Here is a 57671-nt window from a genome sequence, read left to right on the forward strand (position 1 = left end):
CGGCGATGGCCTGGCCCACCACCTGTTCCGCACCGCCCTCGGCATACATCTCGGCGGTGTCGATCAGGCGCATGCCCAGGTCGATGCCTTGTTGCAAGGCAGCGACTTCGGCCGCCCGACGGCTCGGGTCTTCGCCCATGTACCATGTGCCCTGGCCGATGATCGGCACGTTGGCGCCTGCCAATTTCACGTCACGCATGTCACCTCCGGTGGATGGGTATTATTCAGTAGAACATCCAGCAGCGCCTGGGCTGCCGTTGACAACGTATGCTCGCGCAGGGCCATTACGCCAATGCGCCGCTCGACCGCAGGTTCGACCAGGGGGATGCAGCGGGCCCCCAGCTCCTGCATTTGTGTGATACACAGCGCCGGCACCGCGCTGACGCCCAGACCACTGGCGACCATGCGGCCTACGGTTGCAAGCTGATGGCTTTCGAAAGCCACCGCCAGCTTGCCGTGCTGCACCGCCACGTTCTGCTCGAGCAACAGGCGCACGGCAGAAGGACGCTGCAGTGCCACGAAATCCTCGGCCAGAAGCTGCGCCCAACTGATTTGCGCGAGCCGGGCCAAGGGCGAGTCAACCGGCACGACCGCAACGAACCGGTCAAGGTACAGCGGGTGAAAGTGCAAGCCCTCGACATTGTCTGGCTCAAAGCCGATGCCCAGTTCGACGCGCCTGTGCCTGACCAGTTCCTGTACCTGTTCATTGATGACGTCGTGCACGGTCACGTTGACCTTGGGGTAGCACCGGCGAAAAAGCTTGAGAGCCCCTGGCAACAGGTTGCCAGCAAAAGAGGGCATTGCCGCAATGGCCACCCGGCCCAGTTGCAGGGTGAAGCGCTGGCGCAGCATTTCTTCGGTGTCGTCCCAGTCAGCCAACAGGCGACGTGCCAAGGGCAGCAGTACCTCACCTTCGGCAGTCAGGCTGACGCTACGCGTGGTACGGCTGAGCAGCGCGCCGCCCAAGTTCTCCTCCAGCGCCTTGATGGTCAGGCTCAGGGCGGGCTGCGAGATGTGCAGGTGCTCACCGGCCTGGGCAAAGCTCTGGAACTTGGCCACGGCGACGAAGGCGCGCAGTTGCTTCACATTCATGGGACTCGCCTATGCTTTGATTTGGAGTGCTTATCAATCGATCATAAAAACAAAATTAACAAATCAGTGAGCAAGCGAGAAGATACCCCCACACGCTCACCGACGCCCCGTCGGCTCAACAACTACAAAAGGCGAACCAGCATGGCCGGATTGGACAAACGCGTAGCTACGTACGAACAGGCCCTGGAAGGGCTGACCGACGGCATGACCGTACTGGCCGGAGGGTTCGGCCTGTGCGGCATACCTGAAAACCTGATCGCCGAGATCAAGCGTCGCGGCGTCAAGGGCCTGACCGTGGTCTCCAATAACTGCGGCGTCGATGGCTTCGGCCTTGGCGTACTGCTCGAGGACCATCAGATTCGCAAGATGGTCGCGTCCTACGTGGGGGAAAACGCTGAATTCGAACGCCAGCTGCTCAGCGGTGAGCTTGAGGTCGAACTCACGCCCCAGGGTACCCTGGCCGAAAAGATGCGCGCTGGCGGAGCGGGCATTCCCGCCTTCTTCACTGCCACCGGCTATGGCACCCCGGTGGCCGAGGGCAAGGAAGTGCGTGAATTCAAGGGTCGCAAGTACATCCTCGAAGAGGCCATTACCGGTGACTTTGCCATCGTCAAGGGCTGGAAGGCTGATCATTACGGCAATGTGATCTACCGCAACACTGCCCAGAACTTCAATCCGCTGGCCGCCACCGCCGGCAAGATCACCGTGGTCGAAGTCGAGGAAATCGTCGAACCTGGCGTGCTGCTGCCCAGCGAAATCCATACCCCTGGCATCTTCGTGGACCGCGTCATCGTCGGCACCTTCGAAAAGCGCATCGAAAAACGCACCGTCAAGGCCTGAGCGCCCCCACAGAACAACAAAGAGACTCTCACCATGGCACTGACCCGCGAACAGATGGCCCAACGCGTTGCACGTGAACTCAAGGACGGCTACTACGTCAACTTGGGTATCGGTATTCCCACCCTGGTGGCCAACTATGTGCCGGCCGACATGGACGTGATGCTCCAGTCGGAAAACGGCCTGTTGGGCATGGGGGAATTCCCCACCGAAGCGACCCTTGACGCTGACATGATCAACGCAGGCAAACAGACCGTTACCGCCCGCATCGGCGCATCGATCTTCGACTCGGCACAGTCGTTCGCCATGATCCGTGGCGGTCACGTCGACCTGACCGTGCTCGGTGCCTTCGAAGTGGACGTGCAGGGCAACATCGCCTCCTGGATGATCCCTGGCAAGCTGGTCAAGGGCATGGGGGGCGCCATGGACCTGGTGGCCGGTGCGGAAAACATCATCGTCACCATGACCCACGCCTCCAAGGACGGGGAGTCCAAGCTGCTGCCCCAGTGCAGCCTTCCTTTGACCGGCGCGGGCTGCATCCGCAAGGTACTAACCGACCTGGCTTATCTTGAGATCGAGGATGGCGCGTTCATCCTGCGCGAAACCGCCCCCGGTGTGAGCGTCGAAGAAATCATCGCCAAGACAGCCGGCAAGCTCATCGTGGCCGACGATGTGAAGGAAATGACCTTCTAACCTACATGCACTTTCGCCCTGCTGCGGCGAACCCGCCCGTTCAGGTAGCCGTTTTCACCACGGCATCTGGGCGGGCGGGTTCGTTGGCGCAGGGTTCGCGCATTTCTGCGCAGCCTTTCATCTACCTATAAAACCAATAAAAGGACGCTTCCGTGGCCGCTGAACTACAAGACAGCCGCTCTGCACGTTTTGCCCTGCGCTGCTCCAACTGGGCAGAGCGCTGGTTCCCCGATTCATGGGTATTCGCCGCCTTGGCGGTGCTGCTGGTGTGCTTGGGCGCGTTGGCCATGGGCGCCAAGCCACTGGACACCGCAAAGGCCTTCGGGGATGGATTCTGGAGCTTGATCCCCTTCACCATGCAGATGGCGTTCGTGGTCATCGGCGGCTATGTGGTCGCCAGTTCGCCGCCTGCCGCGCGGCTGATCGATCGCCTGGCCCGCATTCCCCGCAACGGTCGCTCGGCCGTTGCATGGGTAGCCCTGATCTCGATGCTGGCGTCATTGCTCAACTGGGGCTTGTCCCTGGTCTTTGGTGGCCTGCTGGTGCGTGCATTGGCGCGTCGTACCGACCTCAAGATGGACTACAGGGCTGCCGGTGCGGCGGCCTACCTGGGCCTGGGCGCAGTGTGGGCGCTGGGGCTGTCCTCATCGGCGGCTCAGTTGCAGGCCAATCCGGCCAGCCTTCCACCCTCGATTCTGTCGATCACTGGCGTGATTCCTTTCACCGAAACCATCTTTCTCTGGCAGTCAGGCGTGATGTTGGCAGCCTTGGTCGTGGTATCGCTGGTCATCGCCTATGCTACAGCCCCCGGCCCCAACAGTGCGCGCAGCGCTCAAGCGTGTGGCGTGGACCCAAGCTTCAGCGCTCCGCCGGCACCTGCGCGTACACGCCCGGGGGAGTGGCTCGAGCACAGCCCTGTGCTGATCCTGCTGCTCGTTGCGCTGGCCGCAGGCTGGCTGTATCAGGAGTTCGCGAGTAAACCCGCCATCACGGCCATCTCTGGCCTGAACACCTACAACCTGCTGTTCATCATGCTCGGCGCTCTGCTGCACTGGCGGCCGCGCAGCTTCCTCGACGCTGTGGCTCGGGCCGTGCCCACTACCACTGGCGTGCTGATCCAGTTCCCGTTGTACGGCTCCATCGCCGCAATCCTCACCCAGGTCAAAGGGGTCGACGAACAGACGCTTGCCCATCACATCTCGCTGTTCTTCACCCAAATTGCCACCCACGATACCTATGCCCTGTTGATGGGTGTGTATTCGGCGGTATTGGGCTTCTTCATTCCGTCAGGTGGCGGCAAGTGGATCATCGAGGCGCCCTATGTGATGCTGGTGGCCAATGACCTGCAATACCACCTCGGCTGGGCTGTGCAGATCTACAACGCAGCCGAAGCGTTGCCCAACCTGATCAACCCGTTCTACATGTTGCCGCTGCTGGGCGTGCTGGGCCTGAAGGCGCGGGACCTGATCGGGTTTTCCTTCGTGCAGTTGCTCGTGCACGTTCCTCTGGTGCTGTTCCTGTTGTGGGCCTTGGGCACCACGTTGCAATACACGCCACCGGTCATGCCGTAGCAGCTGCTCCTGGCTACAGAACTGTGCCTTGCCTTGGGGTGAGGTGCAGGTCTGTGAGTCAGTGTGCTTTCTGCGCCAACCTCAGGGGAAGAGGGCAACTTGCTCCTGACATCCAGACTCGCCCAGCCACGTAAATTTCCCCTTCGCATAATTTATGCGACGGTATTTTGACTTATTACGGCGTAGCCCATTGAGATTTATTATGGTGTCGGTTCATTGACGTAGTGTCAGAGTGCCCATAAGCTCAAGTCAATACCGCAACACACCCCGCATCATCGCGCCACTTACTCATTGATTATCCTGGTTGAAAGGACGGCGTATGCGCTCGACTCTGATTGTGAAATCGATCTTTTTGTTGGTGCTGTTGAGCGGTGCTGCCCGTGCGGCTGACTCGTATATCAATCAGACCAGTATCATTCCCGTTGCAACCGCGGGTTGGTTCTTCGCATTTGCGGTCGTGGGTTTTGTCGCCGTGGCCAATCGCAGAAAGATTTGAAATACCGCAGTTACAGTCACTCAGGCTAGACCGCTTGAGTTGGCTTGTGAATTCGTCAACCGTTGCTATATTGCCATTACCTTCTCGAAGCCTGGTCAGCAGGGTTCGACGTGCCGCTCAGGCGGCCGGCAGAGCATGGCGCTCGCGGTGGTGACAGCGAAGTGGAGCGAGAGTTGGTGTGTTGTTCTCTTCAGTGCTCTAGTCGGGCCATCTGGCCGGAGGGACCCTCATGGTGCGTTCATTGTTCGCCGTCGTTGGCCTGGTTGCAATGTGGTCGGGTCATTGCGCTGCCGCGCCCTCGGAACCGGCCTACCGCCTCAATCCCGGCGATGTGGTGATGGTCTCGGTGTGGCAGGAAGACAGCCTCAAGCAGGAGGCCACCGTGCTCCCCGATGGCAGCATCACGTTCCCTCTGGCCGGCCGCATAGACGTGGCAGGGCTGGATGTTGCCTCGGTTGAAAAACAAGTGGCCAGCAAACTGGAAAAGTTTCTGCCTGACCCGAACGTCAGCGTGGTAGTCAAGAGTAACGCGGGCAACTTGGTGTATGTCCAAGGCAAGGTCATAAAGCCCGGCCCCGTACAAATGTCAGGCCCTACGGCGGTGCTGCAGGCGTTGAGCATGTCGGGTGGCCTGGACAAGTTTGCCGATGAAAGCGAAATAATGGTCGTGCGTGGCACCGGCACGTCCCAGAGAATCCTGCCCGTGCGATACAAGGACTTGGTGACGGGCCGCGACATGTCGACCAATATTCAACTTCAGGCCGGTGACACGCTGGTCGTTCCTTGATCATGCCTTTTAATAAGTAGACTTGATGCCTCTTCCAAGAACAACTCGCATTGCCGCGGCAATTGTGGCCTTGCCGCTTGCGCACTCAACCCAGGCCGCTACCTGGCAGTCGACGGTGGTGGTACCAACGTCGGTCGAACACGACAGCAACCCGCTGTTGCTATCGTCGGGCGAAAAAGGCGTGACACGTACCCTGATTGCACCTGACTACACCCTGATCGGCAGTTTCGGCCGAGATGAACTGCGGTTAGGTCTGGGCCTGGATATTCTGCGCTCCTCCGACACCAACGTCGTCGATGACCGCGAAGACCCAGACATCAGCCTGGGCTGGCAACGCACCACCGAACGCGGGCAGTTCGGGCTGCTGGCACGCTACAACGAAACCTCTACGCTGTCGGGTACCGTGCTCGATACCGGCGTTGTTACTACCGATGGGACGCAGAAGCTGTACACCTTGACGGGTAACTGGCGCCAGGCGATCACCGAACGCAGCACCCTGAGCAACGAAACCACCTACAACCGCGCCCGTTACGATATCAACAGTCTGACTGGCTACGACGAGCTGGCCAATACCCTGACCTGGACCTACGCCTTGAGCGAGCGCGCCGATGCCTATACCCGCTTTGGTGCTCGGCGTTATGAACCCGAGGACGACCTGACCGCCACGGCCTCCAACAGCTACAGCCCGGCGGTGGGGATCAAGTACCAGTTCTCAGAGTCATTCAGCGCCGATGCGCACCTGGGCGTCAACAAGGTATCGGGCAGCCAGGGAGGGCGGCGCGGGGAGGGCGGCGTGGCGCTGCTGTACACCGGCGCACGCAGCGATGCCAGCCTGACGGTCGAGCGCAGTACGGTAGCCAGTGCCCAAGGCGGGTTCGCCCAGCTCGATCAGGTGCGTGGGGTCTGGAGTTATGCGCTCGACCCCTTGACCCGGGTCGGCGCCGACGCCGCCTGGCAGGACAGCAAGGGCCAGATACCCAATACCTTGCAGATCTACAGCCTCTGGGCCAGCCGCCAATTGTCCCCCTACTGGGACCTGCGCCTGGCGCTGACGTACAAGGAGCGCAAGCAGGACCTCGACGGCGATGCGACCGCCACGATCGTTGGCTTGACCCTGACATACCGCTATCCCGACATCTGAACCGCTTGCAGGTGGCCCCATGAAGTCCGATTACGAGCTCTCTCTCAGAGATTACATCGCCATTATCAAGGACCGGGCCGTGGTGTTGGGGGTCAGCGCAGCCGTTATCCTGGCTGCCACCGTCGCCGTGGCGCTGACGGTGCCACCGATCTATCAGTCCACCGGCACGATCCTGGTGGAGTCGCAGCAGATATCTCCCGAGCTGGTGTCGACCAACACCACCAGCTTTGCCGACGAGCGCATCGAGGTCATTCGCCAGCGGGTGATGACGCGCGAGAACCTGCTGCGCATCATCGACAAGTACGGACTGTTTGCCGACAAGCGCTTGAGCGAAAGCGACAAGATCGACCAAATGCGCAACGCCATCGCGGTCCAGACGCTGACCACCTTCGTGCGTGGGCGCGGCGAGGCGACGGTCGCCTTCAACGTGTCTTTCGAGCATCGTCAGGCAGAGGTGGCCAAAGAAGTCGCCGATGAACTGGTCACGCTGTTTCTCAACGAAAACCTCAAGCAGCGCACCGAACGGGCCAACGAGACTACCGAGTTTCTGACCCAGGAGGCGAACAAGCTGGGGGCAGAACTGGCCAGCCTGGAGAACCAGTTGGCCGACTTCAAGCAGGCCCATGCCAATGCGTTGCCTGAGCATCAGACGCTGCGCATGAACATGCTTTCGCGGGCTGAGCTCGAGTTCCGGGAGGTCGACCGCGATTACAAGGCGGCCCAGGAGGAACTGCGCTACCTGGAGCTTGAACTGTCCGCCGCCAATGCCGGCCTAGGTACCAAAACCGGCGAGGGCGCGCGCCCAGCGGGCGCCGACCAGCCCCAGGACCTGGCGAGCCTGAAGGCCGAATATGCCCGCTTGCTGACCCGCTACAAAGAAGCGCACCCCGACGTGGCGGCGGTCAAACGCAAGATTCAAGCGCTGGAGGCCAGTGGCCAGACCGGTAGCGTGGCCTCGACGGTGAGCCTGGATGCGGCACGCGTACGGGCCAAGATGAGCGCGGCACAGGTACGCATTGCCTCGCTGGCCGAGCAGAAGCGCGAGCTGACCCGCAAGATGGAAGGTTACGAAGCCGAGATTCTCGAAGCGCCGCAGGTCGAGCGCGGCCTGGTTACGCTGATGCGCGACCATGACAACGCGCGCAAGAAGTACGAGGAAATCCGGGCCAAGGAAATGGGCGCCAAGATTACCGAGAGCCTTGAGCAGGAAAACAAGGCCGAGCGTTTCGTGCTGCTCGAACCGCCCTTGATGCCTGAGAAGCCGATCAAGCCCAACCGCAAGAAAATCGCGGCACTGGGCCTGGTGCTGGCGCCGGCAGGTGGTGGGGCACTGGTCATGTTGCTGGAGATGCTCAACCAGCGCGTGCGTGGCGTTGGCGCCCTGGAGAACCTGCTTGGCAGGCGCGTGCTGGTGGCGCTGCCTTATATCGACACCCGCGCCGACGTGGCCAGGCGCAAGCGCTGGCGCAACGGGCTGATCCTGGCAGCGTTGTGCCTGGTGGCTATCCTGGTAGGGCTGGTACACCTCTTCTACATGCCGCTGGATGTGCTGTTGCTCAAGCTCACCTCCAGGTTTGCATAGGAAAGCAGTGATGGACAGGAATACACCGGCTCATGGCAATACCCTTCACCCGGTCACTCCAGGTACGCCCCAGGCCGTGAACCCGGCACCGGGTACCGCGCTTGCGGAGGTCCCGGGGCAGTTCGACTACGTCAATACCAAGGTGGTGGCGCTCAAGGCCGATCATCTGGAACGTCACCGCATTGTCGCCTACAACAAGAACTCCAGCATGAACGGGCCCATTGACCTGTTGCGCACCCAGGTGCTCAGGACCATGGAGGAAAACGGCTGGCGTACCCTGGCCATTACCTCCCCCACGCCCGAAGCGGGCAAGACGGTACTGGCCATCAACCTGGCCATGAGCATTGCCCACTACACCACCCGCACCGCCTTGCTGGTGGATTTCGACCTGCGCCGTCCTCGCGTCGGCAGGAGCCTGGGGCTGCCCATGGACTGCTCGCTGAACGAGTTTCTCGATGATCAGGCGCCGCTGCAGGAATGCCTGGTGAACCCCACATTGCCTCGTTTCGTCGTACTGCCGACGCGGGTGCCGGTACCCATGTCGACCGAAGTGTTGTGCTCACCCAAGGTCACTCACCTGGTCAGAGACCTGCGTAATCGCTATGCCTCGCGCATCTGCATCTTCGACCTGCCACCGCTGCTTAGCTCCGACGATGCGATCACCGTGCTACCCACGTTCGACTGCGTGCTGTTGGTGGTGGCCAACGGCATGAACACCAAGAAAGAGATCGAGGACTGCCTGCACCACCTGGGCACGGCGAACCTGATTGGCACCGTACTGAATAAGGCCGACGAAAAACCGCAGCCCTATTATTGAGCGTTTTCAAGGGGCGCCGTCGGGCAGCCCCGATGGACGCTCAACGCCATGTCATTGCCGGCCATGGGTACTGCCGCTCCCATTGCCAGGCGTGCGCCACGATCACTTCCAGGTCTGCGTGCACAGGCCGCCAGCCCAGCACCTGCATGGCCTTGCTGGCGTCGGCCACCAATCGGGGCGGATCGCCTGCGCGGCGCGGTGCGTCCAGCACGGTGATGGGTTGGCCCGTCACGGACCTGGCCGCATCGATGACCTCCTGCACCGAGAAGCCCAGGCCATTGCCCAGGTTGAACACTGCACGCTCGCCGCCGTCGAGCAGGTAGTCCACGGCCAGCGCATGGGCGCAGGCCAGATCGGTCACATGTACGTAATCGCGGATGCACGTGCCGTCAGGGGTGGGGTAGTCCCGGCCGAATACCGTCACTGCCTCGCGCCGGCCAGAGGCGGCCTGGAGAATGAGCGGAATCAGATGTGTCTCCGGCTCATGACGCTCGCCGAGCAACCCCGCCGGGTCGGCGCCTGCGGCATTGAAATAGCGCAGGCATACCGACTTGAGCCCGTAAGCCCGATCGAAATCCTCAAGGATCTGTTCCACCATCCACTTGCTCAACCCATACGGGTTGATCGGCGCCTTGGGATGGGCCTCGTCGATAGGCACGTACTGCGGATCCCCATACACAGCCGCCGTGGAGGAGAAAATCAGGCACTTGATTCTTGCGCTGACCATCGCCTGGAGCAGCGACAGGGTAGCGGCGACGTTGTTCTGGTAATACTTGCCCGGAGCGCTGACCGATTCGCCCACCTGGATGAACGAGGCAAAATGAAATACCGCGTCGAACGTGCACATGCCGAACAGCACGTTGAGCGCGGCTTCATCGGCGATGTCCAACCTGGCCCACTGAATGCCCGGCCCTGGAGATACCAGGTCCGCTACCACCACTTCATGCCCGGCAGCCAACAGATAGCCGACCATGTGCGAGCCAATATAGCCCGAGCCCCCCACCACCAGGTACCTCATCCACACCTCCACGAAGCCGCTGTCGACAGACACCGTGAACCGTCCCTGGGACATGCAGGCGGGATGCTCGGCTAACAGGTGCCATGAGCGTAGATGGCCATCTGCCCTATTTCAAGAACATCCAATTGGACATGTAGGTGCCATCCAGGGTGATGTGATAACGCCCATCACGGTAGCTGGCGGGCAGGGGCTTGAGCTGCGCCTGGGCATCGCGGGCGAACAGCTTCAACCCGGCAGGCGCCTTGATGCTCAGCTGGGCCTTGAGCGGTTCGACATGAAAGCGCGTGTTTTCCTCAGGCTGGGGCACCGCTCGCGTGCCCAGGGAGACCAGCAGGCTGCGCGATTGGCCCAGTACCACACCGTCGAGACTCTGCACGGCGATACTGGCGTAGGGCGTGCTCGCCTGAACCTGGACATCACCCAGGGTAATCGTACGCCCGCCCAGCCAGCCCGTTGCCGCTTGGGTGAGGGGCGTGTCGATGGTGTAGAGGCCTGACTGCCAGTTGCGCTTGAGCTCGCCGGTATCGCTCACCGACTCGGTCGCGTCTGCCGGCAGCAACGCCTGGGCAGGGTCGTGCAGCACGGTAGCCCCGTCAGCAATGGCCGCAGGTTTGAGCCATGGCAGCTGGGGCGTGACAGGCAAGGCGCTCTGAAGTTGGCCCAGGCCCACCGCCGTGCGCAGCAGCGCCGAGGTACGTGGGGTGATGTCCTGGTTGTACAGGGTTTCGGGGCTCGGCGCGAACACGTAGCGGGTACTGGCGGGTTGAACGTCCCCACGCCTGTACATCAGTGCGGCAGCCGGCATCGTGGCAAGCAATGCCGGATCATTGTAGGCATGCCAGTTGTCTGCCGTGCGCCAGCCGGGGTTGAACGCCTGTTGACTGTAGGCGTACTGCAGCATGGCGTCCCAACCTTGGTGGCTGGCGGTTCCGGCGATGTACAGCGGCAGGGAATGCCGGTCAGGCAACGGGAAAGGCTCGGCGTTCCATTCGCTGACCGTCAACGGTTTGCCCACGACCTGAGCGGCGGCCAGCCAGTCGATCAAGCCGTCGCTGGTCAACGGGTTCTTCTCCAGCTGGCCACTGGCGCCGTAGCTGTGGGCATCGATGACATCACCCACCGTGAGGGCGGGCAGGGCACTCAGGCCGTTGCCGCCCCAGGTGCTGGTGGTGGCGATCGGCACCCGTACCCCCAGGGCGCGCAGGTGCGCGATCATGTCGGCATTGAAGCGCTGCTCCAGGTCGTTGAGAAACAGCTTGGAGGGCCCAGGTTGCCAGGCCCGCCAGGTCAGGTCCGCTGGCAGGTCGTGCTGGCTGGCGAACGCCTTGGCAGCGGCCATGTAACGCTGACTGTGACGGGGGACGTCCTTGTCCGGCAGCAGGGCGTTGCCGTAGTGCTGGGTGATGTCGTTCTCGTTGGTGAGCAGGATGGCCGCGATGGCGGGGTCATCTTTGTAGGCCAGGCCTGTCAGAGGGTTTACATGGCCCAGGTACTGAGCGGCGAAGTGTTTCATCGCCTGCTGGATGCTGGCGTTGACGTAGGCGTAGCCCTTGAGGTCGACCCGCGCTTGGCCCTTGGCCAGTTCGCCAAAGTCATCGATACCGTCCTGGGCGGTCAGAGCGCGCTGCACATGCAAGTCCAGCCAGATGTAGATGCCCTCGTCCTTGAGCGCCTTGATCCAGAGGTCAAGCTTGCGCATGGACTCGGCGTCCAACTGCTGGGTGTCGCGAACCTGCGTGCCGTCACCAAACACATTGGGGCTCACCCAGGGGGAGTCGTGATGGTGCAGCCGTACAAGGTTGAAGCCCAGCGCCGACAGGCGTTTTGCCTGCTGGGCAATCTCCTCGTCAGGGCTCTTGAACAGGGCGTAAGCCGACAGGTTGGTGCCCCAGAAACGCACGGGGGTATTGTCCTCGAACACCAGTTGTTCCCCGCGCGCCTGCACAAAGCCGTGCTTGCCGGCGGGCTTTTGCCGCGCATTGAGAAACGAAAGGTCAACGGGGGATGTGCGCCAGTCCAACTGGTCCTCTGGCCAGGCAGTAGGGTCCACCAGACCGAAGCGCTCGGTAGGGGTGGGCGCGAGTGCGATGTCCCCGGTTACGTTCAGCACCGCCTTGACCTGTTGCTTGCCGGCAGCGATGGCGTCCTTGTAGAAGAAGGCGCGCAGCTCCGAAGGATTGCCGCGCTCGAAGTAGACCTTGGCCAAGGGTGGGTCGAAACGCATTTCTACACGCCTGCCCTGCTCGGTACCGCCCCAGGACCACCCGCGGTTGTCGGCCAACAGTTGCGGGGCACCCATGGCCCCCGCGATCTGCGCAGGATCGAACTGGAACACCATGCCGCCGCCAATCACATCGCGCTGGCGGCTATGGGCGTCAAGGTCGAAGTCCCACGCCAGGGTTTGCGGTTGCACCTGGGTGATCGCCGCCTTCAGCTCGAAATCCAGGGCCTTGTTCAGCCCCTGCAAGGTGTAGCGCCCGGGGCCATCGACGCTCAGGGCGGTCTGGAAACCCGTCCAGCTCCAGTCCTGCGCCCAGAAGTCGAACTTGGCGCTCATCACTGGCCCGCCGCCCTGCGTCACCACCGGCAGGCCGTTTTGCTCATCGATGCTGACCTGCCACGCCTCGGACCGAACGCTCGTGGGTAAGCCCAGGGAGCAAAGGGCGGTCAGGCACAGCACGGCACGCAAGGCAGACAGGGTCATGAAAGGCTCCTGGGTTGCGCAGAGGGAATGTCGTAAGAGGGCGTAGCGAGCGAGTGCTGCCGGCGGACCATGTGGGTATAGGCCACCCCTAACCCTGCGATGGACCAGTACACCACCGGGATGAACGTGATGCTGCTGACGGTGAAGATGATCACCAGGATGCCGATCAATGTCGCCAGCAGCACCCGGCCAAGCTGACGACGTTCGTCGTCCTTGTCGTCGAAGCTGCGCATGGCCTTGTAGATGCCGCGCAGTACCATGGCGAAGAAGGCCACGAACAGCCCGAGCCCGACCAAGCCGACGTGCAGGGCCAGGTTGATGTAGGAGTTGACGATATCGATGATGCCTTCGCCCTGGATCATCGACTGCATTTCGGGCGTGTTGCGAAAATCGAACGAGCCGAACAGCGGATTGCGCTGGATGACGATCCACGCATTGTCCATGAGCCGCTCGCGGTAAGTGATGTTCTCTTTTTCAAGGTTGCCAATGAACGGCAGCAGGTCCAGCACCTTATCGCCACCCGGTATCACACCGAGCAGCGGCAGGGCGAGCACCCCCGCCGTTGCCAGCAGGGCCAGGCGCCGCACGGCCCCCCTGCCCAGCGCCACGAACACCACCACGATCACCGCAGCGCCAATCCAGGGCCCGCGTGAGAGCGGCGCGAACAGACCGGCAGCCAGCAAAAGCGCGCCCATCCAGCGATGCAACGGCCGGCGCAGATAGCCTTGCACGAACAGGAACAGGCCGATGGCGACACTCATGACATAACCCAGCACGATGGCCTGGCCCGTGGTGACGCTGGCCCGCAGGGCGCCGCCCCGGCTCAGGTAGCCCGACAAGCTCCACGGCACACCCATGGCGTCGATCAGGGCGCTGTACAGCAACCAGTGGCGTACATACTCGGCGACCCCGATCAACGCCAGCAGGAAGCCGACCAGGACGAAGGCCAGCATGGCGTCCTTGAAGTCGCTGACCTGGCGCAACCCACGGCTGGCCACGTAGTAGGGCAGAAATACATCGACATACAGGTACAGGGCCTGGCGCAGGGTATCGGTGGGCGTGGTTTCGCGCAGATAGAGCACACTCATCAGCACCAGGCTTACCGCCAGCAGGCGATCTGGCCAGGTGCGGCCAAAGCGCAGCGTGTCCGGCTGCCGACGCAAGGCCAGGGCGGCTGGTAGCAGCACGCACAGTGTCAACAGGCGGATGTGGTTGAGGTCGACCAGGTAGTTGACCACACCGAACCCCGGCACCTGCGCCGCCGCCGGTGGGATCAGAAACAACAGCAGGTAGAACAGCGCCATGGGGTTGTGTTCACGACGCCCGGCCAGGTACAGGATGAGCCCGCCTGCCGCCAGGTACAGCCAGAAACTGTGGGAGACGAATGCCAGCACCGTCAGCAGGAACCAGAGGTTGCGCCGGCGCTTGAAATCGCGCAGCGGGATCAGGTCGGTGGCAGGACGCCGAGCCAGCACGAATACCACGCTGGCCAGGAACAGGATGACGATCAACGCGCGAAAATGTTCAGGCATCAGCTATTTACACCTTCCTTTCGGTGGGCCACGGCTAGCATCATGGCTGATTGAAACTATAGTGACTTTTAGCCATCTAGTCAGAGATAGAACCCATGCCGTCGATTGAGGTGTCAGCCACCGCAAGCTTGCGCTCGCGGGCCTTGCGGGCGGGGTCATGGAACCTGGTCTCGCAAGTGGCTTCCCAACTGATGCGCCTGGGCGGCAACCTGATCATGGCGCGTATCCTGGTCCCCGAGATGTTCGGGGTCATGGTCATCGCCACCACGGTTTCGGTACTGCTTCACTTGCTCTCCGATGTTGGCTTACGCCAGAACATCATCCAGAGCCATCGAGGTGACGACCCCGTTTTCCTCAACACGGCCTGGACTGTCCAGATCATTCGCGGCTTCATCCTGTTCGCCTTGACCTTGCTGCTGGCCCTGGGCGCGTGGCTGGCGCAGGTGGCTGAGCTGTGGCCTGCGGACGCGACCTACGCGGCCCCGGTTTTGCCGGCGGTACTGGCCATCACCGGCCTGTCTGCCGTGATCTGGGGTTTTCAGTCCACCAAGATAGACGTGGCAGTGCGAACCTTCCAACAAAAGCGCGTGGTGCTGGTCGACCTGGCGTCGCAAGTCGCGGGCCTGCTGGTGATGCTCGTGGTGGGCTACCTGACCCATTCCATCTGGGCGCTGGTCAGCGCTGGCCTGGTGTCCGCCCTGGCCTGGACGGTACTGGGCCACACTGCGCTGGAGGGCCCTCGCAATCGTCTGCACTGGGACCGCGCCGCCCTGAACGAGCTGATCGTGTTCGGGCGCTGGATCCTGCTGTCTTCGATGGTCGGGGTCCTGGCCATGTATGGCGACCGCATCTGGTTCGGTGCCAGCATGACGGCGGCGCAGCTGGGCGTGTACTCCATCGCCGTGCTGATTCTGGGGGCAGTGCAGATGGCCATCATGAAGGTGGTCGGCGCCGTTGCGCTGCCGGCGTTCAGCGAAGCGGCTCGTGCTGATGATCGCGAGCGTCTGGTAGCCCTGTATCACCGTTTTCGGCTATTGGTGGACCTGCTGGTGCTGTTCATCTGCGGAGGGTTTCTGACCGCCAGCCCGCTGCTCATTGGCTGGATGTACGACGAGCGGTACCGTGAAGCAGGGCCGATGCTCGCAATTCTCTCGCTGTCATTCCTTACATTGCGCTATACATTGGCCCATCAGGTCTGGATCGCCTTGGGGCTGACCAAGTACCAGGCCATGGACAACATCATTCGCCTGGTCTCGTTGTGGGGGTTACTGCCGGTACTGCTGTATTTCGGTGGGGTGGACTGGGCGATCTGGGGCGTTGCCCTGCACACGCTGCCCACACTGGTGTTGATCGTTTACGTGAACAGCAAATTGGGAATGTTCAGCCTCAAGCGCGAGCTTGTAGTGCTGCCGGCCCTGTTGGCCGGGGCGCTGTGCGGGGCTGCATTGACCGCTTTATTCGAGTGGATCTGAGCGCGACCTGTAGGAATTTCGTGAGGATGGCCAGGTAATCATGGGCAAGCAGAGCGTGTGTGCGTCACGGGTAGGGCGTAGGGGCTTTCTGAAGGGGTGCGCGGTGGTGGGGGCGGCAGGCGCTGTGCTGGGCCCAGTGACAGCGGTCGCCGGCCAAACGCTGCCCCGGCCCACCGCCGAGGCCAATGAGGCGTTCGTGGTCATCAATGGCTGGGTATTGCCGTCTCAGTATTTCAAGAGCCCGTCGGCATGATCACCGATTTCCAGGAACACAAGACGCTGCGCGACAGTTACGACGTGTGCATCATCGGCGCCGGCCCGGCCGGCATCACGCTGGGGCTGCGCCTGGCGGCCGCAGGCTGGAGCGTGCTGCTGGCCGAGGGGGGCGGCCATGACTACGCACCTCGCTCTCAGGAGCTGTATGCCTGCACCTCCAGCGGGCTGCAGCTGTATGCCGAGCAGACCCGGCTACGTTATTTAGGCGGCACTTCAAACCATTGGGCAGGCCGGTGCCGACCCTTCAGCCCGTCCGACTTTTCGATCGCACCGCCAGGTGACCTGCCGGGCTGGCCCATTGAGTATGCCGAAATCGCGCGCTACCTGCCCGCCGCCATGGACATCGTCGACCTGCCCGCCGGTGCCGACTTTCATGCCATCAACACGGGGCTGGACGGCGACGAGTTCGAACCGGACCGCTTCCTGCTCAGCACCCCAACCCGATTTGCCCAGAAGTACGCCACCGCCTTGGAACAAACCCCAGGGCTGGACGTATTCATCAACTGCAACTGCGTGGACCTCGAATTCGACCCTGCCTCTGGCCGGCTGGCAGCAGTGCTGTTGTCGGACTACGCTGGCAACCGCCAGCGTCAGGTCGCACGGCATTTCATCCTCGCCGCAGGCGCCATCGAGAACGCCCGGCAACTGCTCAACAGCAGCTCCCTGGCAGCGGCCGGTGTGATCAGCCAGGACGGCCTGGTGGGCCGTTGTTTCATGGAGCACCTGAACATCGATATGGGCACGTTCATCCTCAAGTCAGGGCTGGATCCCGACCCGCGCGAGTACTACACCACCGATGCCTTCATCGAGCACTTCAAGATCGGCAAGGGCAATGTGCGCGCCGCCCTGCTGGCCGACGTGCAAACCTACGGCCGTACCGCCGAGGTCAAGTACTTCCTTGAAACCCTGGCCTGTGACATGGGCGTGGCCAGCAAGGTGGCCTTCGTCGCCAGCTTCAGCTGCCCGGGCGATGGCATCATCAGCACCATGATCGAACAATTCCCAAGCCTGCACAGCCGGATCTCGTTGCTCGACGAGAAGGATGCGCTGGGCGTGGCCAAGGTCAACGTCAACTGGGTACTCGACGAGCAGGACCGGCATACGATCAAGTGCATCGGCACCGAACTTGCGACCCAGTGGGCCAAGGAGAACCTTGGGTTCGTCAAACTCAACGACTTCGTCTACGACACCTCGATACCGCTCAGGCTGTCGCCGCACGCCCACCACATGGGCACCACGCGCATGGCCGCCGACGCCCGTCATGGGGTGGTGGACCGCGACTGCAAAGTGTTCGGCACCGACAACCTGTATGCAGCCGGCAGCAGCATCTTCGCCACCGGCGGTGCCTCCAACCCGACCATGCCACTGTTGCAATTCGCCGTGCGCCTGGCTGAACACCTCGATGCCCGCATGAGCGCCCAGAGGAGCGCCGCGGCGTGATTCACCGGCTTTAGGACAAGGGGTGCGGCGGTCAGCACACACAAGAACGAGACCGGCGCCGCCCAGGGATAACTCAGGTTGCATCGATTGCGAGGCCAGGCAGCATGATGGGATGGATACGCAGAGCCGTAATGCAGTATGCCCACCGCACGGGACGGGCACGCGGTTTGTACAAGAAAATGTGCAACCCAGCGGGGCTGGAATGGGGCACCTACCTGGCCCGTTGGGGCGGTTTTCACTCGGTGGGCACCAACGTCTACATCAACCAGGGTTGCAACGTGACCGACCCATCGCTGGTGCGCATTGGCAACAGCGTGGGCCTGTCCGATTGCACCCTCATCGGCCATGACGGCGTCGTGCTGCTGATCGAGCACCGCTTCGGCAAGCACCTGGACTCGGTCGGCTTCATCGACATCAAGGACAACTGCTTCATCGGTCACGGCGCAATCGTCATGCCGCGCGTGACCATCGGGCCGGACTCCGTCGTGGCCGCCGGGGCCGTGGTGACCAAGGACGTGCCGCCCGGCACCGTCTATGGCGGTAACCCGGCGGCCTTCATCTGCACCACCGATGCGCTGATCAAACGGGTGGAAGCCCGCTGCGAAGCCTATCCCTGGATCGACATCGTCAAGCAGCGCAAGGGCGCTTTTGACCCCCAGGTGGAGCCCATGCTGATGGCCCAGCGGCGCCAGTACTTCTTCGGGGACAGCGACAATGGCTAAGCCGGTGGACGTGATGGTGGTCAATTTCAATACGGCCGGTTTGCTGCAGCCCATGTTCGATGCCTTGCGCAGCGCCGACAGCGAGCACCTGGCGCGCTACCTGGTGGTGGACAACGCTTCGGCCGACGACTCACTTGCCCGCTTGACCCAGGTCTGCCCTCAGGCGCTGGTGCTGAGCAATCGGCAGAACGTAGGGTTTGGCCGTGCCAACAATCAGTTGCTGACCCACCTGCAAGGTCAATACGCCCTGCTGCTCAACACCGACGCTTTCGTGGCCCAGGACGCCTTGCACAAGACCCTGGACTACATGCAGGCGCACCCGGAGTGTGGCGTGCTGGGTGTTCGGCTCGAAGGTCGCGATGGCAGCCTGCAACCGAGCTGCCGGTATTTTCCGACACCGCTCAACGTGTTTCTTGCCCGCACCGGCCTGGAACGCTTCGTCCCCGGCGTACAGCGCGTTGATGACATGAGCTGGGACCATGGGTCGGTGCGCGAATGCGATTGGCTGCCTGGGTGTTTCTACCTGGTGCGCCGTGAGGTCCTCGACCAGGTCGGGCTGTTCGACCCCCGTTTCTTTCTGTATTACGAAGAAGTCGACCACTGCAAGCGCGTCAAGGCAGCGGGGTGGAAGGTGGTGTTCTACCCGCACACCACGGTGGTGCACATCGGCGGCGAGAGCTCCAAGTCGGTGGCCCAGCTCGAAGCCGCGAGCCGGCAGATATCCGCTTACCAGATAGAAAGCGAGCTGCTGTACTTTCGCAAGCACCACGGTCGGGCCGGCCTTGCCCTGCATATGCTGCTGGTGAGCCTGGGTGACCTGATACTGGCGCTCAAGGCCTTGATCAAGCGGCGCGGGCGGGCGGCCTTGCGGGCCTGCTGGCTACACAGCCGCACCACGTGGGCATTGTTGTTCAAAACCCGCTATGCCACCCAGCCGACAAGGTAGTGCGCACCATGTTCGAGAATATTCGTGCCGATTTGCGGGCCCATGGGGGCGATTGGGGAGCCCAGGGGTTCTGGGTGATGCTGGTCTACCGATTTGGCCGCTGGCGCTATGGCGTGAGGCCCGCCCCGCTGCGCAAGCTCTGTTCGCTGGTCTACAAGGTGTTGTTCAAGCTGGTACAGATCCTGACCGGGGTCGAACTGCCCTGCGAGGCGGTAGTGGGCCGGCATTTCGTCATCGATCATTTCGGCGGCATCATCGTCAGCGGCTATGCCCGGTTCGGTGACGACTGCCGCATTCGCAACGGTGTGGTGGTGGGGCTCAAGCAGGTCGATCGGCCTGTGGCGCCCGTGTTCGGCAACAATGTCGACATTGGCACCGGCGCCAAGATCCTGGGCGATATACGCATTGGTAACAATGTGGTGATCGGCGCCAATGCGGTCGTGCTGGTGGATGTGCCGGACAACTGCATTGCGGTCGGCGTGCCGGCCGTGATCAAGCCCAGGCACAGCCCCGCGACGCAGGTGATGCCGTGAGCACACAACTGGAGGCGGTCGGCGTCGTGGTGATCGGTCGCAACGAGGGCCAGCGCCTGGAGCGCTGCCTGCGTGCGCTGGTGGCCCGTGTCGATACGGTGGTGTACGTGGATTCCGGTTCGACCGATGGCTCGGTTCAGCTCGCGCATCAGTTGGGTGTGCACGTCCTGGCCTTGGACTTGAGCATTCCATTCACCGCCGCCCGCGCGCGCAACGAAGGTTTCGCCCGGCTGCACCAGCTGCAGCCTGGCCTGAACATGGTGCAGTTCGTTGATGGCGACTGCGAGATCGACCCCCAGTGGTTGCCCACTGCCCACGCCTTCCTGCAACGGCACGCGCAGGTGGCGGTGGTCTGTGGGCGGCGGCGCGAGCGGTTTGCCCAGCAAAGCGTGTACAACCAGTTGTGCGACCTGGAGTGGGATACCCCGGTTGGACAAGCCAAGGCCTGTGGCGGTGACGCGTTGATGCGCGCCCAGGCGTTCGCCAGCGTAGGGGGCTTCCGGACGGGGCTGATTGCCGGCGAGGAGCCGGAGCTGTGCGTGCGTTTGCGAGCCGCGGGCTGGAAAGTCTGGCGCCTGGACGCCGAAATGACCCTGCACGATGCGGCCATGACGCGCTTCAGCCAATGGTGGCGACGCAGCATGCGCGCCGGCTACGCCTATGCCGAAGGCGCTTGGTTGCACGGTGCTGCACCCGAGCGGCACTGGGTGCGTGAGTCCCGCCGTGCCTGGGTCTGGGGGCTGGGGATTCCGCTGCTGACACTGTTGGCTTGTCTGATGTTCGGGGCAGGGGGGCTGGCGCTCTTGCTGCTGTACCCACTGCAAATCCTGCGGTTGGTCAGGCGTGGCGCCCTGGCGCCCCGGCAACGCAGGTTGCAGGCCTTGTTTCTGGTGCTGGGCAAGTTCCCAGAGGCAGTGGGCCAGCTCAAATTCTGGCGCCAGCGGCTGTTGCCCGGCAAATCAGCGCTGATCGAGTACAAGTGAGATGACCCCATGATGCTTGTCCGCCTCGTGACCCGCGTATCGACGTTGCAACCCGGTTTCACCCCGCGCGCCGTGAAGAGCAAGTGCGCGCTGGCCCTGCTGATGATGAGCCATCGCCACGCGCTTGTGCGCTTCATGGGACGCATGACGACTGCACTGGGCCCACAATGGCGCCAGCGCATGGGCGACGACGCGCTGGGCATGGTGCAATGGCCCTACATCAGTAGTGCCTGGAGCGTGGCCCAACGGTTAGATGCCGTGGCCTCGCATTTCGAAGTGGTGACTGCACAAGCGCCGGGGCTTCTGGTCACAGGCCGCGATGAACGCCGTGTGTTGTGCGACCTGGGGGATCATTCACCCGCTTGCAGCCTGGTACTGGACCGGCCGATCTGGTTCAAACGCGAAGGCGAGTTGGTCCTGAACCTGTTTCAGGGCGACCTGCGGGTCGCGTCACTCGCCTTCACCCTGTGCAGGGACGCAAACACGTTGACGCTGTTCATTGGCGCGGTGCAAGGCATCCACAAAGGCATCGACAGCGAAACATCCCTGTCCATCTATCGCGACCTGACCAAGCATTTCGAAGGCCTGCGCCCGCGCAGCCTGGTGCTCGAAGCGCTCAAATGCCTGGCGCGCTCGCTTTCGGTCGATCGCATACTGGCCGTCAGCGACCGTTGCAGGCACCACCGTCATCCTTATTTTGGCGCCGACACCGCCCGGGAACTGGCGGCCGACTACGATGCTATCTGGCAGGAGCACGGCGGCCAACCGACGCCCTGCAACGGTTTCTTCGAGCTGCCCCTGGTGGCTGCACAGCGCGCCGATTCGGATATTCCCGCCAAGAAACGGGCCATGTACCGCCGCCGGCAGGCGTTGCTCGACGATGTTTTCACGCGCATGCACGAGGCTTTGGCAGGCGCTGCCGGGAACCATGAACTACAAGAACTACAAGGGGATGCATGCGCTGGGCATGCATCGGCAGTGGACGCTCCGCCCCTGACAGAAGGCCGTTCATAAGGCTTGTCGGGCGCGGGGGGTCATCAAGCGGGTTTGGATCTGGATTTGTATGCGTATTGCTTACTTCGTCAATCAGTACCCGAAAGTGAGTCACAGTTTCATACGGCGCGAAATCCTGGCGCTTGAACGCCTGGGCATTACGGTACAGCGCATTGCCCTGCGCGGATGGGACGCCGAGGTGCAGGATCCCGAGGACGCTTGCGAGAAAGCCAAAACGGTTTATGTGCTGCAGCAAGGGCTGTCGGGTTTGCTCAAACCCCTCTGGCACGTGCTGCGGGCACAGCCACGGCGGTTCCTGCACACCCTGAACCTGGCCTTGCGCATGGGATACAGGGCGGACCGCGCCTGGCCGTATCATTTGGTGTACCTGGCCGAAGCCTGTCAGGTACTGCTCTGGCTGCAGCAAAGCGGGGCCTCCCACGTCCATGCCCACTTTGGCACCAACTCCGCTGAGGTCGTCATGCTCGTCCATGCACTGGGTGGGCCGCCTTTCAGCTTCACTGTTCACGGACCGGAGGAATTCGACAAACCGCAGTTCCTGCACCTGGGCGAAAAGGTCGACCGAGCCGCTTTCGTGGCAGCGGTCAGTGCCTACGGACGCAGTCAACTGTATCGCTGGGTGGCGCATGCCCACTGGCCAAAGGTCAAGGTAGTGCATTGCGGTCTGGAGCGTGCGTTTCATGAAGTGCCTAGCGTGGCGATACCCCAGGCGCCGAGACTGGTTTGCGTGGGTCGCCTGTGCGAGCAGAAAGGCCAGTTGCTGTTGCTCGAAGCTGCCTCCCGGTTGGCGGCGCGTGCCATCGCCTTCGAACTGGTGCTGGCCGGTGATGGCGAGCTGCGTGGGGAGATAGAACGGTTGATCGCCCATTATGGCTTGCAGCACCAGGTGCGCATCACTGGCTGGATTGGCAGTGCGCAAGTGCGCGAGCACATCCTGGCGGCGCGTGCCCTGGTGCTGCCCAGTTTCGCCGAAGGGCTACCCGTGGTCTTGATGGAAGCCATGGCGCTGCGCCGTCCAGTGCTGAGCACCTACGTGGCAGGTATCCCCGAGCTGGTGCGCCCCGGCGAGAACGGCTGGCTGGTGCCGGCGGGCGACGTCGAACAGTTGACCGAAGCCATCGCCGAGTGCCTCCAGCAGCCCGTCGAGGCGCTGCAGCGCATGGGCGCAGCCGGCCATGCTCGGGTATTGGAACGGCATGATGTCGACACTGAGGCGGCCCGGTTGGCCGAGTATTTCAAGGCAACGGCATGATCACTGTATTGACGTTCTTGCTGGGGGCACTGGCGTTCCTGGTATCGGTTCCGGTGCTGGTACTGCTGGGGCAGGTGTTGCTGGCGTACCTGCCCGCTCGTGCACAACCTGCCGCTACCTGGACGCGCCCGCAGGTGGCCGTGCTGGTGCCGGCCCATGACGAGGCGAGCATCATCGGCGCAACGCTCGCGAGCCTCGTGCCGCAACTGCAAGCCGGTGACCGCCTGCTGGTTGTGGCCGACAACTGCAGCGACGACACGGCGCGGCGGGCCGAGGAGGGCGGCGCCGAGGTGGTCGTGCGTCAGGATGCCTTGCGCCGGGGCAAAGGCTATGCGCTGGACTTCGGCATGCGTCACCTGGCCGCCGACCCACGCCAGGTGGTGATCATTGTCGATGCCGATTGCCGTGCAGAGAAAGGTGCGCTCGAGCAGTTGGCCCGTCGCTGCGCACAGAGCGGCCGACCCGTGCAGGCGCTGTACCTCATGAAGGCGCCGGCTGGTGCCGGTCTCAAGGTGCAGGTGGCCGAGTTCGCCTGGCGGGTCAAGAACCTGGTTCGGCCCCGGGGCTGGGCACGGGTGGGCCTGCCGTGCCAGTTGATGGGCTCAGGCATGGCGTTCCCTTGGCAGGATTTGGCCGCCGTGGACTTGGCCAATGGGCATCTGGTCGAAGATGTGAAGTTGGGCCTGGACCTCTGCCAGCGTGGCACGCCGCCAGTGTTCTGCCCGCAGGCGCTGGTCACCAGTCAGTTCCCGACCAGCGAGCAGGGCCTGAACAGCCAACGCACGCGTTGGGAGCACGGGCACCTGGGGCTGATGCTGGCCGATGCGCCCCGTCGCGCCTGGGCTGCCGTGCGCCAGCGCAACCTGGCCTTGGCCGGTTTGACGCTGGACGTGCTGGTGCCTCCGCTGGCCTTGCTGGTCCTGATGCTGTTGGGGCTCAACGCCCTTACCTGGTTGGCCTATGCCGTGGCAGGCATTGCGATACCTGCCTGGATGGCGCTAAGTGCGTTGCTGTTACTGGCGCTTGCGGTGCTGCTGGCCTGGGCGCGGTTCTGCCGCGACGTGATTCCGTTCTCGGTGCTGCTTTACGCGCCGTTCTACGCCTTGCGCAAGGTCCCGGTGTACGTGGGTTTTCTGATCAAACGCCAGGTGGAGTGGGTGCGCTCCCGCCGGGAGGAGGATTGATGGCCGGTGAGCAGTGGCGAGCACGATGGCACGCGGTCATCGACCAGTTGCAGGTGATCCAGGACGACGAGGCTGCCGAGCGCCTGCTGCAAGGCTTGGCTGCCCCTGTAGCCCCGACCGTGCTGGGCTTCGTCAATGCCCATGCCATGAACCTGATCGTTAGCGATGACGCCTATGGTGAGGCGCTGCTGGGGGCCGATGTGCTGCTGCGCGATGGCTCGGGCATGGCGATGCTGTACCGGCAGCTTGGGTTGGCGCCAGGGTTGAACATGAATGGGACCGATTTCATTCCTCGGTTGGTGCACGCCTATGGTGGGCGCCGCGTGGCCTTCTGGGGCACCCGCCAGCCCTTCCTGGAGCAGGCTGTTCAGTGCTGCGTTGCCACCTATGGCGTCACGCCGGTTTCGGTGCATGACGGCTTCGCCGACGTGCCGACCTACCTGCGCCTGGCGACCAAGCACCGGCCGGATCTCATCGTGCTGGGCATGGGCATGCCCAAGCAGGAGGCGGTGGCGGCTGCGCTCAAACGCACCGGCCTGGCGTGCACGATCGTTTGCGGCGGCGCCGTGCTGGATTTCATGGGCGGCAAGGTCCATCGCGCACCGGCCTGGATCAGGCGCCTGGGTGCGGAATGGTTGTACCGCCTGTTGTGCGAGCCACGGCGGCTGTTCATGCGCTACGTGGTTGGCAATCCGCTATTTCTGTTACGCGCGCGGCGGTTCGCCCAGGCAGAGCGAGCGCCGCACCCTGGCGGCTGACGACATGGCGCGGTCGCCCAAAGGCACCGCGCACCCAAGGACGGGCTGCTACAGTGATATCACGGCTACACACATCCGAGCGCGCCTGCTGCTTTACCGGCTTCGCCAACGCTGTTCTTCAGTATCAAGGGGCGATCACAGGCCCTGGCCATGCACCCATCGATGAGGTCTGAAATGGTGTTCGAACCCCGAAGCAGCCGGTCTTTGCTTCAGCGCAGAAGCAGTGTCAGCAACGCCGTGCAAGCCGGTCTGGATGGCGTAGCGGTGACCGGCATCGCCTGGTACCTGATCTACGACCAGTTCGGCTACATCACATCCGACTACGTCATCATGCTGTTGCTGCTGATCGGGGCGCTGGCGGTCATTTACGATCACTACGCCATCTATCGCACCAACGTCGGGCTGTCGATCAAGGCGTTCCGGCTGTTCAAGGCGTGGTCAGCGACGTTCTGCTTCCTGGTGGTCATGGCCTTTCTGACCAAGCAGAGCGAAACCTACTCACGGTTGCTGGTGGTGGAATTGTTCGTCATCGGCTACATCGCCCAGCTGTTCCTGCATTTTGCCGTGCGTGAACTGCAAAAACGCTTTACCGCCCACGCTCGCCTGGAGAACGCCCTGATCATCGGCGACGGGGACCTGGCCAATTTTCTCTATCAGAAAATCAGCAGCAACCCCTGGTTCGGGGAACGGGTGGTGGGCTGCGTGTTGACCGCAGAGGCCGCGCCGCATGGCGACGACGTTGAGCAAGGCAAGCAGCGCCTGCCGGTGCTCGGGCATATCGGTGATCTGGACGGCATCGTCGCCCAGCATGGCATTCGCACGGTCTACCTGGTAACGCCCCTTGGAGGCTCGCAAGTCATCAGCGACGTCTATTTCAAATTGCTCGACAAGTGCATCGCGGTCAACTGGGTGCCCGACATTTTCTCCCTGCGCCTGATCAATCACAGCGTGCGCGAAATCGCCGGCATTCCCGTTCTGACCTTGTCCGAAACCCCTTTGACTGGCATGAGCCTGTTCCTGAAGAACCTCGAGGATCGCATCTTGGCGGCACTGATTCTGCTGTGTGCATCGCCCGTGTTACTGGCCGTGGCCCTGGCAATCAAGCTCGACAGCCCAGGCCCGGTGTTCTTCCGGCAGGAACGCACGGGCTGGACCGGGGAGTCGTTTCGGATCTGGAAGTTTCGCAGCATGCATGTTCACCAGCCCGAAGCCGGGCAGATCAAGCAGGCGCAGAAGAACGACCCGCGCTTGACCCGGGTCGGCGCGTTCATCAGGCGCACCAGCCTCGATGAGCTGCCACAGTTGTTCAACGTGCTGACGGGCGAGATGTCACTGGTTGGCCCCAGGCCCCATGCGTTGCAGCATGACACGTTGTACTCCCAGGACATCGTCGACTATTTTGCGCGCCACAACATCAAGCCGGGCATGACCGGCCTTGCCCAGGTGCGAGGCTTCAGGGGTGAAACCAAGGACATCGAGCAGATGATCCAGCGCGTCGATTCGGACATCGAGTACATCAACAACTGGTCCCTGTGGCTGGATTTCGTGATCCTGGTGCGCACCCTCAACGCTTTTACCGGCAAGCAGGCGTATTAGCGACCCTAACCGCATCCAAGCATGCCCGGTGCTCTGCGCTAGAGGTCTTGCGGTGCGCCAGACAGAGGATGCAATTCACGAAATGCTTGCGCTTCTGCCACCAGCCAGTCGTGTACCGCACGCGCGCCGGGCTGGTTCAACCCGCCGGGTGGGTAGTGCACCACGTAGCGCTTGTGGTTGGGGATGGCGACCCCGAATGGCACGATCAGCGCGCCGCGCTCCAGTTCGTCGTTGAGCAGAGTACGCCGGGCAATGGCCACGCCAAGGCCCGCAATGGCCGCCTCGATGGTCAAGTGGTTGCGGTTGAAGGTGTGGCCACGCCGAACGGGTTGCGCCGACGCGCCGATGCCCTCCAGGTAGAACTCCCATTCGGCATATTCCGAGCTGCCTCGCCACGCCGTGATGTCGTGCAGCAACGGGTAATGCACCAGGTCCGCTGGCCCGTGCAGCGGGGGGCGCCCACGCAGCAGGGCCGGGGAGCAGACCGGGAAGATCTGCTCGGCCAGCAGCGGGGTCGACAGCATGCCCGGGTAGCTGCCGTCATTCAGGTCGATCGCAAGGTCGAAATCCCCAGGCGTCAGTGCCTGTGCGCTGTCCTCGGCCACTAGGCGCAGCTCGATGTCGGGATAGCGCTGCTGGAAACGTGACAGCCGCGGCGTCAGCCATTTGGCCAGAAACGATGGGATCGAGCGCACCCGTACGGTGCCGCGAATTTCACCTGCATCCAGACGCAGCAGTTCGGCCTCGATGCTGCCATAGGCATCGGCCACCGTCTGCGCCAGGCGCTGGCCTTCGGCACTCAGTTCCACGCCACGGGCGCGGCGCAGGAACAGCCGATAACCCAGCCGTTCCTCCAGCTGGCGCATCTGCTGGCTCACGGCCCCTGGGGTGATATGCAGCTCTTCGGCGCAGCGGGTGAACGACAGGTGGCGGGCAGCACAGGCGAACACGTGCAGCCAGACGAAGGATTGCCCTGTCAGTTGACGTCTCATGGTTTAGTCCTGCTAAAGGCTGGCTTAGGAAGTTTCGTTGGTCATTTGTAGCACAGGCGCGCAGTATCTCGCGAAACGGGCCTGTGCGCCCTGGGTTTCCAAGCGTTGGGTGTTTTGGCAGCAGCAACCGCCCGTCAGGTATTAGCATGGCTATCAGTGTTTTCGACCTTTTCAAGATAGGTATCGGCCCCTCCAGTTCGCACACGGTTGGACCGATGCGTGCCGCCGCCACATTTGCCCAAGCGCTGCGCGAGCAGGGCCTGCTCCGAAGCACCCAGCGTGTCGAAGTACGCCTGTACGGCTCGCTCTCGGCCACTGGCGTGGGCCATGCGACCGACCGGGCCTGCCTTCTGGGCCTGATGGGACAGTGGCCGGACCGCATCGATCCTGCCAGCATCGACTCGCGCATCGGCCAGGTACTGCAGGAGCACTGCCTGATGGTCGACGGCAGCCATCCCGTGGCGTTCGACTACGCCCGCGACCTGCTGTTGCTCGATGAAAACCTGCCTTATCACCCCAACGCCATGCGCCTGGAGGCGTTCGACACGCAGACCAGCCTGCTGCACCAGACCTACTATTCGGTGGGCGGCGGCTTCATTGTCGAGGAGGCCGAGCTGACCGCGCCCGTGGGGCTGGCGCCAACCGTCACGCTGCCCTACGAGTTCGACAGCGCAGCCGAGCTGCTGGCGCTGTGCGGCCAGCATGGCCTGAGCGTGGCCCAGTTGATGATGGCCAACGAATGCGCCTGGCGACCCGAAGCGCAGGTGCGGGACGGGCTGCTGCGCATCTGGGCTGCCATGCGCGAGTGCGTCGACAATGGGCTGCGCAACGAGGGCGTATTGCCAGGCGGCTTGCAGGTCAAGCGCCGGGCGGCCAAGTTGCACCGCAGCTTGCAAGAGCTGGGCAAGCCCAATGTCATCGGTTCTACCTTGAGCGCCATGGAGTGGGTCAACCTGTTCGCCCTGGCTGTCAATGAAGAGAATGCCGCCGGTGGTCGCATGGTCACCGCACCCACCAATGGCGCAGCCGGCATCATCCCGGCCGTGTTGCACTACTTCATGAAATTCAACCCCGGCGCCTGCGATGACGACGTGGTGGATTTCCTCCTGGCGGCTGCGGCGGTGGGCATCCTGTGCAAGAAGAACGCGTCGATTTCCGGCGCCGAGGTGGGCTGCCAGGGCGAGGTGGGCTCGGCGTGCTCGATGGCAGCCGCAGGCCTGGCGCAGCTGCTGGGCGCGACACCGGCGCAACTGGAAAACGCCGCTGAAATCGCCCTGGAGCACAACCTGGGCCTGACCTGTGACCCGGTCGGCGGCCTGGTACAGGTACCTTGCATCGAGCGCAATGCCATCGCCGCGGTCAAGGCGATCAATGCCGTGCAGATGGCGCTGCGCGGTGATGGAGAGCACTTCATTTCCCTGGACCGCGTCATCCGCACCATGCGCGACACCGGGGCGGACATGCACGCCAACTACAAGGAAACCTCTCGCGGCGGCTTGGCCGTTGCGTTCGTCGAGTGTTGAGCACCCTGCGCTTCAGCGCACGGCAGTCGAACCCGTGCTGCTGTGCAGGGCCTGCTTGAATAGGCCCTTGAGTTGTTCGTTGCCCGCGTCGATCAAGTGGTTGTCATCGAAATACAGCGGCCTCCCGTCCTTGGAACCCATGCACCTGCCGTCCGGACACAGGTAGGGCACCGGGTCGACGATACCTGCGTGGCAGCGTTCGGCCGCCGTCTCGATGGCTTCCAGGGCTAGGCGGTTGCGGGCCTGGTACTCGCTGACAGGCGTAACGATGTCGCTGTTCATGCCCAGTAGCCGATGCTGCAGGGTCAGGCCCTTGTACACACTGAACGGCATTTCCGGCACTGGCTTGACGATATACACCGGGCGATTGCGTGCCAGCATGCAGACCGTTTGGGTGTAGGTCTGGATGAACTGCCGTTCGAATGCCGGGCCGCTTTGGTGCTTGTCGCCGTTGAAATAGACGCTGTAGCCACTGTGCCGACGCTGGTCGGTATACAGCGCTGCCCGGCTGAACAGGAACAGGGGGACGCCGGGGTAGTCCGTAGCCAGTTTGGCGAACTTGTCGGCGTTGAAAGCTTTGCAGTGCTGCTCGACGTCCTTGTCGCCCATTTCGAAGTCGATCAGGGTAGGGCAGCCGGCCCGGGCCCAGCCCATGGCCGCGCCGGGGTTTTCCAGCATCAAGGCCGCAGCGGTTGACTGGGCATGACTGTCGCCCAGCAAAAGGGCCGAGATGTCGCCGGTGCCCAACACGCACTGCGAGGCCCCGTACGCGTTGGTGTCGCAGTGCTGTGCGTACAGCTTGCTTTCGTATTCTGGCTTGCCGTCATCCTGGGTCCAGCGCAGTTGCGGGTTGTGCTTGATCGCCGAGGCCACGGCCCCGGCCGTTGCCACCCACACCAGGCCCATGCTCGCGTAGCGGACAAGGCCCAGTACCGGGCGCTTCAGGGCGCGTGTCCTGCTTTCGATCAACCCATAGGATGCCGCGCCCAGCGCAACCGACAACAGCACCGCACAGGTCACCGCGCGCCAGTCGTGTAGTAGCCCGCAGGTATAGAGCAACACCACCAAAGGCCAGTGCCACAGGTAGATCGAATACGACGTCTTGCCCAGAAATGCCAGCGCCCGGTTGCGTGCGAACAGGCTGTTGGCATTGGCGTGGATCACCAGCACGGTGCCGATCACCGGCACCAGCGCCAGGTAACCCGGCCAAGTAGCATCGTGGGGCAGCAGTGCCAGGGCGCCTGCAATCAGCGCAAGGCCCAGGCCTTCGCACAGTGCCGCAGCCCTGGGCGAAAGCGCGAGCGGATACAAAAACACCAGCCCCCCAGCGAGCATTTCCCAGGCCCGGGTGGGCAGCAGGAAGAACGATGCGACCGGATGGCCTGGGGTGTAGAGCGCCGAGAACACCAGGGAACCGACACCAAGCGCCAACACAAGGCGCTTGAAGGTTGGCAGTGCAAACACCTTGTGCAGGCCCATCATGATCACTGGGTAAATCAGGTAGAACTGCCACTCCACCGACAGCGACCAGGTGTGCAGCAGCCAGTTTTCCTGAAGCGGTGCGTCGAAATAACTGCCGTCACGGGCGAAATAATGGTTGGACGTGAACAGCAGGCTTTGCTTGCTGGTGCGCAGCAATTCCCGGTAGTCGTCCGTTGCCAGGAAAAAATACCCGAACACTGCCAGGGCGATGCACAACCCCAGCAGGGCCGGAATGATTCGCCTGGCCCTGGCCGCGTAGAAGCCGATCAGCGAGAACTGCTGTTTGTGCAGGCCGCTCACGATGATCCGCGTCATCAGGTAGCCCGAAATCACGAAGAACACATCCACGCCGAGAAACCCGGCCGAGAACCCCGGGATCTTGAAGTGGTACAGCACGACCGATACGACAGCCAACGCACGCAAGGCGTTGATGTTCTTGTGGAACAGCATGGGAGGGGTCCTGATCTGGCCTGGGCCTGGTGGCCCGCTTCCTTTTGGCAGGGTCGGCGTGACCGTGCATTTCAAGGGGCGCAGACTACCACATGGCCCTTGGCCTATACCTGAACGTCTTCACCCCAAGGCCTCGCGCAGCCGGTACCACAACATGCCAAGGGCCAGCAGAGGTGAGCGCAACGCTCTGCCGCCGGGGAACGTGAGGTGCGGCACGGCGCTGAACACATCCAGCCCCTTGCTTTGCCCCAGCGCGATGCTTTGGGCGAGCAGCCTGGCCGTCCAGTGTGTGACGTTCAGCCCATGGCCCGAATAACCTTGGGCATAGTAGACGTTGGGGTGATCACGTAGTCGTCCGACCTGCGGGAAGCGGTTGGCAGTGATGCCGATCATGCCGCCCCATTGGTAGTCGATGCGCACTTCGCCCAACTGCGGGAACACCCGCTGTACCTTGGGCCGCATGTACGCGGCGATGTCGCGAGGATCGCGCCCGGAGTAGTGGCAGGCACCACCGAACAGCAAGCGCCTGTCGGCGGTCAGCCGATAGTAGTCCAGGCCCACTTTTTGATCACACAAGGCCATGTTCTGGGGGATGAGCGACTTCGCGACCGCTTCCTCCAGTGGTTCGGTTGCGACCACGTAGCTGCCCGCCGGCAGCACCTTGCCGCTGAGTCTGGGTTCCAGGCCCTCAAGGTGGGCATTGCAACCGAGTACCAGGCTGGCAGCGCGCACTTTGCCGTGTGCGGTGTGCACCGTTACCGTGGAGCCGTGGTCGATGCGAAGCACGGGGCTCTGTTCAAAGATCTGCACCCCCAGGGACTGCGCCGCTCGAGCTTCGCCCTGCACCAGATCCAGGGGATGTAGGTGCCCTGAGCCCATGTCCACCATGCCGCCTGCGTAGCGGTCGCTGCCGACCACCTCGCGCAGCCGCTCTGCCGGCACCCGGTAGGTGTGCGGCTGGTATCCCAGCGCCGCCAGCTCCTGCTGTTCGGCGCCAAAGGCAGCGAACTGGGCGGGGGTATTGGCCAGCTCGCAGAAGCCCCAGCGCAGGTCGCATTCTATGCCATGGCGGGCGATCCGCTCAGCCACCAGGGTGACCGAGTCGATGCCTGCCTGCTTCAGATACCGCACGCCGTCCTCGCCCACGTACCGGGCGAAGCCGTTGACGTCGTGGCCGATACCACGGATCAGCTGGCCGCCGTTGCGCCCGCTGGCGCCCCAGCCCACGCGCCGGCCTTCGAGCAGCACCACCGACAGGCCGCGCTCGGCGAGTTCCAGCGCAGTGTTGACCCCTGTCAGGCCACCGCCGACGACGCACACATCGGCATCGATGTCGCCCTCCAGGTGCGGGTAGCGGTTGGTATCACGGGCAGTGGCCGCATAGTAGGACGCGGCATGTTCGGCAGGTAAAGTCATGGGGCGTGCTCACTCAGCGATTGGACTTGATCTTGGTCCAGGAGCGCGTCATCAGGCGCATGATCTTCGGACTCTGTGTCGTGGAGATGTACAGCTTGTCCAGCACCTCCTGAGGGGGGTAGACCTCGGGGTTGTTCACCAGCGCCGGGTCCATGAATGCCTTGGCATCGGGGTTGGCATTGGCATAACCGACCGTCGCGCTCACCTTGGCGATGACCTGTGGGTCGAGCAGGTAGTTGATGAAGGCCAGGGCCTGCTCGGGGTTGTTGGCATCCTTGGGGATGGCCAGCAGGTCGAACCACAGGTTGCTGCCCTCCTTGGGGATGCTGTAGGCGATCTTCACGCCATTTTTGGCGTCCGCCGCGCGGTTGGCCGCCTGGAACACATCGCCCGAATAGCCAAACGCGATGCAGATGTTGCCGTTGGCCAGGTCCGATACGTATTTGGAGGAGTGGAAGTACGTGATATAGGGCCGCAGGGCCAGCAGGCGCGCCTCGGCCTTGGGATAGTCCGCTGCGTTTTCGCTGCGCGGGTCCATGCCCAGGTAGTTGAGCATGGCTGGGAACAATTCGTCGGGAGAATCCATGAAGGCCACGCCGCACTGCTTGAGTTTCTTGAGGTTTTCGGGCTCGAACAGCACCGCCCAGGAGTCCACTCGATCGATACCCAATGCTGCCTTGACCTTGTCCACGTTGTAGCCGATGCCGTTGGTCCCCCACAGGTAGGGCACTGCATAGCGGTTACCGGGATCGTTCTGCTCCAGCAATTTGAGCAATTTGGGGTCCAGGTGCTGCCAGTTGGTCAGCTTGCTGCGATCAAGCGGCAGGAAAGCGCCCGCCTGGGCCTGACGGGCCAGGAAGTGGTTGGACGGGACCACCACGTCATAGCCGGTGCGACCGGCCAGCAGCTTGCCTTCGAGGGTCTCGTTGGAGTCGAACACGTCGTACACCACCTTGATACCGGAGCTGGCCTGGAAGTCCGCCAGCGTCGTGTCACCGATATAGTCGGTCCAGTTGTACACGCTCACCGTCGGCGCCGCCTGGCTGGTGGCCGCGAACAACAGGGTGAATGCAGAAGGGATCAGGGCTTTCAGGTAATGCATGACGACACCTCGTTGGCATTGTTGTGGGTGTGCGGTATGGAAGGGCCGCGCTGCGGCCCCCGCAGGGTCAGACGCTCAGCATCAGGAACTCACGCTCCCATGAGCTGATGACGCGCTTGTAGTTCTCATGCTCGGCGCGCTTGACCGCCACGTAGCCTTGCACGAAGGACTTGCCCAGGTACCGTTGCACGGTCTGGCAATCTTCCATGTGCTGCAGCGCATCCTCGATGGTGATCGGCAGGCGCAGGTTGCGCCGTTCATAGGCCCGGCCCTGGACCGGGGCGCTGGGGTCGATCTGCTCGACCATGCCCAGGTAGCCGCACAGCAGGCTGGCGGCGATGGCCAGGTAAGGGTTGGCGTCTGCGCCCGGCAAGCGGTTTTCCACGCGCATCGACTCGGGTGTGGAGGTGGGTACGCGCAGGCCAGCGGTGCGGTTTTCCTCGCCCCACTCGACGTTGACCGGGGCGGAGGTGTCCGGCAGGAACCGGCGGAACGAGTTGACGTTGGGGGCGAACATCGGCAGCAACTTGGGTATGTACCGTTGCAGGCCGCCGATGTGGTGCAGGAACAACTGGCTCATGCTCCCGTCATCGTTGGCGAACACCGGCTTGCCCGTGGCCACGTCGAGCACGCTTTGGTGCAGGTGCATGGCGCTACCCGGTTCATCGGTGATGGGCTTGGCCATGAACGTGGCCGCCACGTTGTGCTTGAGGGCCGCTTCGCGCATGGTGCGCTTGAATACGGTGATCTGGTCGGCCAGGTCAAGCGCGTCACCGTGACGGAAATTGATTTCCATCTGCGCCGGGCCGTCTTCGTGGATCAGGGTGTCCAGGTCCAGCCCCTGCAGCTCGCACCAGTCATAGACATCCTCGAACAACGGGTCGAACTCGTTGGCAGCGTCGATGGAGAACGATTGGCGCCCACTCTCGGCACGCCCGGAGCGTCCCAGCGGCACCTGCAATGGCAGATCGGGGTCTTCGCAGCGCTGGGTCAAGTAGAACTCCATCTCCGGGGCCACGATGGGTTGCCAGCCTTTATCGGCATACAGTTGCAGCACTTTCTTGAGAACGTTTCTAGGTGACAGCTCGATCGGGTTGCCCTGTTTGTCGAAGGTGTCATGGATCACGATGGCGGTCGGCTCGATAGCCCAGGGGATTTGATACACCGCGCTGGGGTCAGGCCGGCAGATCATGTCGATGTCGGCCGCATCGAGCAGGCTGTAGTAGATATCGTCGTCGACGTAGTCGCCGGTGACGGTCTGTAACAGCACGCTCTCGGGCAGGCGCATGCCGCGTTCGTGCAGGAACTTGGCAGTAGGGGCGATCTTGCCGCGGGCGATGCCGGTCAAGTCGCTGATGACGCATTCGACCTCGGTGATGCGGTGCTCTTTCAGCCAGGCGGACAACTGATCGAAGGGGGCGTTCATACGGACCTCTTGAGGTTATCGGTGAGTGCGCGGCATTACAGGTGAACAGCCATTGGCTTCCCAGTCGACGCGCTGGCGACTATCTTGGTCGCAGTCCCGGCTACGATCTATCCACTTTCTACGCTGTCGAATGCACCATTAGAGTGCACAAAGGATGTCGCGTGAATACCGCAGATGCCTTGCAAGTCCAGGCTTACCACACTCACGATGTGACCGAGCAGGTCCGCGTCACACCTGGGTGGCAGCAGCACTATCGGCAGATGTCGCCGGGTCATTTCAGCGGCGAGCTCCGCTGCCTGGGCCTGGACGGGCTGCAGGTGTACGAAGAACGTCTCAACACGCGCGTGGAACAATTCTTTCGGCCTCCGCAGGGCTCGTTGACCTTCTGCTTCGACCGAAGCGAGAACAACCTGTACCTGCTCAATGAGCATACCCGCAACATCTGGATCACCCCCGAGCACTATCAGGAAGTGGCCGTGGTGTTCGAGCAGGCCTTCCTGCTCAGCCATGGGCTGGACCTGGAACGCCTTCAGGGCTTGTTCATGGTGCCGCTGGGCAGCGGGCAAACGGCGTTGTTCGGCAGTTGGCTGAGCGCCACCCTGACCCACTTGGGGCAATCCCAGGGCCGTGTGCAGGGGCAAGCCCTGGCCGAGCAGCTGCTGCACGATTGCCTGTTCATTCTGGACACCGCCTGCCAGCGGCTGCAGGGCGTGGCACTGGGGCAACAGGTCGAGGCGCGGGCCATCATGCGCCGTGTCAGTGAATGGGCCGCCGATTGTCCCGAACAGACGCTTAACCTGGTCGAACTGGCGAGCGTTGCGGGCGTTTCGCTACGCCAGTTGCAGCAGGCGTTCAAGGCCTTCACAGGGATGCCCCCTGCGCAGTGGTTGCGGTTAAGACGCCTGAACGGCGCCCGGCGCGATTTGTTGAATGGGGCCGGTGGCACGGTGGCCGAGGTGGCGATGCAATGGTCGTTCTGGCATTTAGGAAGGTTTTCAAATAGTTACAGGCATTTGTTCAAGGAACTTCCCAGTGACACGTTACGGCGTGCCAAGGCTTGAGCAGCCCTCAAGTTGCGGCATGACAACCCCCAGGTGTTTGGTGCCTGCATCAGGGCGATAAAGTTGCTATCGTGCCGCCCTGATAAACGCCTGAGGTGCCGATGTTCTACCTGCCTTTGCCCAGTGACCAGGCCGACAACCTTGCCGGCGGCACGTGCGCCGATACACTGGCCGCTGCCGATGTGCTGCAAGCGGCTGCCGTGCTGTTCGTCCAGCACCTGGCCCGTCAACCCAGGCCGCTCACAGCCGACGCCCAGGAGCGGCGCTTCGCCGAGGTGCTGCGCATTGCCCAGCAGGTCGAGCAGGCAGCGCCCGGGCGCTTTCAGGCGCAGGTACAGCAGCAGTTCGACCGCGAAGCGTTCGCCATGGGCCTGGGCATGCTGGGCGAGAATGGCGTCGCGTTGCTATCGCCTGAGGTCGCCTATTCGCCGGATGAATTGCTGGACGATCAGGGGCAGTGGAACTACCAGTTCGCCGACCTGTATCGCCAGCGCGTCACGCCCCTGCATGCCGTGCACCTGCCGTCGCTTGCCAGTGATCTCAAGCTCAGTGACCAGCAGAACCGCCTGTTGCGTGAGTTTCTCAGCGGGGTAGACGAGTCGGTGGCGGTGCAGGGCTTTGCGGGCACCGGCAAGACCTTTCTGATTCATCAGTTCGCCAGGTTGCTCGATCCGCAGCGCACTTTGCTGCTGGCCTTGACCGAAGGGCAACTGCGCGCGCTGCAGGCGCGGGTAAAGGATGCCGCGGCCTACACGGCCATGACGTTCGGGCAACTGGCCGATGAGCTCTTGAACCGCGACCTGACCCGTACCGGCTGGCGACTGCGTGACCCGTATCGCACCCGGCAGTCCTGGCGCCCGCAGGAGTCGCAGATCGTGCGCTGGCTCGGCTTGCCCGATGTCGGACCGCTGTCGGCAGTCGACGTGGTGGGTGTGTGCGTACGCGCGGTGCGCGCCTTTTGCCACACTGGCGACGCCCAGATTGGCTTGCACCACTTGCCGTCGTCCGTGCCCGGTAGCACGCCGCTGGACCAGCAAGTGCTGCTCGAAACGGCGCGCCTTTACTGGCAGGCGCTGATCCGCCCCCCGGCCAGGGAAATTCAGTTGCCGCTGCGTGATTATCACCGGGTGAAATTGCTCGCCCTGACCGGCTATCTGATCGATGCGCGTTATACCCATGTCATCGTGGACGAAGCCCACGAATTGTCAGCGCCCATGCTCGAGGTGCTCGACCGCAGCCCGCAGTCGGTGATTGCGCTGGGTGACGAGTTGCAGAACCTCAATGGCCTGAGCGCCCACCACGGCGGGTTCATTCGTCAACGCTACATCGACCATTCGTTGCGGGTCGGGCCGGCCATGGACAATGTGCTCAACCCGTTGATTCAGGCGCACCCGGCGGCCATCCAGGCCGCGTTCAGCGGCAGTGCCGAGCATTACACGCGCGTCAGTTTCTTCGACGGCGTGACCGTGCCCGAGCAGCCAACGGCCTTGATCGTCGAGGACGAGTGGGGCCTGTTCGGTTGGTTCCAGCGCCTGACGCACCTTGGGGTTGCGTTCGTGATGCTGCACGGGGCACGCAAGGACTTCGAGCTGTTCGTGGAAGACTGCATCGAGCTGTACCGCCACGGCACCCGGCCCCGGCACCCGATGCTGTTCCGGTACGCCAGCTGGCAGGCGCTGGCCGAGCACAAAGGGGACGACAAGGCGTTCATCGCGGTGGCTTCGATGCTGGGCAAGGGGTATACCGCGCAGCACTTTGCCAAGGCCAAGAGCCGCTATCGCTGGGACAAGGCGCCCAAGCTGTTCCTGGGGCGGGTTCGGGATGTGAGAAACATGGAGTTCGCGCGGGTGATGGTGTCGCCAGAGCTGATGGTGCCGCAACAGGTGACAGGCAATCGCAACGAGCGCGCTCGGTTGCTGGCAGGGTTGTACACGGCGTGTTCCAGGGCTCGACATGAGCTGATCGTGCCGGGTGGGATGCTCGATTGGGTGAAAGATCAGGGGCGGGGGTGATGGAGAGTGAGGGTCAGCCGGGTGGGTAACAATTGCACCTCGGCTGAACGCTGCTCGTTCTTTCAGGCAGGGGCCCCCCTGCCTGAAAGGTGCTGCAGCGCCAGGCCCCCGCATTCAGCTTTGACTCTAGATCGGGGGGCCGCGCAGCGGCTTCGCGCGATGTAACACGCGAAGCTAAAACGCCATGACCACAACCCGGCTCTCATGCCAGACAGCGCCTTAGTTGCGATCCAACCACACGGTCTGCACATTGGTGAACTCCCGCACGCCAAAGTGCGACAGTTCACGCCCGAACCCGCTTTTCTTCACCCCGCCGAAGGCGACACGGGGGTCGGAGGCGCAGTAGCCATTGATGAACACCGCACCGGTCTCCAGCGCCGACGTCATCCGTTCGGCCAAGGCATAGTCGGCCGTGTAGATGGTCGAAGCCAGGCCAAACTCGCTGTCGTTGGCCAATGCCACGGCATGGTCGGCATCCCGCGCGGTCGTGATCGCCGCAACCGGGCCGAACAATTCCTGCCTGAAAGCTGTCATCTGCGGCGTCACATCACCCAGCACGGTGGGTGCATAAACGTTGGCCACACCTTCGACTTTGTGGCCACCGAGCAATAAGGTAGCCCCCTCGGCAAGGCTGGCCTGCACCTGGCCATCGAGCTCGTCACGCAAATCGTAGCGGGCCATGGGGCCAATATAGGTCGCATCTTCAAGCGGGTTGCCCACTTTCAAGGCCTGTGTTGCTTCCACGAATTTGCGTGTGAAGGCCTCGGCGATGCTCTGTTCGACGATAAAGCGCTTGGCGGCCGCGCACACCTGCCCGGTATTCTGATAACGGCCGATCACTGCCGCCTGCACCGCCGCATCCAGATCGGCATCGGCCAGCACAATGAAAGGGTCCGAACCGCCCAGCTCCAGGACGCACTTCTTCAGCGCAGCACCGGCCTGTGCACCGATCGCCATGCCGGCGCGCACGCTGCCGGTCAAGGTCACCGCCGCAATGCGCGGGTCGTTGATGGCGCGTGTCACACCCTCCGGTGTTACGTTGAGCACCTCGAACACACCCTCTGGTACGCCCGCATCCTTGAACAGCTTATCCAGCAGGTAGGCGCTGCCCATCACGTTGGGGGCATGCTTGAGCACGTAGGTATTGCCCGCCAGAATCGCGGGTACCGCGCCGCGCAGCACCTGCCAGATGGGGAAGTTCCAGGGCATCACAGCCAGGATCGGGCCCAACGGGCGGTACTCGATACGGGCTCTTTCAACCTGGGTCGCTTCAGGCGCGAGCATCGCGGGGCCGTGCTCGGCGTACCAGCGGCACAGACCCACGCACTTGCTGACTTCACCCCGTGCCTGCGTGATTGGCTTGCCGATTTCGCGGCTGATCATCTGAGCAAAGGTCTCTGCCTGCGCCTCCAGGGCAGTGGCCAGGGCCAGGAGGTGCTCGCTGCGCTGATCGGCCGACAGCCGGCTCCACTGACCGTAGCCGCACTTGGCCCGCGTTAGCGCCGCCTCGAGCGCGGCATCGGTGTCGAACGGGTAAGCGCCGATCTGTTCGCCGGTGAACGGGTCGAGTGAGATGGCGTGGGTCTGGCTGCTGATCGCATTCATGGCGTGGCACTCTCGCTGTAGTTATGCAGTGGGCTCAGACTAGTGGGCTAGGGCTTTAATGAAAACTGAATAATAATGAGTCACTCATTCACGTTTGGAGAAAGCCGTGGACCTGATACAACTTGAGATGTTCAAGGCAGTCGCCGAGCAAGGCAGCATCAGTGCAGCCGCGCAGCATATCCACCGGGTGCCCTCCAACCTGACCACGCGCATCAAGCAACTGGAAGAGGACCTGGGCGTGGACCTGTTCATACGTGAGAAAAGCCGCCTGCGCTTGTCCCCGGCCGGCTGGAACTTCCTGGAGTACACCCGGCGCATCCTCGACCTGGTTCAGGAAGCGCGTAGCACCGTGGCAGGGGAGGACCCACAGGGCACGTTCGCCCTGGGCTCTCTGGAGAGCACTGCGGCGGTGCGCATCCCGGCCGTACTGGCAGCCTACAACCAGCGCTATCCCAAAGTGGACCTGGACCTGTCCACGGGCCCCTCCGGGACCATGCTCGAAGGCGTTCTGTCGGGTCGGCTGGTGGCCGCGTTCATCGACGGGCCGGTCTTGCACCCTACCTTGGAGGGCATGCCGGTTTTCGAAGAAGAGATGGTCATCATCGCGCCCCTCAACCATGCGCCTGTGAACCGGGCGCAAGACGTCAACGGCGAGAATATCTACGCGTTTCGCGCCAACTGCTCCTACCGGCACCATTTTGAAAACTGGTTCGTCAACGATCAGGCCGTCCCACGCAAGATTCACGAAATGGAGTCCTACCACGGCATGCTGGCGTGCGTCAGTGCCGGTGCGGGCTTGGCCATGATGCCGCGCACCATGCTGGAGAACATGCCAGGGTGCAGCACGGTCAGTGCCTGGCCGATGTCTGAAGACTTCCGTTACCTGAAAACCTGGCTGGTCTGGCGCCGTGGGACGGTCTCGCGCAGCCTTTCGACGTTCGTGAATCTACTTGAAGAAAGCATCTCATCATCCTGATTTGAAAAGATTTGAACGATGCTGAAGGCGTTCGGTCTAGGCATCGGTCGCCGGGCTCGATGCATCAGACTGTCACGCTAGGGCATTGGATATATCAAGCGGTCTAGCACGCTTATCTGCCTAACCCAAGCAGTAAACGGCTAAAAGGATCACGGGAAGTGATAGCAATCTACTTCCAAGTTCCTATACAACTGACCATAATCCGGCAATTATTACATCGTGTGACCGAAACACGAGATTCGGTTACCAAAAATTTCGAGAGGTTAAACCCTGCGCCGTTCGGTCAGCGTTCAGCAAGCTGACGCAACCAACTGACACAGGGTCCATGCCTCCAGTTGTCGCACTTACCATCAGGAGATGTCATAGATGAAATCCCGTATCGCTGCTTCGTTGGCTGCCGCCGTGCTGGCCTTCGCCGGGGCGAACCTGGCCCAGGCTGCCCAGGTTACCGGCGCCGTCGGTGTCACCAGCCAAGGCGACATGACCTACCGTGCAGGCTTGTCCTTCGACTGGGACAAGCAGTGGTTCGAGACCAGTGTCGGCCACCTGACCGGCTACTGGGACGCGGGCTACACCTATTGGGAGGGCGGTGACGCCAGCGGTGCCCACTCGCTGTCCTTCAGCCCGGTGTTCACCTATGAATTCAGCGGCTTCACCTACACCCCCTACATCGAAGCAGGCATCGGTATCGCAGCATTTTCCAAGACCCGGGTCGGCGACCAGCGCATGGGCTCGTCCTTCAACTTCGAAGACCGCATCGGCCTGGGCCTGAAGTTGCCGTCGGAGCAGAAGGTCGGCATCCGCGCCATCCATTACTCCAACGCGGGCATCCGCCAGCCTAACGATGGCATCGAGTCGTACTCGCTGTTCTACAGCAGAGGCTTCTGATGACCAGCCCGGCTCGGCGGCTGCCTGGCCGCCGAGCCGGTCGAGTGCCTGTCAGAAGGTGTAGGCCACCCCGGCCTGCACCGTACGAGGCGCGCCCGGATAGGCGTAGGTGTTGAACGAGCCTTCGTCATAGCCCTTGTTGAACAGGTTCTTCACGTCCAGGTTCAGGCGTACGTGCTCGTTGACCTTATAGAAGCTCAGCAGGTCCACCACGCTGTAGCGCTCCATGGTGTAGGTGCTGGTTGCGGTCTGGCCGGCACGGTCATCCACGTATTTCACCCCAACGCCCAACCCGAGCCCCTTGGCCAAACCGTCCTGGAACTCGTAGGTGTTCAGCAGGCTGAAGGTGTTGCGCGGGATATTGGCAAGGCGCGTACCGCTGGGCAGGCTGGTGTCCTTGGTGACTTGGGCATCAACATAGGAATAGCCACCGATGACGCGCCATTCTGGGGTCAGGTTGCCTGCCACGTTGATATCAAGCCCGCGGCTGCGCACCTCACCTGCAGCCACCTTGAAGGTGTTGGTAGGGTCGCTGGGGTCGTTGGCCAGGACGTTTTCCTTGACGATGTGATAGACCGCAGCATCCGCGCTCAGCTGGCCATCGAGCGACGCCCACTTTAACCCCAGCTCATAAGACTTGCCCTTTTCCGGATCGAAGCCGCCACCGCTGGCGGGCGTGCCGGTGTTGGGCTTGAACGAGCGCGCGGTGTTGGCGTACACCGCCAGGGTATCGGTCAGGTCGTAGATCAGGCCAAAGCGCGGCGTCACGCCATTTTCGCCTTTGCTGAAGTCGCGGTTGGTCGGCATCTTGTCGTCGTAGTCATGCTCGAAGCGCTCCAGGCGTACCCCGGCCAGCGCCTTGAGGCGCTCGGTCAGGGCCACTTGGTCCTGAATGAAGAACGCCCAGGTTTGCAGGTTTTCCTTGTCCCAGGTGGTCGTGCGGGTCAGGGCAGGGCGAGGCTGGCCCAGTACCGGGTGATAGATATCGATGGGGTAGGTGCCATCGCGCGCCGAGGAGCGCTGGATGATGGAGTTGTAATCGTAGTTCTCGTATTCGACGCCGGTCAGCAAGGTGTGGCTGAACGCGCCTGTATCGAAGTGCCCTGTCAGGTTCAGCTGCCAGTCCCGGTCGGTCCACTGCAGCTTGCGCCAGTTGAAGTTGCGCTCCAGGGTGCGACCATCCACCGGGGCCTTGTTGGCTTCCACGGCATTGCCCTGCAGGCTGCCATCGAGGAACTGGAACCCGCCGGCCAGCGTCCAGTCTTCGTTGAGCAGGTGCTCGAAGCGTATCTGGGCCATGTTGTTGTCGTTGTGCAGCAGGTTGTCACTGCCCTTTTCCCAGATGTAGGTGTCCCGCGAGGCGCTGCGCGGTTGGGTAGCGTAGCGGGTCAGGCCGCGATCAAGGGGGTGGTTGTTGCGCATGAAGTCGCCTTCGAACACCACCTTGGTGCTGTCGTTGACCTGCCAGCTCAGTACTGGGGCCACGTCGTAGCGCTCGCCCTGCACATCGTCACGGAAACTGTCGCCGCCTTCGCCCAGCACATTGAGCCGGTAGGCCACAGAGCCGTCCTCGTTTAGCGGCCCGGTGGCATCGAGGGTGGCGCGGTGCATGCCTTGGTCGTCGAACTGACTGCCCAGTGTCACGCTCGGGTCCGACAGGGGTTGCTTGCTGACCACGTTGAAGGTGCCACCCGGATCGCCACGGCCATACAGGCTGCTGGCCGGGCCACGGATGACTTCCAGGCGCTCGACCGTATTGGCGTCTGGCGCATTGGGGTACCCCCGGTTGATCGGGAACCCGTTGCGGTAGAACTCGCCGGTGGTGAAGCCGCGCACCGTGAAAGTGGTAAGGCCTTGGCCGCCGAAGTTGTTGGCGCGGCCGACGCCGCCGGCATAATCGAGCCCGTCCTGCAGACGGGTGGCGCCGGTATCCTGGAGGACATCCTTGGGTACCACGCTGACGGACTGAGGCGTCTCGTGCAGTGCCGTGTCAGTGCGCGTGGCACTGGCCGAGCGGCTGGCCTTGTACCCCTGGACCGGGCCGTCGGCCCGTTCGGCATCGGCACTGCCGGTAATGCTCAAGGCTTGAAGTTCGATTTGCGCGGCGTCGGGCGGGGAGGCCGGATCGGCAAACGCCAGGGGGGAAACGGCATGAAGTACACAAAGCGAGACGAACGTGCGACGCATCGACAGTACGATCCTGAGTAGGGCGCTAGAGTTGGAGGTGTAACCGCGCCGGGAAAATACTACGAATCATTATCAAATGCATCTATTTCGGTTTACACCTGTGCTTTGTTTGCGCAGAGGGGTAGGCGCAGGTCGCTACCCGCCTGTCATCCATTTGGTCAGGCCATTACGGCCGCTTACGCCTAACTTGGCAGCAGCGCGTTTGAGATAGGTTTCCACCGAGCTGTTCTTCACATTCAACCGCCGGGCGAGCTCAGGGACCGTGCAGCCGCTCAGCAGGCCCACGCACACCTCTTGTTCGCGCACCGAGAGCTTGACTGAAGCCTGCATCAGACGTCTGCCGAACGTCTGTTGCAGTCTGCCGACCTCTGCGTCATCCAGCGCCTGGCCAATCACTTCGGCGCCGTCATGATCGAGCAATTGACCGTGATGTTCGACGAGCGGCAGCAGCGTACTGGAGAGGCTCTTGAGCTGCGACAGCTCTGCCAGCGAAAAGCGTCGCTCGCAGGGCAAGCGGTAGGCACTGATCACCCACCGTTTGGTACCGCTGCAGGACACCAGGTGGCATTGATGGGCCGGGCGCAGATTACGCGGATTGCTGCCTTCGGGCGCCTTGAACTCGATGAGCAATGGGTCGTGCATCTGCTCGATCGATTGCAGCAGGGGATGAGGCAAGCGTGAGCCCACCTGCCTTGCATGCACACCGGCGCGGCCGAGCACTTCGACCCGGCTGTCCGTCAACTGCGGTGCATCGAGGGTCCATTCACTGATTTCCAACCCGTCGATGCTGACTTGATCCTGTACCAGGCGAAGCATCTGCTCGGCGAAACAGGCGCCGCCGGTCTGCGCGATCAATTCACCCAGCTGCAGATAGAGATGAGGGTCCGGTCGGTAGTCGGAGCGAGCGTTCAACATCATGTCGATGGGTTCCTGAGGGCCTGCTGTAACTGCGTCTGCCCGCGCAATCACATTGCAATCGGGCAGGGTGTATGGGCGTATTCAAGCCCGCTGACTGGAAGACGTCTGTAGCGGGATTCAGGGACAGAACATGCCAGCAAAAGGTGGTAGGCGCAGATCATCGGATGCGTGGGGAACGCTGGAAAAAGGGCCAAATGCCAGCAAATTGGCGTCAGAAGGGTGGCTCCGCAGGGATAAGCGAAGCCAATACAATATGCCGTGAGCCATCGTCGCCAGCCCCGTGTAGGTAATCTCCTACAAGGATTTCAGCAGCCCACGTTGCTTGCGAGGGTGTCCGGGTTTAATGGGCCATACAGGGCAGGCGCCCGGTGTTTGAATCGCACGCTGACCCCTCAGAAGGACCTGACCGATCATGCCTGCCGCCGACCTTTTCGACCTCACCGTTGCCCAGCGGGATATCTGGCTGGAGCAACTCAGCCAAGGCACATCCCCGCTGTACAACATTGGCGCCTATGTCGCGCTGGAGGGGCAGGTGGACAGGACCAGGCTGACGCTGGCACTGCATCACCTGGCCAGCCTCCACGATGCCTTGCGTACCGTGTGGGTACAGGAGGGTGGCTCGGCGCGGCAGCGTTTCGCCCCCCAGCTGCCCGTGACCTTGATGTGGGACGACCTTCAAGCTGACGCCCACCCGACCGATGCAGCCCTGAACCTTCTCGATGCCTGGATGCGCATGCCCATTGCACTGGAGCAAGGGCCGCTCTGGGAGGCCAGGCTGATCAGGATGGGCCCCCGCGAGCACTTGCTGGCCTTGCGCGCCCACCATCTGGTGCTCGATGGGTGGGGCGTTGACCAGTGGTTCAAGCAACTGGCCGACCTCTACCTCACGCTCGAACACCAACAGGCGCTGCCCGGCAGCGCGCCCTCGTACTGCGCCTTTATCGAAGAGGATGCGCGCTACCGGGCCTCGGCGCGTTATCAGCGTGACCGTGAGTACTGGCTGACCAGGCTTGCCCAACTGCCCGACCCCCTGCTGCGGCCTACCCAACCGGCCTTGTCGCCGGAGGATTCACCGAGCCATGCGCTTGATCTGGCGGTTACGCCTGGCTTGATGCGCAAGTTGCGGGCGCTGGCCGACACCCTAGGCGTGTCGCCGTTGCCGGTGTTGCTGGGGGCACTGCACGTCTGTGTCTGCCGCACTTGGCAGCGCGATCAATGGATGGTCGGCTTGCCGGTACGCAACCGCGCCAACGCACAGTTCAAGGCAACCCTGGGATTGTTCACCCAGGTCAGCCCACTGCGCATGGACTTTGGCAGGAACCTGTCCTTCGCGGACCTGATTCAAGCCATCGTCGCTACGCTCAAGCAGGATTTTCGTCATCAGCGCTACCCGATGAGCGCGCTCAAACGCGACGTCGCCGCGCAGCAGGAGGGGCGCACGCAGTTGTTCGAGCTGCTGGTGTCCTTCGAAGAAGACAGCAACGCGCTGCAAATCGGCGACGTGGCCGGTGCGACGGTCATGATCTGCAATGGCCATGAACCCTCACCCTTGAGCATCCATTTGCGCTGCAACACCCACGCAGGCACCGCGCGCCTGCACTTGGTGCACAGCCGCGCCTGGTTCAGCGACGAACAGGCCAAAGCCCTCGGCGCACGACTGCTGCATGTGCTGGAGCAGGGCCTGGCCCAACCCCAGGCCCTGGTATCGGCCTTCGACATGCTGACCGCACCCGAGCACCAACGCCTCAGGGCATGGAACATGACGGCCATGTCAGCGGCGCACACGGCGCCCTGCCTGATTCAGCAACGCATCGAGCTGCAAGCCCGCACGCAGCCGGGAGCCCTGGCGGCCTGTTTCGGCGACCAAACCTTGAGTTACGGCGAGCTCGATCACCGCGCAAGCGCCTTGGCCCAGCACCTCGCAAGTCTCGGGGTAGGCCCTGAACGGCGCGTGGCAGTGGTCGCCCAGCGAGGCCTGGCCACCCTGGTTGGCCTGCTGGCGGTACTCAAGGCAGGCGGTGCTTACGTGCCGGTCGATCCGGCCCATCCGGCAGAGCGCATCGCCTACCTGCTGCAGGACAGCGCTCCGCACGTGGTCCTGACCCTTTCGCGCTTCGCACCGCGCCTGCCCAAGCACGGCAGGCCACAGATCGAACTGGACGACCCGTCGTGGCCGACCGAGCCCGCAGCCACCTTCTCGTTCGCACCGCAAACGCGTACGGATTTGGTCTACATCATCTATACCTCTGGCTCCACCGGCCAACCCAAGGGGGTGATGGTCGAGCAACGCATGCTGGCCAACCTGGTGGACTGGCACTGCACCCAATTCGCGCTTGGCCCAGGCCGCCATCAGTCCAGCGTGGCGGGCTTTGGTTTCGATGCCATGGCCTGGGAGATCTGGCCGGCGCTGTGCAGTGGCGCCACCTTGCACCTGGCACCGGTACGCGAAGGGGCCGAGGATATACACGCGTTGCTCGCCTGGTGGCGGGCCCAAACGCTTCACGTCAGCTTCTTGCCCACGCCGATTGCGGAACTCGCCTTCGCCCAGGGGATGCCCCATCCAACGTTGGAAACCCTGCTGGTGGGCGGTGACCGCCTGCGACGACTGGGCCGGGAGCTGACGTGCAAGGTGATCAACAACTATGGCCCGACCGAGGCCACGGTAGTGGCCACGTCGGGGCAGGTGCAGCCGGGTGGGCCATTGCACATCGGCGTTCCGGTCGCCAACACCCAGGTGTATGTGCTGGACGGGCAGGGCCAGTTGCTGCCGCCCGGCGCGGACGGTGAGCTGTATATCGGTGGCCAAGGGGTGGCCCGGGGCTACTTCAACCAGCCGCAACTGAGCGCCGAGCGCTTCGTTCAAGACCCGTTCAGTAGCGCGCCTGGCGCCCGGCTTTACCGGACCGGTGACTGGGTGCGCTGGCTGTCCGACGGCACGCTTGAGTACCTGGGCCGCAACGACGACCAAGTGAAGATCCGCGGTATGCGGGTCGAGCTTGCGGAGATCGAAGCCGCCTTGAGCCGTCACCCGGCGGTGAACGAAGGCGTGGTCATGCTCCGCGAGGGTCAGTTGCATGCCTGGTTCACGGCGACCGATCCGGTCACGCCCCGGGCCCTGCACGATCACCTGCGCGATAGCCTGCCAGTCGCCCTGTTGCCGGTCGCCTACATGCAGGTCGCCCACTGGCCCTTGACCGCCAATGGCAAGCTCGACCGACGCGCGCTGCCCCCAGCGGATGACACGGCCATGGTGCGGCACGAGCATGAGCCGCCAGAAGGGGAGATGGAGCAACGCCTGGCCGCGCTCTGGGCCCAGTTGCTGCACATCGAGCGCATCGGCCGGCACGACCATTTCTTCGAGCTGGGCGGGCATTCGCTGCTGGCTGTCCAACTGATCGAGGCCATGCGCCAACAAGGCCTGCAGGTCGATGTGCAGGTGCTGTTCGGGCAATCGACCCTGGCAGCAGTCGCCGCCAGCGCCAGGGCCACCGAGTGCGTGCACACCCCACCGCCGTGCATCCCGTTGCAGTGCCAGCGCATCGAGCCGGGCATGCTGCCCCTGGCCACGCTCAGTCAGGCAGCGCTCGACCGCATCGTAGCGGGGGTGCCGGGTGGCGCGGCCAACGTGCAGGAAATCTACCCCTTGGCGCCCTTGCAGCAGGGGCTGCTGTACCACCACCTGACGGACACGGTCGACCCGTACCAGCAACAGGCCGTGTTCTCGTTCGCCACCGAGCAACAGGTGCGCGACTTCGCCGTAGCGTTGCAGCATGTGATGCAGCGCCACGACATCCTGCGCACCAGCCTGGCCTGGGAAGGGCTGGAGACGCCGCACCAGGTGGTCTGGCGCCATGCCCGCCTGCCGGTCGAACGCTGGCAGGGGCCTGAAGGTCAATGGCGCGACCACTACCATCCCGGCCGGCGCCTGCTCAGCCTGGACAAGGCGCCGATGCTGGCACTGGTGTGCATGGATGCACCTGAACAGGGCCGTTGGCTGGCCTTGCTGCGTTTTCACCATCTGGTCAACGACGCGGTGTCCTTGCAGGTGCTACTGGGCGAGCTGGAGGCCTGTATGGCGGGGCGGGGCGCGCAATTGCCAGCGCCAGTGCCGTATCGGGATTACGTGGCGCTCACTAACCGCGCCGAGCGCCAGGCCGCCCACCGGGCATTTTTCACCGAGCAACTGGCGGGGTTGGCGCCGCAGCAGCCGCTGTCGGGCTGGGGCGCAGTGGCGCTCGATCCGGCCGACCTCGAGAACGCCAGCCGTGACCTGCCCGCCGCTACGGTCGCCAGCCTGCGCGCCCTGGCAAGGGCGCATGGCGCCAGCTTTGCGAGCCTGCTGCACCTGGCATGGGCCCACGCACTGGGTAGCCTGAGTGGGCGCGACCAAGTCGTGGTGGGCACGGTATTGCTGGGGCGCAGCATGGCCGGCCCTGGCGCCGACCGGGCGCTGGGGATGTTCATCAACAGCTTGCCGCTGCGCATCAACCTCAATGACTGCACCCCAGCGCAGGCGTTGGTGGATACCCATGCTCGCCTGGCGGCGCTACTGGCCCATGAAGATGCGCCGCTGATCCTGGCCCAGCAATGCAGCGGTCTGCCGGCCGGCAGCGCACTGTTCGACAGCCTGGTGAACTACCGTCAGGGTGCGCTGCCGTTGGGCGAGGTCATGCCGGGTGTCGCGCTGGTCGAAGCCAGTGAAGTGACGAGCCATGGCCTGGTATTGACGGTGGATGACCCGGGAGATCGCCTGCAACTGTCTGTGCGTGCCCCGCATGCGCTGGGGGCGCAGCGCATGCTGGACTACCTGGGCACGGCGCTCGAACAGATCGGCCAGGCACTATCGGACCCGACATCCGGCATGCTCCAGCAGCTATGCCCGGTGCCTGCACGGGAGCTTGCGTTGATGCTCGAAGGCTTCAACGCCACCGAAGACCCCACCAGCCCTGTTCAGCAGACACTGCCGACGCTGTTCGAGGCCCAGGTGCAACGTACCCCCTGCGCCATCGCCCTGCAGGCCGACGGCCAGAGCCTGGACTACCAGACGCTCAACGAACAGGCCAACCGCCTGGCGCACTACCTGATCGGCCTGGGCGTGACACCTGACAGCCGAGTGGCGGTGTGCATCGAGCGAGGTGTCAGCCTGATGATCGCCTTGCTCGGGGTGCTCAAGGCAGGTGGTGCCTACGTGCCGCTGGACCCTGAATACCCGCAAGAGCGGCTGCGCTTCATGTTGCAGGACTGCAACCCGGTCACGGTGCTGGTGCACGGGGCCACGGCAGGGCTCTTCGCGCCGTTGCAACAGCCCACCCTGAACCTGGACCGCTGTGATCTGACCGAGCGTCCCTGCACCGACCCTCAAGTACCTGGCCTTGGCCCGCAGCACCTGGCTTACGTGATGTACACATCAGGTTCGACCGGCACGCCCAAGGGCGTGATGATCGAGCATCGCGGCCTGTGCAACCTGATGCACTGGGGCTCGCTGATCCGGGCACCACGTGCCGGTGACGCCTTGCTGCAACGCGCCCCGTGCACCTTCGACGGTTCGGTCTGGGAGTTGTTCTGGCCGTTGACGGCGGGGGTGCGCCTGGTCCTGGCTCGCCCCGGTGGGCACCGCGACCCTGGCTACCTGATGGAGCTGATCAAGGCGCAGCAGGTCAGCATCGTCAAGTTCGTCCCGGCGCTGTTGCAGCAGTTCCTCGATCAGCCAGGGGTGCAGGGGTGCACCCGGCTCACCGACATTTTCTGCGGAGGCGGCGATCTTACCCCCGCGTTGCTGCAAAGCCTTCGCGAGCGCTTGCCCTGGGTGTGCGTGCATAACGTGTATGGCCCCACCGAGGCCACTGTCGACAGTACCGCCTGGTCGTTGCCGGCCCATACGCCACTGCCGGTGCAGACACCGCCGATCGGCCGTCCGATCCCCAACACCCGCGTGTATGTACTCGATGAACACGACCGCCCGGTACCGCTGGGCGGCGTAGGCCAGTTGCACATCGGTGGAGTAGGCGTGGCGCGCGGCTATCTGGGCTTGCCTGAGCTTCAGGCCGAACGCTTCATCGCCAGCCCCTTCGTCGACGGCGACCGGCTCTACCGCACAGGCGATCTGGTGCGCTATCGAGAAGACGGCAACCTCGAATTCATGGGCCGCAACGACTTCCAGGTCAAGCTGCGCGGCCTGCGCGTGGAACTTGGAGAGATCGAGGCCTCGCTCACCGCCCACCCGGCCGTTGCGCAGGCGGTGGTGCTGATGCGCGAAGAGCGCCTTGTGGCCTACTTCACCCTGTGCGACGGCCAGCCTGCGCCGGCCCTCGAAGCCCTGCGCGGTCACCTGCTGGCCTGCATGCCGGAGTACATGGTGCCCCAGGCCTTCGTGCGCCTGGCACAGTTGCCCTTGAGCGCCAACGGCAAGCTGGATCGGCGCGCCTTGCCCGCGCCCGGCGCCGATGCGGTCATCAGCCGCGCCTACCGTGCACCCGAAGGCGAGCTGGAAGCGGCCATGGCGGCCATCTGGGCCGAGTTGCTCAAGATCGAGCAGGTGGGCCGTGACGACAACTTCTTCGAGCTGGGCGGGCATTCATTGCTGGCCGTGAGCCTGGTGGCGCGCCTGCGCCAGGCCGGGCTGCACGTCGATGCCAGGGCGCTGTTCACCCAGCCCACCCTCTCGGGGCTCGCCGCCAGCACCCAGGCCCAGCCTGAACAGGCCGTCATCCCGCCTACCACCATCCCAAGCCTGGGCAAACGCAGGCGCCTTTGAGGCCAAGCCCGGGGCCCGCCGGCCCCGGCAATCGTTTGCGCGGTTGTCCCCACTTCCCATGTCAGACCGGCCGGTCGCGTTGCTTTAGCGTGTCGGCCATCAACCCTTCCAGGCAAAGCAGGATGCTTACCGATGCACTTCAGCGAACTGATCAACGCACTTTCCACCCGTCCCATCCGTCTGCAGCGTGAAGACCAGGACCTGATCGTCCTGGGTGATGACCAGACGCTGGACGACCCCCTGTGGGAGGCGTTGTCCCGGCACAAGCCGGCCTTGCTGGAGATGCTTGCAAGTCAGGATGACGATTGGCTCAGCCCGGCATTTCGCGTCACCCCCGACATGCTGCCGTTGGTCAGCCTCGACCAGGCGGCCATTGACCGTATCGTCGACAGCGTGCCGGGCGGGGCGGCCAACGTACAGGACATCTACCCGCTGGCACCCCTGCAGCGGGGCATGCTGTACCACCACCTGTCGGCCCAGGACGGCGACCCCTACCTGTCGCAGGTGCAATTGCGTTTCGCCAGCAAGGCGCACCTCGATGCCTTCGCCGACGCCCTGCAAGCGGTCATACAGCGCCACGACATCCTGCGCACTGCCGTACATTGGGAATGCCTGGACGAGCCCGTGCAGGTGGTATGGCGCGAAGCGGCCCTGGTGCGTGAAGCGTTGCCGTTCAAAGGCCACGGCGCACTGACCGAGCTGTGCGACCACCTCGCCCCACGCCGTTATCGACTGGACCTGCGCCAGGCACCCCTGATGCAACTGGCCCAAGCCCAGGGTGAGGGGCAGGCGTGGGTGGCAGTGCTGACCTTCCATCACATGATCATGGATCACACGGCGCTCGATATCGTGCGCCGGGAAATCCAGGCGCATTTGGCCGGTACGGCCGCGCAGTTGCCCGCGCCGACGCCGTTTCGCAACTTCCTGGCGGCGGCCCGCCAGGCCCTGGACGAACAAGCCCACACCCAGTTCTTCGAGCACATGCTGGCCGATATCGACGAGCCGACCCTGGCCTTCGGTGCCCAGGCAAAGCCCGAGCAGCTTCTGCAGCAAGCCCGCCTGACCTTGCCGACCCCTCTGGCCCGTCGCCTGCGTCAACAGGCCCGGCAGCTCGGGGTCAGCCCAGCCAGCGTCCTGCACCTGGGCTTCGCCCGGTGGGTAGGGCAGCTGGCCGGGCGTCAGACGGTGGTGTTCGGCAGCGTATTGCTGGGCCGCATGACCGCCGGGGAGGGCGGCGAGCAGGCATTGGGCATGTTCATCAACACGCTGCCGCTGCGTATCGACGTGACAGAGGTGGGGGTCAAGGACGGCCTGTTGCACACCCACCGTCGTCTGACCGGCTTGCTGGCCCACGAACAAGCGTCCCTGGCCCTGGCTCAGCGCTGCAGCGGGGTGGCTGCGCCCACGGCCTTGTTCAACAGCATGCTCAATTACCGTCACAGCGACGCCGGCGACGCCGCCGAGATCATTCCTGTCGCGCCGGGTATCGACATTGTCGGCGCCGAGGAGCGTACCGATTACCCATTGACGGTGAGCGTGGACGATTTGGGCGACGACCTGCGCCTGACCGTGCAAAGCCTGCCTGAATGGGATGCCGCACGCCTGAGCCAGCAGTTCGAGCAGGTGCTCGCCAATCTCGTGCACGCCCTGGAACACGAGCCCGACACGCCTTTGCAGCACGTGGCCGTACTGCCGCCGCAGGAATTCGATCAGGTGGTGCGTCGCTTCAACGACACCGCCTGCACCTATCGGCAGGGCGACACTGTGCACGCACGGATCCAAGCCCGTGCGCGCGTGGCGCCAGAGGCCATCGCACTGCGTCAGGACGGCCAGGTGCTGAGCTACGCGGCGCTCAACCAGCAGGCCAATCAACTGGCCCACCGGCTGCTGGGAGAAGGTGTGAAGCCAGGCCAACGCATCGCCCTGTGCCTGCCGCGAAATGCCAACAGGCTGGTCGGCATGCTCGCGGTGCTCAAGGCCGGTGCGGCCTACGTGCCCGTCGATCCCGCTTACCCCGCAGACCGCATCGCCTACTTGCTGACCGACAGCGCACCCGCCTGGGTGCTGGCCGAGTCCAGCATCGAAGGCCTGCCCACTGGCGTGCCGCGCCTGGATCTGGACCATCCCCCTACCGACGCCCCGACACACGACCCTGTGGTCACGGGGCTGGATAATCGGCAACTGGCCTACCTCGTCTACACCTCAGGCTCGACCGGCCAGCCCAAGGGCGTAATGGTCGAACACCGTGCCCTGGTCAACCTGGTGGACTGGCACTGCCAGGCTTTCGAGCTGGACGAGCACGGCCACGCCTCGAGCGTGGCCGGGTTCGGTTTCGATGCCCTGGCCTGGGAGGTATGGCCCTGCCTGTGCGCCGGGGCTACGCTGCACCTGCCGCCGGCGGATGTTGGCAATGAGCATGTCGAGGCGCTGCTCGACTGGTGGCTGGAGCAGCCGCTGACGGTGAGTTTCCTGCCAACGCCCGTGGCCGAGCACGCGCTGCGCCGCGAGCGCCAGCACCCGACCTTGCGCACCCTGCTGGTGGGCGGCGATCGCCTGCGCCACTTCGAGCGCGATCCAGGCTTTGCATTGGTCAACAACTACGGCCCGACCGAAACCACCGTGGTCGCCACTTCTGGACGACTGCGCCCAGGCGGTGCCCTCCATATCGGTACGCCGATCGCCAATACCCAGGTCTACGTGCTGGACGCAGGCCTGCAACCGGTGCCCGTGGGCGTCGTAGGCGAGTTGTATATCGGGGGCGCTCAGGTGGCGCGGGGCTACTTCAACCGCCCCGAACTGACGCACTCGCATTTCATCAAGGATCCGTTCAGCGATGACCCTCAGGCACGCCTGTACCGCAGCGGTGACCTGGTACGCTGGAACACCGACGGCACGCTGGATTACCTCGGGCGCAACGACGACCAGGTGAAGATTCGCGGCGTGCGCGTTGAGCTGGGTGAAATCGAGGCGGCGCTCAAGTGCCAGCCTGGTGTCGAAGACGCCGTGGTGCTGGTGCGCGACGGCCGACTGCTGGGTTGGTATACCCAAACTCGGCCTCTTGAAGCGCTGGCGCTGCGCGAGGCGTTGCAGGCCTGTCTGCCTGCGCAACTAGTGCCCGCGGCACTGACCTGCCTCGATGCATTGCCGCTGACCCGCCATGGCAAGCTTGACCGCCGGGCGTTGCCAACCCCGGACACCTCAAGCCTTGCTGCCAGCGCCTTCGAAGCCCCGAACACCCCGACCGAAACGGCCATGGCCGCGATCTGGGCCGACGTGCTGCAGGTCGACCGGGTAGGGCGCCACGACAACTTCTTCGAGCTGGGTGGGCACTCGTTGTTGGCGGTCACGCTGGTCGAGCGTCTGCGCCGGGCGTCGCTGGTGGTGGACGTGCGCATGCTGTTCGCCCAGCCCACCGTCGCCGCCCTGGCCGCTGTGGTTGGCGATAGCCCGGCCTTGCAGGTGCCGGCCAATGGCGTGCCGATGGGCGCGCAGCGCATTACGCCCGACATGCTCAGCCTGATCACGCTGGAGCAGCACCTGATCGACCGCATCACTGCTCAGGTACCAGGCGGCGCGGCCAACGTGCAGGAAATCTATCCGCTGGCACCCCTGCAGCAGGGCGTGCTCTACCATCACCTGAGCGCAGAGCAGGGCGACCCCTACCTCTTGCAGACATGCCTGGCATTCGACAGCATCGAGCGCCTGCTGGCCTGGGCCGGCGCCCTGCAACAGGTCATCGACCGACATGACATTCTGCGCACCGCTGTCCTGAGTCACGGCTTGGCGCAGCCGCTGCAGGTGGTGTGGCGCAAGGCCGAGCTGGGCGTCTTCGAGGTGACCGACCTGCACGAGGATTCGGGCACCTCGCGCATCGACCAGTTGCAGGCGCGCTTCGATGCCCGCCATCACCGCATGGACCTGAGCCAGGCACCCCTGGCGCAGTTGCACTATAGCCTGGACCCTGACAATCACCGGGTGGTGGCCGTGTTGCTGTTCCATCACCTGGCACTGGACCACACGGCCCTGGACGTGGTGCTGTACGAGATGCGCACCTTGCTGTTTGGGCAAGGGCATACCCTGCCGCCGGCCGTGCCGTACCGTAATTACGTTGCCCAGGCTTGCCTGGGCGATGAAGCCGCCCACGAGGCCTTCTTCAAGGCCCTGCTGGCCGATGTCGATGAGCCCACCCTGCCGCTCGGTCATGCCGACGTGCAAGGCGACGGTGCTGGCATCGAGCACGCCTTGCTGGCGCTCGACCACGGCCTGGCCCAGGGCCTACGTGCCCAGGCCAGGCGCCTGGGTGTCAGCGCTGCGAGCCTGATGCACGTGGCCTGGGCCCGTGTACTTGGGGTGTTGGCCAACCGCAGCGATGTGGTGTTCGGCACAGTGCTGATGGGGCGCTCGCAAGCCGGCGAGGGCGCCGACCGCGCACTGGGCATGTTCATCAACACCCTGCCTCTGCGTGTCGATACCGCCGCCGGGGTAGAACAAGGCGTGTTGGCCACGCACCGCCACTTGTCGGCCCTGCTGGCCCACGAGCATGCGTCGTTGGCACTGGCCCAGCGTTGCAGCGGCGTGGCCGCCGGGACGCCGTTGTTCAGCGCGCTGCTCAACTACCGCCACAGCGCCGACCCGGCCGCCCAGGCAGGTGACGGCCTCTGGGAGGGCGTACAGCTGCTGGGGGCAGAGGAGCGCAGCAACTACCCGCTCACCCTCAGCGTCAACGACCTGGGGAATGGTTTTACCTTCAATGTGCTGGCGTTGATCGACATCGGCGCGGCGCGGGTCGCCGAGTGGATGGCAATGGCCGTGGCGCAGATGGTTCGGGCGTTGGAGCACGACCCGCAAACCAGCGTTCAGCGCCTGTCCATACTGGACGATGCGGCGCGCGAGCAGGTGCTGGGCGGCTTCAACTTGACCGCGCAAGCGTACCCACAGGGCCAGACCGTACATGCGCTGATCGAGGCCCAGGCTGCCGCGGTGCCCGATGCCACAGCGGTGTGCCAGGGCTCCCTGACCCTGACCTACGCCCAGCTCAACCGACGCGCCAATCAGTTGGCCCATCGGCTGATCGCAGAGGGTGTAGGCAGGGCTGACCGCGTCGCCTTGTGCCTTGATCGCACACTGGACCGTATCGTCGCCTTGCTGGCCGTGCTCAAGGCCGGGGCCGCCTACGTGCCCGTGGACCCGGCCTATCCGGCCAGCCGTATCGCCTACCTGCTCGAAGACAGCGCGCCGGCCCTGTTGCTGGCCCAGGCCGACATTGGCGGCCTGCCGCCGCACGTGCGCCGCATCGACCTCGACCAGCCGGATGCTTACCTGAGCCTTACCGACAACCCGCACGTGGCGGGGCTGACTGCCAATGACCTGGCGTACCTGGTGTACACCTCAGGGTCCACCGGCCAGCCCAAGGGCGTCATGGTCGAGCACCACACCGTGACCAACCTCGTCCACTGGCACTGCCAGGCGTTCGCCGTGCAGGCGGGCACACGCACCTCCAGCGTTGCCGGTTTCGGTTTCGACGCCATGGCTTGGGAAGTCTGGCCCGCCCTGTGCGCGGGGGCCACGCTGCACCTGCCGCCGGCCTACCTGGGCAACGAGCAGGTCGAGGCGTTGCTGGACTGGTGGCTCGAACAACCCCTGACGGTCAGTTTCCTGCCGACCCCTGTGGCTGAACAGGCGCTGCGCCGCCCACACCAGCACGCCACGTTGCGCACCCTGCTGGTGGGCGGCGATCGCCTGCGTCAGTTCGAGCAGGACCCAGGGTTCACCGTGGTCAACAACTACGGCCCCACCGAGTGCACCGTGGTTGCCACCTCGGGTGCGTTGGCACCCGGCGCAGCCCTGCACATTGGCATACCCATCGCCAATACCCGTGTCTACGTGCTCGATGACCTGGGCCAGCCTGTGCCGGTCGGGGTCACCGGCGAGCTCTACATTGGTGGCTCGCAAGTGGCGCGAGGCTATTTCAACCGGCCGGACCTGACCGCAGAGCGCTTCCTGCGTGACCCGTTCAGCCGCCTTCCCAACGCCCGCCTATACCGCAGCGGCGACCTGGTGCGCTGGAACAGCGACGGCACGCTTGATTACCTGGGCCGCAACGACGACCAGGTCAAGGTGCGTGGCGTCAGGGTGGAGCTGGGTGAAATCGAGGCCGCGCTCCGGGCGCAGCCCGGCGTCGGCGATGCCGTGGTGCTAGTGCGCGGCGAACGCTTGCTGGCCTGGTTCACCGAGACCTCTGCTGTCGAGGTGAGTGACGTGCGCCAGGGCTTGCAGGCAAGCCTGCCTGGTCAGCTGTTGCCCCAGGCCTTCATCCGCATCCAGGCGCTGCCCCTGACCAGCCATGGCAAGCTCGACCGTCGCGCGCTGCCCGAGCCACAGCCCCAGGACCTGGTCCAGCAGGGGTATGAGGCCCCGCTGGGTGAAACCGAGG

The 57671-nt window shown here is 63.6% G+C and carries 40 protein-coding genes (2 of these 40 cut by a window edge); 27 read left to right on the plus strand and 13 right to left on the minus strand.

The window, feature by feature from the left end; genetic code table 11:
• Window positions 1-199 carry the 5' portion of an aldo/keto reductase gene (locus NMB38_RS10640; RefSeq protein ID WP_027916354.1) on the minus strand. 623 nt of this gene lie to the left of the window's left edge, so only the first 199 of its 822 coding nucleotides appear in the window; it begins with the start codon at window positions 197-199; its stop codon lies beyond the left edge, outside the window.
• On the minus strand, window positions 187-1092 hold the full coding sequence (locus NMB38_RS10645) for a LysR family transcriptional regulator (RefSeq protein WP_140174285.1): 906 nt from the start codon (window positions 1090-1092) through the stop codon (window positions 187-189). The genes NMB38_RS10640 and NMB38_RS10645 overlap by 13 nt, the downstream gene beginning before the upstream one ends.
• A 141-nt stretch (window positions 1093-1233) precedes the next feature.
• Here NMB38_RS10645 and NMB38_RS10650 point away from each other — a divergent pair, with 141 nt between their 5' ends.
• From NMB38_RS10650 to NMB38_RS10685, 8 genes are all read left to right on the plus strand, one after another.
• Window positions 1234-1932: a CoA transferase subunit A gene (locus tag NMB38_RS10650; protein ID WP_023535422.1), complete on the plus strand. Its 699-nt coding sequence runs from the start codon at window positions 1234-1236 to the stop codon at window positions 1930-1932.
• A 33-nt stretch (window positions 1933-1965) separates the two neighbouring features.
• Entirely contained in the window at window positions 1966-2622 is a 657-nt protein-coding gene (locus NMB38_RS10655; RefSeq protein WP_027916352.1) for a CoA transferase subunit B, read from the plus strand.
• A gap of 152 nt (window positions 2623-2774) precedes the next feature.
• Complete coding sequence (locus tag NMB38_RS10660) at window positions 2775-4193, plus strand: short-chain fatty acid transporter (protein WP_023535446.1); 1419 nt, start codon at window positions 2775-2777, stop codon at window positions 4191-4193.
• A 319-nt stretch (window positions 4194-4512) separates the two neighbouring features.
• Entirely contained in the window at window positions 4513-4689 is a 177-nt protein-coding gene (eppA, locus tag NMB38_RS10665; protein ID WP_165919238.1) for an EPS-associated small membrane protein EppA, read from the plus strand.
• Window positions 4690-4918: 229 nt separating this feature from the next.
• Window positions 4919-5476, plus strand: coding sequence for a polysaccharide biosynthesis/export family protein (locus NMB38_RS10670; protein WP_027916351.1), 558 nt, complete (start codon window positions 4919-4921; stop codon window positions 5474-5476).
• Between the two features lie 25 nt (window positions 5477-5501).
• Window positions 5502-6617, plus strand: a complete 1116-nt coding sequence (locus tag NMB38_RS10675) for a hypothetical protein (protein WP_027916350.1) — start codon at window positions 5502-5504, stop codon at window positions 6615-6617.
• Window positions 6618-6636: 19 nt separating this feature from the next.
• On the plus strand, window positions 6637-8199 hold the full coding sequence (locus NMB38_RS10680) for a GumC family protein (protein ID WP_028687782.1): 1563 nt from the start codon (window positions 6637-6639) through the stop codon (window positions 8197-8199).
• 10 nt (window positions 8200-8209) lie between these two features.
• Complete coding sequence (locus tag NMB38_RS10685) at window positions 8210-9016, plus strand: CpsD/CapB family tyrosine-protein kinase (RefSeq protein WP_088523732.1); 807 nt, start codon at window positions 8210-8212, stop codon at window positions 9014-9016.
• Window positions 9017-9056: 40 nt separating this feature from the next.
• Here the strand turns inward: NMB38_RS10685 and galE are convergent, their stop codons facing one another.
• The 3 genes from galE to NMB38_RS10700 form a co-directional block, all read right to left on the minus strand.
• Entirely contained in the window at window positions 9057-10034 is a 978-nt protein-coding gene (gene galE / locus NMB38_RS10690; RefSeq protein ID WP_028687783.1) for a UDP-glucose 4-epimerase GalE, read from the minus strand.
• Window positions 10035-10140: 106 nt separating this feature from the next.
• The gene (locus NMB38_RS10695; protein ID WP_345956831.1) at window positions 10141-12738 is read right to left on the minus strand and encodes a cellulase family glycosylhydrolase; all 2598 of its coding nucleotides are present in this window, start codon (window positions 12736-12738) and stop codon (window positions 10141-10143) included.
• Window positions 12735-14270: an O-antigen ligase family protein gene (locus NMB38_RS10700; protein WP_049695994.1), complete on the minus strand. Its 1536-nt coding sequence runs from the start codon at window positions 14268-14270 to the stop codon at window positions 12735-12737. The genes NMB38_RS10695 and NMB38_RS10700 overlap by 4 nt, the downstream gene beginning before the upstream one ends.
• A 95-nt stretch (window positions 14271-14365) precedes the next feature.
• Here NMB38_RS10700 and NMB38_RS10705 point away from each other — a divergent pair, with 95 nt between their 5' ends.
• From NMB38_RS10705 to NMB38_RS10760, 12 genes are all read left to right on the plus strand, one after another.
• On the plus strand, window positions 14366-15742 hold the full coding sequence (locus NMB38_RS10705) for an oligosaccharide flippase family protein (RefSeq protein ID WP_140174283.1): 1377 nt from the start codon (window positions 14366-14368) through the stop codon (window positions 15740-15742).
• 40 nt (window positions 15743-15782) lie between these two features.
• The gene (locus NMB38_RS10710; protein ID WP_027916344.1) at window positions 15783-15995 is read left to right on the plus strand and encodes a twin-arginine translocation signal domain-containing protein; all 213 of its coding nucleotides are present in this window, start codon (window positions 15783-15785) and stop codon (window positions 15993-15995) included.
• Window positions 15992-17458 carry an FAD-dependent oxidoreductase gene (locus tag NMB38_RS10715; RefSeq protein WP_027916343.1) on the plus strand — a complete coding sequence of 489 codons (1467 nt, stop codon included), beginning with the start codon at window positions 15992-15994 and terminating at the stop codon, window positions 17456-17458. The genes NMB38_RS10710 and NMB38_RS10715 overlap by 4 nt, the downstream gene beginning before the upstream one ends.
• Before the next feature lie 104 nt (window positions 17459-17562).
• A complete protein-coding gene (locus tag NMB38_RS10720) occupies window positions 17563-18180 on the plus strand; it encodes an acyltransferase (RefSeq protein WP_027916342.1) in 618 nt (205 codons plus the stop codon).
• A complete protein-coding gene (locus NMB38_RS10725; RefSeq protein WP_033695182.1) occupies window positions 18173-19126 on the plus strand; it encodes a glycosyltransferase family 2 protein in 954 nt (317 codons plus the stop codon). The genes NMB38_RS10720 and NMB38_RS10725 overlap by 8 nt, the downstream gene beginning before the upstream one ends.
• A gap of 8 nt (window positions 19127-19134) precedes the next feature.
• Complete coding sequence (locus tag NMB38_RS10730; RefSeq protein WP_027916340.1) at window positions 19135-19659, plus strand: serine O-acetyltransferase; 525 nt, start codon at window positions 19135-19137, stop codon at window positions 19657-19659.
• Complete coding sequence (locus NMB38_RS10735; RefSeq protein WP_254286813.1) at window positions 19656-20642, plus strand: glycosyltransferase family 2 protein; 987 nt, start codon at window positions 19656-19658, stop codon at window positions 20640-20642. The genes NMB38_RS10730 and NMB38_RS10735 overlap by 4 nt, the downstream gene beginning before the upstream one ends.
• A gap of 9 nt (window positions 20643-20651) precedes the next feature.
• Window positions 20652-21656 (plus strand): DUF535 family protein, encoded by a 1005-nt coding sequence (locus NMB38_RS10740; protein WP_027916338.1) that lies wholly within the window; start codon window positions 20652-20654, stop codon window positions 21654-21656.
• 49 nt (window positions 21657-21705) lie between these two features.
• Entirely contained in the window at window positions 21706-22908 is a 1203-nt protein-coding gene (locus NMB38_RS10745; protein WP_181074304.1) for a glycosyltransferase, read from the plus strand.
• On the plus strand, window positions 22905-24092 hold the full coding sequence (locus tag NMB38_RS10750) for a glycosyltransferase family 2 protein (RefSeq protein WP_254286812.1): 1188 nt from the start codon (window positions 22905-22907) through the stop codon (window positions 24090-24092). The genes NMB38_RS10745 and NMB38_RS10750 overlap by 4 nt, the downstream gene beginning before the upstream one ends.
• Window positions 24092-24850, plus strand: coding sequence for a WecB/TagA/CpsF family glycosyltransferase (locus NMB38_RS10755; RefSeq protein ID WP_236165817.1), 759 nt, complete (start codon window positions 24092-24094; stop codon window positions 24848-24850). The genes NMB38_RS10750 and NMB38_RS10755 overlap by 1 nt, the downstream gene beginning before the upstream one ends.
• Window positions 24851-25024: 174 nt before the next feature.
• Complete coding sequence (locus tag NMB38_RS10760) at window positions 25025-26446, plus strand: undecaprenyl-phosphate glucose phosphotransferase (protein ID WP_027916334.1); 1422 nt, start codon at window positions 25025-25027, stop codon at window positions 26444-26446.
• 38 nt (window positions 26447-26484) lie between these two features.
• On the opposite strand, the gene NMB38_RS10765 is transcribed toward NMB38_RS10760, so the two are convergent.
• Window positions 26485-27438 carry a LysR substrate-binding domain-containing protein gene (locus NMB38_RS10765; RefSeq protein ID WP_027916333.1) on the minus strand — a complete coding sequence of 318 codons (954 nt, stop codon included), beginning with the start codon at window positions 27436-27438 and terminating at the stop codon, window positions 26485-26487.
• Window positions 27439-27584: 146 nt separating this feature from the next.
• Here NMB38_RS10765 and NMB38_RS10770 point away from each other — a divergent pair, with 146 nt between their 5' ends.
• Window positions 27585-28961, plus strand: a complete 1377-nt coding sequence (locus tag NMB38_RS10770) for an L-serine ammonia-lyase (RefSeq protein WP_027916332.1) — start codon at window positions 27585-27587, stop codon at window positions 28959-28961.
• Between the two features lie 12 nt (window positions 28962-28973).
• Here NMB38_RS10770 and NMB38_RS10775 read toward each other — a convergent pair whose 3' ends face one another.
• From NMB38_RS10775 to NMB38_RS10790, 4 genes are all read right to left on the minus strand, one after another.
• The gene (locus NMB38_RS10775) at window positions 28974-30893 is read right to left on the minus strand and encodes an acyltransferase family protein (RefSeq protein ID WP_254286811.1); all 1920 of its coding nucleotides are present in this window, start codon (window positions 30891-30893) and stop codon (window positions 28974-28976) included.
• Between the two features lie 120 nt (window positions 30894-31013).
• Window positions 31014-32309: an NAD(P)/FAD-dependent oxidoreductase gene (locus NMB38_RS10780; protein WP_028687794.1), complete on the minus strand. Its 1296-nt coding sequence runs from the start codon at window positions 32307-32309 to the stop codon at window positions 31014-31016.
• Window positions 32310-32322: 13 nt separating this feature from the next.
• Window positions 32323-33411 carry a polyamine ABC transporter substrate-binding protein gene (locus NMB38_RS10785; RefSeq protein WP_028687795.1) on the minus strand — a complete coding sequence of 363 codons (1089 nt, stop codon included), beginning with the start codon at window positions 33409-33411 and terminating at the stop codon, window positions 32323-32325.
• A gap of 67 nt (window positions 33412-33478) precedes the next feature.
• Complete coding sequence (locus NMB38_RS10790) at window positions 33479-34837, minus strand: glutamine synthetase family protein (protein WP_027916328.1); 1359 nt, start codon at window positions 34835-34837, stop codon at window positions 33479-33481.
• A gap of 161 nt (window positions 34838-34998) precedes the next feature.
• On the opposite strand from NMB38_RS10790, the gene NMB38_RS10795 reads away from it, so the two are divergent.
• On the plus strand, window positions 34999-35898 hold the full coding sequence (locus NMB38_RS10795; protein WP_104926186.1) for a helix-turn-helix domain-containing protein: 900 nt from the start codon (window positions 34999-35001) through the stop codon (window positions 35896-35898).
• Between the two features lie 101 nt (window positions 35899-35999).
• A complete protein-coding gene (locus NMB38_RS10800) occupies window positions 36000-37910 on the plus strand; it encodes an AAA family ATPase (RefSeq protein ID WP_027916326.1) in 1911 nt (636 codons plus the stop codon).
• Window positions 37911-38129: 219 nt separating this feature from the next.
• Here NMB38_RS10800 and NMB38_RS10805 read toward each other — a convergent pair whose 3' ends face one another.
• Window positions 38130-39515: an aldehyde dehydrogenase family protein gene (locus NMB38_RS10805; protein ID WP_059184028.1), complete on the minus strand. Its 1386-nt coding sequence runs from the start codon at window positions 39513-39515 to the stop codon at window positions 38130-38132.
• Window positions 39516-39621: 106 nt separating this feature from the next.
• Between NMB38_RS10805 and ptrR the strand changes: the two genes are divergently transcribed.
• Both ptrR and NMB38_RS10815 read left to right on the plus strand, forming a co-directional pair.
• Window positions 39622-40491: a putrescine utilization regulator PtrR gene (ptrR, locus tag NMB38_RS10810; RefSeq protein WP_023535440.1), complete on the plus strand. Its 870-nt coding sequence runs from the start codon at window positions 39622-39624 to the stop codon at window positions 40489-40491.
• Between the two features lie 366 nt (window positions 40492-40857).
• Window positions 40858-41379, plus strand: coding sequence for an acyloxyacyl hydrolase (locus NMB38_RS10815; protein WP_059184027.1), 522 nt, complete (start codon window positions 40858-40860; stop codon window positions 41377-41379).
• Window positions 41380-41430: 51 nt separating this feature from the next.
• Here the strand turns inward: NMB38_RS10815 and NMB38_RS10820 are convergent, their stop codons facing one another.
• Window positions 41431-43566, minus strand: coding sequence for a TonB-dependent siderophore receptor (locus NMB38_RS10820; RefSeq protein WP_242810465.1), 2136 nt, complete (start codon window positions 43564-43566; stop codon window positions 41431-41433).
• 135 nt (window positions 43567-43701) lie between these two features.
• Entirely contained in the window at window positions 43702-44484 is a 783-nt protein-coding gene (locus tag NMB38_RS10825) for a helix-turn-helix transcriptional regulator (RefSeq protein WP_042139415.1), read from the minus strand.
• Between the two features lie 412 nt (window positions 44485-44896).
• Between NMB38_RS10825 and NMB38_RS10830 the strand changes: the two genes are divergently transcribed.
• Together NMB38_RS10830 and NMB38_RS10835 are read left to right on the plus strand one after the other, a co-directional pair.
• Window positions 44897-51238 (plus strand): non-ribosomal peptide synthetase, encoded by a 6342-nt coding sequence (locus tag NMB38_RS10830; protein ID WP_254286808.1) that lies wholly within the window; start codon window positions 44897-44899, stop codon window positions 51236-51238.
• 132 nt (window positions 51239-51370) lie between these two features.
• Window positions 51371-57671, plus strand: partial view of a non-ribosomal peptide synthase/polyketide synthase gene (locus NMB38_RS10835; protein ID WP_494355074.1) — the beginning only. It continues 16052 nt past the right edge of the window; the window shows 6301 of its 22353 coding nt (coding positions 1-6301); it begins with the start codon at window positions 51371-51373; its stop codon lies beyond the right edge, outside the window.

Source organism: Pseudomonas sp. FBCC-B35 (assembly GCF_059133755.1).

Bases quoted from the DNA above. Each gene is read 5' to 3' on its own strand.
- NMB38_RS10780 (WP_028687794.1), bottom strand. From the start codon at position 32,309: ATGACTTTACCTGCCGAACATGCCGCGTCCTACTATGCGGCCACTGCC.
- NMB38_RS10745 (WP_181074304.1), top strand. From the start codon at position 21,706: ATGCGTATTGCTTACTTCGTCAATCAGTACCCGAAAGTGAGTCACAGT.
- NMB38_RS10760 (WP_027916334.1), top strand. From the start codon at position 25,025: ATGGTGTTCGAACCCCGAAGCAGCCGGTCTTTGCTTCAGCGCAGAAGC.
- NMB38_RS10705 (WP_140174283.1), top strand. From the start codon at position 14,366: ATGCCGTCGATTGAGGTGTCAGCCACCGCAAGCTTGCGCTCGCGGGCC.
- NMB38_RS10730 (WP_027916340.1), top strand. From the start codon at position 19,135: ATGTTCGAGAATATTCGTGCCGATTTGCGGGCCCATGGGGGCGATTGG.
- NMB38_RS10655 (WP_027916352.1), top strand. From the start codon at position 1,966: ATGGCACTGACCCGCGAACAGATGGCCCAACGCGTTGCACGTGAACTC.
- NMB38_RS10645 (WP_140174285.1), bottom strand. From the start codon at position 1,092: ATGAATGTGAAGCAACTGCGCGCCTTCGTCGCCGTGGCCAAGTTCCAG.
- NMB38_RS10800 (WP_027916326.1), top strand. From the start codon at position 36,000: ATGTTCTACCTGCCTTTGCCCAGTGACCAGGCCGACAACCTTGCCGGC.
- NMB38_RS10785 (WP_028687795.1), bottom strand. From the start codon at position 33,411: ATGCATTACCTGAAAGCCCTGATCCCTTCTGCATTCACCCTGTTGTTC.
- NMB38_RS10830 (WP_254286808.1), top strand. From the start codon at position 44,897: ATGCCTGCCGCCGACCTTTTCGACCTCACCGTTGCCCAGCGGGATATC.
- NMB38_RS10715 (WP_027916343.1), top strand. From the start codon at position 15,992: ATGATCACCGATTTCCAGGAACACAAGACGCTGCGCGACAGTTACGAC.
- NMB38_RS10790 (WP_027916328.1), bottom strand. From the start codon at position 34,837: ATGAACGCCCCCTTCGATCAGTTGTCCGCCTGGCTGAAAGAGCACCGC.
- NMB38_RS10755 (WP_236165817.1), top strand. From the start codon at position 24,092: ATGGCCGGTGAGCAGTGGCGAGCACGATGGCACGCGGTCATCGACCAG.
- galE (WP_028687783.1), bottom strand. From the start codon at position 10,034: ATGAGGTACCTGGTGGTGGGGGGCTCGGGCTATATTGGCTCGCACATG.
- NMB38_RS10765 (WP_027916333.1), bottom strand. From the start codon at position 27,438: ATGAGACGTCAACTGACAGGGCAATCCTTCGTCTGGCTGCACGTGTTC.
- NMB38_RS10675 (WP_027916350.1), top strand. From the start codon at position 5,502: ATGCCTCTTCCAAGAACAACTCGCATTGCCGCGGCAATTGTGGCCTTG.
- NMB38_RS10805 (WP_059184028.1), bottom strand. From the start codon at position 39,515: ATGAATGCGATCAGCAGCCAGACCCACGCCATCTCACTCGACCCGTTC.
- NMB38_RS10650 (WP_023535422.1), top strand. From the start codon at position 1,234: ATGGCCGGATTGGACAAACGCGTAGCTACGTACGAACAGGCCCTGGAA.
- NMB38_RS10775 (WP_254286811.1), bottom strand. From the start codon at position 30,893: ATGCTGTTCCACAAGAACATCAACGCCTTGCGTGCGTTGGCTGTCGTA.
- NMB38_RS10740 (WP_027916338.1), top strand. From the start codon at position 20,652: ATGATGCTTGTCCGCCTCGTGACCCGCGTATCGACGTTGCAACCCGGT.
- NMB38_RS10685 (WP_088523732.1), top strand. From the start codon at position 8,210: ATGGACAGGAATACACCGGCTCATGGCAATACCCTTCACCCGGTCACT.
- NMB38_RS10680 (WP_028687782.1), top strand. From the start codon at position 6,637: ATGAAGTCCGATTACGAGCTCTCTCTCAGAGATTACATCGCCATTATC.
- NMB38_RS10720 (WP_027916342.1), top strand. From the start codon at position 17,563: ATGATGGGATGGATACGCAGAGCCGTAATGCAGTATGCCCACCGCACG.
- NMB38_RS10815 (WP_059184027.1), top strand. From the start codon at position 40,858: ATGAAATCCCGTATCGCTGCTTCGTTGGCTGCCGCCGTGCTGGCCTTC.
- NMB38_RS10825 (WP_042139415.1), bottom strand. From the start codon at position 44,484: ATGATGTTGAACGCTCGCTCCGACTACCGACCGGACCCTCATCTCTAT.
- eppA (WP_165919238.1), top strand. From the start codon at position 4,513: ATGCGCTCGACTCTGATTGTGAAATCGATCTTTTTGTTGGTGCTGTTG.
- NMB38_RS10820 (WP_242810465.1), bottom strand. From the start codon at position 43,566: ATGCGTCGCACGTTCGTCTCGCTTTGTGTACTTCATGCCGTTTCCCCC.
- NMB38_RS10695 (WP_345956831.1), bottom strand. From the start codon at position 12,738: ATGACCCTGTCTGCCTTGCGTGCCGTGCTGTGCCTGACCGCCCTTTGC.
- NMB38_RS10750 (WP_254286812.1), top strand. From the start codon at position 22,905: ATGATCACTGTATTGACGTTCTTGCTGGGGGCACTGGCGTTCCTGGTA.
- NMB38_RS10725 (WP_033695182.1), top strand. From the start codon at position 18,173: ATGGCTAAGCCGGTGGACGTGATGGTGGTCAATTTCAATACGGCCGGT.
- NMB38_RS10700 (WP_049695994.1), bottom strand. From the start codon at position 14,270: ATGCCTGAACATTTTCGCGCGTTGATCGTCATCCTGTTCCTGGCCAGC.
- NMB38_RS10670 (WP_027916351.1), top strand. From the start codon at position 4,919: ATGGTGCGTTCATTGTTCGCCGTCGTTGGCCTGGTTGCAATGTGGTCG.
- NMB38_RS10710 (WP_027916344.1), top strand. From the start codon at position 15,783: ATGGGCAAGCAGAGCGTGTGTGCGTCACGGGTAGGGCGTAGGGGCTTT.
- NMB38_RS10770 (WP_027916332.1), top strand. From the start codon at position 27,585: ATGGCTATCAGTGTTTTCGACCTTTTCAAGATAGGTATCGGCCCCTCC.